Raw genomic sequence first — 50,441 nt, forward strand, 5'->3', positions numbered from 1 at the left:
AGATTAAACAAGTAATAAAACAATAAACGACACATAATGAGCAAATTAAAACCTAAACATTAAAACAATTAAAAACGGATTTATTTTAGCCCTTATTTTTTTTAACGCATTATATACTTGTTGTTTGGCTGTTTTATCAGAAATATTTAATTGATTAGCTATTTCATCATAAGAAAAATGATCTATTTTTCTCAAAACGAAAATTTCCCGCATTTTATCAGGAAGAGATTCTATTTCTTTGGCAATCATAAGGCTTAACTCCTCTTCTCTTTGATTAGCATCCGCAAAGGCGTAATTATTTTCTGTAAAATTTGAAATTGACTCCGCGTAACGAGAAACAACCTTTTCATGTGCGATATGATTTAGTATTCTGTTTTTAGTTGCCTTATACAAATATGAAGATAGAGAGCCTTTAATATTTAATTCATTTCGTTTGTTCCATATAGCCAAAAAAACCTCCTGAACAATATCGTTTGCTTCATCCTGATTCTGCAAAATTTTATAGGCATGGTTTATTAAAAGTTTACAATACCTATTAAAAATTACAGTATAAGCCTGCTGATCATCCTCTTTAAGTAAATCTAATAGTAGCTTGTCTGGATATTTTTTATAAATAGGCAAAAAAAAGAAATAATTTTAGCCGTGTAATTTAAGAAATAATTGTTTTAATCAAAACAAAAATCCGTATTTCAGGATTATTTCAAAATTAAAAGTTCATCGAAATACCCCGTTTATAGAGATTTGTTGAATAGACACTTTAGTCTAAAAAAAATTAATTAAAGTTTGCATATTTAGTATTGCCTTTATATTTTAAAAAAAAGTTAACTGTTACACGTTCCTTTATTGATCTATATAACAGACTCAATCTGTATTGAAATCTTTGAAGGCTATACATTCATATCACTGCACCTATATCTAAACAGTTTTGTTTTATCCAAAATAGCCTTTACAAACCCTTTACTATCTATTATCCTAAAGTCTTTCATCTTTTAGAATTCCCCAACAATGGTATAAAACTTATTGTTCAGAATCCTATCAAACAAGCCATTAATTCTCGGCATAATAAATTCTGTATTATTTTTTTTACTGTATTTTATAGAAAACTCAATTTCTACCTGTAAAACAGGTAATTCATTTGAATATACTTTTTTATAGAACCCAAAAGGCTTTTCAATTCAATTATATAAGTTTTTAAAACGTAGCATTAGTAGTATTAAATTTTCCTTTGTCTTCAATTTAAAAGGGTTACTATCTATAATGATAAAATCTATTACAAAAGGGTTATCGTTTCTATTAATGCTTCGTTAAATTTAAGAAACAAAGGACAACTGACTACAAAAAAGAGATAATAAAAACTTGTAAAACCAATAATAACAAGTAGTTATAAAACAAAAGAAAGATAATTACTTCCCAATACAATATGTAATCATTCCTTTAAACACTATGTCTGACAAGTTATAAGGTGTAAATTAGGTGTAGTATTTTGTTTGTTATTGGTTGATTTACGTACTAATATCTAACTATTAGACTTGGTAAATACCATTAATTTTTTTTTAAAGAAAGAATATCATAAAAATTCTTTATACTTCAGAATAATTTCTTGAAAATCATCCTTTATAAATTCCCAATGTTTGCCATTAAGGCAAATAGGATTAAAGTCTTCATCAGCTTGGTCAAAGGACGTGAAATTTTGGATAATTAAATCTCTATCGTGTGCATAAGGATATCTTTGCTTATGTAAATCGAACATTTGGCTAATACCATAAGATTTATGCAAATCGTGTAAATCCCAAAAATCCTTTTTTCTTCCACCTCTTTGTACTACATCAACTTTCATTGCTATAATTTCCTCAATAGTTGCCATTCTTATATTATCAACTATAATATAGGGTTGAATGAAAGTGTCTGTGTAATATAAGTCAAGCTTTATTGTATGGTCTTTGTCCTCTCCAACAAAATAGCTTTTTCCCATTGCTGGGCTTATATTTAAAAAATCTACATATTGAAAACTTTCTGTTAGATGTTTTTCAATGGCATCAAAATCTAATGTTCCATATTGCAAATCACTAAACAAGTCAATATCAATGGACTCTCTATGCCCAATTTGTAAACTCAATGCTGTACCACCTACCAATCTAAAATCATTAAACACATCGGATTGCATTAATTTTAGTAAGCTATTTTTCAATAGTTCATTAACCGTATTATAATATAGCATTATACCTTTTCTTTGTTTCTATATATAGTGTAGGGTTTACGAATACCTTGTGCAAGTGCTTCTTCAATTTTTTCATTGCTGTAAAAACGTTTAATTTCTTCTTTTTCAATGTCGTTTCCACGCTCAAATACACGTTTAATAACTGCGACACTTTGCTTTTGCCAATCTATTTTAGAAATATCTGTATCCCAAAACAATGACCTTCTTAAAAGATTTAAGTTTGGGGTATTTTTTTCTAGTTTATTTTTTTCTTCCTTAATATCAAAATAGGTTTGTAGTAAGGCAAGTGTTCCCTCTTCTAGATTTAGTCTTTTTTCAATCTTTAAAGCTAGAGGCGTATTCAGTTTTCGTTTGCCTTTGGAAATGGCATTAATTGTTTGAGGATATTCATCAATAGACAATGCAAAAGGGCGTTGAGAAATGCCTTTTTTATTTAGCAAGCGTTCCAAAATTATGCCTGGATGAATGCCTTTGTATTTGTCGATTAATGTGTTCATATTACAAATGTAAACAATTTTGTTTATATCATCACATTGTAAATTTATTTAGGATTTGTATTTTCTTTATTTTAAGTTCAAAATTACTTTACAGTCTTTTCGAAATCATCACACAATTGGTTTACGATATCTTCGGTTTCTTTAATAAAGAATTGACCTAATGTTTTACGGTTTCTTCTTATGTATTTTTTATAAATGATTTCGAAGTCTTTGTAAATTTCATCTTCATCAAAAGCAGTTTTAGTACTTTTCATTTTAGCGATTACTCTTGTACCTTCTTTATTTACATACTCGAAAAAGGCTTCTATCTTATGTTGAAAATCTAATATTAAAGCTTCAATTTCTTCTTCCTCTTCATTACGCTTTTCTATTATAGCTAAAATATCAAACTTGTACTGTTTACTGTATTTTGAGTTTGGCTCATTAACTTCAGATTTCTTTTTACCCTTACCTTCATCTACTTCAGGTGGCGCTACTATTCCTATTCTATTATCAAAATACACCTCTACATCATCTATCAATTCTGATGTGCCGGTTAATGAATTATATAAAACACTAAATCTATACCAAAATTCTGTAAAGTGTTCTTCACTATATTTCTCATCTATTTCTATAACAAATGCAATTAAGTTTAAAATTCTAAAATACTTATTGATACTTTGTTTTAGTTTTTTAGCTTCTTCTGGTTGTTTTCTTACTAATTCTGCTACTGCACTTTCAAAATTAAGAATTGGTGTTATATCTTTTTTATCGCCTAATTGATATGCTTTAAAAAGATTAAAATGTGTTTTGAAAATATTCTCTTGTTTTACATTCTCGTAAATCTCTTGTAATAATTGCTCTTGTCCTAGTGGGTCGAAATCACTAACTACTACATTACTAAAATGCTCGAATGCTTGTTTTATATTATTAACGTTTACATTCTTGTAAGACAAGTCAATAATTTTACAGTCCTTTTTATATTTTCCTGCTGTACGGTTTACTCTTGAAATGGTTTGTATTGCGTTTATACCTCTAATCTCTTTATCTAAAAATAAGGTATGTAATTTAGGTTCATCAAAACCTGTTTGTAATTTATCTACTACTATTACTAAACCATTTCTGGCAATTTTCGTAAAATTCTGTAATACTTTGGCTTCTGATAAACCTCCATTTAAGGTTGTTGCGCTTTCGTACTTCTGACCATCTGAACTATAAACAATATAGATAGGTGCATCTTTAAAACGTTCGTGTTTCTTTTCTGAAACTAATTCGTTATAATATTGCTGTATGTATTTACGATATTTAATTGCTGCTTTAATAGAAGATGCTGCAAACATTGCTTTAGCTGTTCCTCTAATATTATGATATACTGCCGACACTAATCGTTTTGCGACAAACTTTGAAATCGCTTCTATACGCTCTTCGTTTTCGTAAATATTCTTTTTGCTTATTCTGTATTTTTTACCATCTGCATCTACACCTGCATCTGGATTATTTGGCAATTCTTGATAATATCCGTTATCTTCTTCAAAACCTTCTGTTGCATCTTCTGGTTTTTCAAAATACATTTTAGCAGATACAGGAACAATCCCTTTTATTGGATTTAAAATATAGCCATCTTCAATAGCTTCTTTCATTGTATAACTATCAAACGGAACCCAAATTTTTTCGGCTTCTGCATACTTGTTATACTCACCAAAACGTGCTAATGTTACATCACTTGGTGTTGCTGTAAAACCAATTATTAAGTTTTTCTTATTATATGTTTTCTTATATTCTTTATTAGTGTCGAAACTGTTTTGTAATTCGTCAAATAATGACACCATTTCTTCGTGTTGTTGTCCACTATTAGAACGATGTATTTCGTCAATTAAAAAAGCAATTCGCATAGCAGATAACTTTTGTACTACCTCATTATCTAAAAACTCTCTTATTGAGTTAAACTTTTGAAGATTGACTACTACAATACGTTTGTCTGTGTTTAAAGCCTCTAAAAACGATTTTTTACTATTAGCCTCTATGAACATACTATTTGCAATGTTCATATTATACATTTTACTATCTAATTGGTCTCTTAACTGTACTCTATCGACCACTAACATTATTTTATCATAGACAAACTCATCGTTTTTACGTAAATCTTTCAACATTAAAGAAGACCAACCTATAATATTACTTTTACCAAAACCTGCTGCGTATTGTAATAGTAATGAATAGACGTTTTTATTATTTTGATACTTCTGCCTTTTAGTAATTAATTCTTCAATTTGAGTAGCCCCTAAGCCTTTTTCAGTTAGTTGTTGACGAAGTTTATTTATGAAATAATCTGGCTCGTCTTCGTGTTCTAAAAATTCATCTATTTTATTGATGATTTTATCTGCTCCAAATTTTTGTTTTGGTCTGGGTGCAATTAATCTACCATCGTTATGCTTGTATTCTTTTTGCTTTCCTTTTTCTGATTTTACTAATTCACGTTCAATAAAGTTATAATAAAGTATTTCTCGCTCTATCATTTTTTTACCGTACAAAGCTTTAAAGACTTCTTCAAAACGTTGTTGCTTTGTTGCTTCTCTATTATTTAATGGATATGGTTTTAGAGCATCTTTTAAGTTTGCTTTGTACTTATCAAAATCGAAACTATTATTTTCTACTTGTGTTTTTATTTCATCAAATTGATTTGAAATATTTCTGATGATAAAAGTATCTTGAACATCTGTAGTTGTAATATGTATCGCTTTTTCGAATATCTTTAAAAAGTCTTTACGGATAGTTTGCGATACATCGTTACCATCTGCAATCTCTAAATAGTTAGTTACTGCTTTTTGATAATCATTTGCAATTTTAATCTTTCCGTCTTTATGTGCGCTTTGGTTATTGTAATTAGATTTTAATTCTGAATATCCTAAAAATATACCGTTTAAGAAAAAGGTAATATCTGGACGAAAACTAAATTGTGTTTTACCTTGATACTTGTATATGTATGGTAACTCTTGTACTACTGAAAATTGATTTTCGTTAAATAATGTATCTCCGTGCGTGATACTACCACTTGGATAAAACAAGTTAATTTTAATGCCTTTAAACGTAATAGATTGATTGCTACCAATAAACAACGCCATATTTTTAGACTTACCAATACGCTCATTTAATTCTTCTTGAAACTCTTGTAGTAATTGCTTTTCGTTATTATCGAACTTTTTTAAAAGTTTACGATAGGCAGTTTTATTAAGTGTAGTTTCGCTAATAAAGTATTTTAAATCTTCTACTACAAAATGTAATTTAGAAACTGTATTTGCTTTTACTTCTTTGTATTGTAACCCATCTGCACGATTGGTAAAGAAGTTCATTAAGTATTTGTCTTGCAGTATTAATTCGTCCATAATTATGCGCTTACTTTTACTTTACCTGTTACTACTTCGTTTATTAGTGTTTTACGTAACTCTTTTAAAGTAGTAATTTGAGTTTCTATGTTTTTTACAATTTTATCTATGGTTGCTGTTTTACCATCTAAATAATCTGCTATTTGTTGTTGTTCTTTTTTAGAAGTAAAACAGACTTTGAAGTATTTAACATCTCCTTGATTAATACCTCCTTGAGCACCACCGGTCATTAATGTCCTGATTTTTTCTTTGGCTGAAATTAAAAAATAAAAATAGTATCTATGAGATGTGTATTTTTTATTTGAATCAATTGACACAATTGATTGATTTATAGTTGTATCAAAATTCAAATAACCAATATTAGAACAAGTAGCACCTGTTAAAGCTATTAATATTGAATCTTTTCTTGCCATTTTAGTAGAAGTTTTCAACAATGCTTCTTCTGAAATATATGACTTAATAACATTATCATTTACCTCTCCATTTTGAACTGCACCTGATGGAATCCAAGGAATATCTCCTATCCAAAATGATTTTTCTTTTGTTGATGGTGTACCACCTGCAAGTGTATTGAAAATATCCTTAATTCTTTTGACTTCCCAATGTTCTGGCATTTCTCCTATCCAATCAATACCGCTATCTTTTAGTTTTACTGTTTTATCTAAACCTTTGGTGACAGTTTCATTAATTAAAGTTTTACGGTAGGCTTTATAGTGTTTTATTTTTTGTTGTAAAAGATTTACTTTTTTATCTATTGCTGTGGTTTTAGCGTCTAAATAATTGGCTATTTGGGTCTGTTCTTTTAATTCAGGAAAAGGTAAACCAACATTTAAAATTTGAGACATATTTAAAGCCTCCTTAGAAGTACCAGCTTGAATATTCATTATATATTCTTGAATAGTATTTGATTTTAAGTAATATGCGAAATAATCAACTTTCTTTTTCTTTACTCTTAAATAAATTATATGTTGATTGATATTTGCAGTCTTTACTGATTCAGGAAAAATACAAGTTCTACCTATTGAAGCTCCTGTAATATTTATCAAAACATCAAAAGGCTTTAATTGTGAGTTTTTCATTTTATTATGAACTTCCTCTGTGATAAAAGAAACATTATCTAACCTTAAACCATCATTATAAACATTTTGACTACGAATTAAAGGTATTCCTTCATCTACATAAGTTTCACTACCTCCTTTTGGCGTCACACCACTTCCTATTTTAGTTATAGCGTCTTTAATTCTTTTAATTTCCCAATGTTCAGGGATCTCACCCAACCACTCAATACCAGAATCTTTATACTTACTATATCTTTGCTTTTCCATATTATTTAAGAAATAAAATCTATTGCACATTCCACATCTAAAAAGTCGATTAAAGTAAATCCTTTATGTTCTATATTCCCCAATTTAAGCTCGTTACCAATAAAATAATCTTCTATTGAGACACTACCATTTGTTGTAGCATTAGAAAGATGGTCTATCACCTCATTTAAAATAAAAGTTAGATAGTACCTTAAATTTGAAACTATAAGTTGATTATTGGTGTTTAAAGCTGCATCGTGAATAATTTCATTTCGCAACCTATAAATACGTGTAAAATGTATTTCTAAATTTTCCTTATGTCTGTTTAAATAGTTTTTTGCATTTGCAGGTTTAGTTGCAGAAGTATTTTTAAAAAACCATTCTTTTAACTTCATTGCTCTGTAAGCTAATAAAGGATAGTCCTCTAAAAGTTCTGTTTCTATATCTTGGTAAAACTGTTTCTCTTTTAAAAAATTATCATTCGCAGTAGTATATGTTGTTGCCTTTGCTTTTTGCACATTAGGTAATTGTGCAAAATGCCTTTTAAAACTGGTTATGTTTCTTTTTGTATAGGCTATTGCGTGTGCATTTATAAAATGTGTTTTTAAACGTACAATAGTATTATTACTCTCGTAATTGCTAAATAAATATTCTAAACCTATCCAATAATTTATAAACTTATGTTCAATCTCAGTAGATTGATTACCTAATCTTAGATAGCGTACCGCAGATTTAATCTTTTCTTTGGTTTCATCAATAATTTTAGAGTTATTAATGATAGAAGGTATTTTACTTGTAAAAGTTTGGTAGTGACTTTGTTCCGCTTTGTATTTACCATCAAGTATATTTGCGTTATTTTGAAAATCACCTTTTTCTGGTGAGCGTTGGTCTATAACTAATACTCGATTATGGATATTTAAAAACTCGCCTGATAGCCCTAAGTTTAGTACATCTAAATATTCTGAAAGTTGTCTTCTTGCTTTTTTAAGAGCGGATAAGTAGTCAAGTGCTTCTACTGTACACTCTATAAATTTACGTTTATCAAGTTTTACATTAAATACAGCTAATTCTGTAGTTGCTCTAGTGCCTGTTAAATTAATACTATCTATATCATCTTGAAGTGTTATACCATCAACTGCTATGTGAGACATTGCTGTATAAACTTTATCAGTAGTATCTATCCTAAAAACTACTTTATGTTCGCATTTATCTGCTAATATTCTTGTTTTAAAATTGGTAAAATGGTCTTCAAAATTTTTACAGTTTCTAAGAGAATGAACGAATATCCCATAAAACAACTTATACAAAAAACCTTTAGAAAATTCTTTTTTAATAAGACTACTAAATAATATGTTTAAAGATGTATCTATTTTACATAGATTTTCAAAAGAGTTGTCATTAGAAGCTACAAGAGTTGATATACCATCGATAACCTTTTCAACATAATCTTGGTTATCATCGAGTAACATTTTAATACTCGGGATTAATTTTTTGTAATTATCTTCTTTTGTTTGACCTAAAAGAACAGTTAAATATTCTAATGAAATAGTATCGTATTTAATATATGAAGGTGCTACTGCAAGTAATGTATGTACTTCATCTATTAAAACTTTACCTGATTTAGCAGTACCCTTAATAGTATGAAAATGCTTTATGCGACCTTTATCAAATTCATTAAGACAATACTTTAACTCTTGTAATATCGTTAAAGGATTATTAAGTTTTATTCTATATGAATCTATACTACCCATATAAAGAAGTTCTATAGATTTTTCTATAAAAAACTTTTGACAAATAGTTAATGATGTGTTATTATGGTCTATTATTTGCATTATCTTATATAATTATATACTTTTGTACTCTAATTAAGATATTATAACATCACGATAAAAAAGGAAGATAGGTTTAAATGGTTCTGGATACAATTCCGCATTTTCTCGCTACTTCCTTAGATACAAAGGGAACTTTAAAAGGTTCCCTTTTTTTATAATATATTTTCAAGTTCTTTTAATTTATCTTCTAAACTATTTAAGTTTCTCTTAATTTCACTTAATGGTTTTAATTGTTCTGGTTTATAGAATACTTTATTAAAGTTAATTTCTACACCAATAGTATTATCTATATATTTAAAAGGCTTTGTAATATATTTAGCCATAAAAGATGCAATGTTTTGCTGATTGTCTTCTTCTATTGGTAAATACGGTATTACCTCATAATCCTTTTCGTAATCAGGTGTTAACTCAGTTGAAATTAAGATATAAGCATCTTTAGTTTTTGTTGCTTTTTTATATGATGCTTTAATTACTATTTTACCACAGCCTAAAGCTGCTTTACTTCCCTTCGTTTCTTCTATGATAGTTTCCTTATCAGAATCAAAATAATAACTCGTTTTGGCTGTAGTTACTTTTAAATCTGCCTCTTTATAATCTAAATTGGCTACTAAAGGCTTTACACCTTCAACATAGTATTCCATTAAAGAATTATATTTTTTAGCATCAAAGGATCTAATTTCAAAATCTACAATTTCTATAGTTTTATCTTCTGTAACTTGTGTTATTTTAGTAGGATTTAGTTTTGTAGATTTTGCTCTAATTTCTTCTCCTTCTTTATTTTTCTTAACAGGTAATTGGCTTTCAAATGTTTTTCCATCTTCATCAACATTGGTCAACATTATAGCTTGTTTGTTATAGTAGAAATGCCATTTATCAAATACTTTTGCATAATCTGTATCTTCAAAATTGATTAAAGCATCTACAATAGTTTTTCTGTTATCAAATACCATTTCTTTACGTTTCTTACCTTTACTTTTCTTTAAAGGTTCGTAAAAATCACTTCCATTAATTAAGATTACTTTGTCTTTACGTTCTTGGACTTTATTCTTGTTGAAAATCCATAAATAGGTGTAAATACCTGTATTGAAAAATTCATCTGTAGGCATTTGTATAATAGCTTCTACCCAATCGTTATCAAAAAAATATTTTCTAATATTACTTTCACCACTTCCTGCATCGCCACTAAATAAGGTAGAACCGTTATGAACTACAACCGATAAGCCTTTAGAATCTAATTGCGATAAAATATGTTGTGTAAATAAAAATTGACCATCTGAAATTGATGGTAAAGCGTGAAAACGTTCTGTAGTATCGTTTTCTATATCTTTTTTGTAGCCTTTCCAATCTACACCATAAGGCGGATTTGCTACAATAACATCAAACTGTTTTTCTATAAATGAAATATTAGTTAATGTGTTACCATAACGTATATCTGAATCTGTACGAAAACGACTTTCTATTTTTGCTAATGCATATAAACTATCACTCCAATCCTCACCGTAGGTTTTTGTAGGTCTGTTATAGCTTTTTTGAATTAAATCTTCAACACCAAAAAGTAGGTTTCCTCCACCACAGGTTGGGTCATATATGGTTAGAAACTCTCCGTTATCTTCAATTTTAGATAAGATAATTTCTGTAATTAAAGCTATAATATCATCAGGTGTATATTGCTCTCCAGCGGTTTCGGCAGATATATCAGCCCATTTACGTTTTATATGTTCTTCTAAAGTGGTTATATCAGAGTTATTGAAAGGTGTTAAATCTATTTCACTCCATTTTTTAACCGTATCAAAAAGAATATTCTTTTTACGTAATTGTCCGCTTAGACCTGAAATATCTAAATATTTTTCTTCTGTGTTTCCTCTATCAACACCCAATAATTCTTTTGTTTCTGGGTCGAATGCTTTTAGGTAGGTATCAAAATCATTATCGAATGTTGTATCATTCTTACAGATGTCTGCTAATGTTTTGTTTTGCCTAATTACAACTTCATTATAACCTATGTTATAATCTTTAAACTCTTCAAAAAAGTCGTTAACATCTTCTATATCATCAATAGTTTCTACTCCAAAATCTTTTAATAATTCTTTGTAATGACGTACTAATCTACTTTCCAACATTATCATTGCAAAGTAAGGCATCATATATTTTGGAAAGTCTGACTGCTTTATACCTGCACCAATTAAAAGGTCGGCAGTAGACCATACTTTAGATTCGTATTGTAATATATTTTGGCTCATTGTTTTTCTCGTTTCGTGTCTAATAATTCTTTAGGGTCAACTTGCAGGATTTCTCCAATTCTATAAAGTGTCTCCAAACTAGGTTGCTTCCTGTTTTGTACGTAACCATTAACAGTATTAAAGCTTTTGCCTAATTGTTCTGCAAGCCAGACTTGCTTAATTCCTTTTTCTTCAAGAACAGCTTTAATTCGGTTCATTTTGTTATTTTAATAAAGTTCTAAATATAGATGTTTCATTTGTAAAACACATCGCATAACGTTATGTTTTTATATTCAAATTTTGCTTACATTCAATAAAAAACCGCACATAGCGGTTATTTTAAATTTAATCCCTCAAATTGAGGGACAATTAGTAATCCTAGAAAATCTGTTCTATAGTATTAATATGACAAAAACACCAATTAGTGGTAACTATCTCAATATTTTACTATGATATTTTAAAGGCTTCTTAACTTTTGTCGTCAACTATTTTTCAGTTAACTTATAAAATTTGAAATGAATTTTACTCGACAACCTATCATTTACAATTAGACCTTTTTTATAATCCATTTCAAATAGTTCATAAAAATCTGTATAGTAATACTTATTTCCACTTTCTGTTGTTATAAGTTTTATTTTTTTGTTTTCAGCTAATTCTAATTTAGTTTCAGCATCAAAAACATCATATTCAAGACAAAACTGAACTCTTGTTCTGTAAATTCCCATTGTAATTTGCCCATAGCTTGGCTTGTCTATATTACCTCGATATACCACCGTATCATTATATACGATTTCAAATTGATAAGTTATTAGGTTATTTTTTGTTGAATTTATTAAGGTTTCATCGGGTTCTTTTGATGACCAACCTTTATTAATATTTTTTTGTAAATATTCTAAATCCTCTATATTTAGTTCTGTTTTTTCAATATCCTGTCCGTTAGTAAATAGAAAACTGGCTAAAAGTGAAATTGTTAATATGATTTTTTTCATAGTATTTTTTATTAGTGAGATTTTTGAGAAACGATATCTCCAGCTAAGTGAAGACCTAAGCCTGAATGGTATAATTTATTATTGGTATCAAAACATTTACCACATAAACGATAATCTGCTTCGGCATACGTGTAGAATTTCTCCCTACTTTCTATTATAACATCATACGATTTAAAACACATAAAACAGTCTATAGTGTAAATTGCATATTGTTTAATTGTACTCCATTCATTAAGGCAATAAGTACCTTTATATTTATCTAAAAATTCCTTTTCTGACATTACAAACTCCTCAATACCGTTAACTGTGTGATTTTTGAAATATTCGTGAATCATTTCTATTGCATCAATGCTTAATTTTCCATTGATAATTATTTCTTTTTGTTTCATAATTGGGTATAAAAAAAGCGTGGAACTGGACTTACTAGTTTTAGAGGTCTCGCCAGAAACCCATCCACCACATAAGAACAGCCCACGCCGTGGCGTGGGCGTCTCAACTTAGATGTGGTGGAATTCAAAACCTGGCGAGTTTCTAAAACCAAATCAAAAGCTAAACGCTTCATATTTTAATATTAAATTATTTTTCTCTTATATTATTTATTTTGTTCTCTACAAATTTAGGAATTTATATTTCTAAATAGTTGTTTTTTAAAGCTGAAATGCATTTGTTCTCAACGATTAAAAAAACCTTTTACTATTATGCTATTTTACATTTTAACTATAAAACTATAATGCATTAAAATAGTAAAACTATATTGATGTTAAACTATAAAGTAATAATAAGACTTTGTAGTTTTAATATAATAAATCAAAACTGTAATTTATTTCTCCTTCCAATTATTATACTTCAATGCTTCTTTTTGATTTTTAAGGAAGTAGCTATGATAGTCATAGGCTTGTTTCTTAAACTTATTTCTATCTTTTAATACATTTTCATATTCGCTTTTTTCAACTGAATTCTTAACTGCGATGTAAAATGATAGTCCTGCTGTTGAAAGAAAAAAAACATTCAGAATAATCAGATAAAGCAATCTTTTTGAGCTAACTTTTTTATGAATATTCAATAATTCCTTATTATTTTCTCTTGTTTTTGCGTGAAAATTTTCAAAATCGTTTTTAATAATATCACGATTGGATTGTTTCATTGCTTCAAGTTCTGCAACATTAAAATCTACCTTTATACTATTTAACTTCGAGATAGATTTGTTTAAAATATCGTTTCGTTCTCTAATGACCTTATCGAAATTTGACATTTGCTGAATTAGTACCTCTACCAATTCAGATACTTTTGGTTGGGATTGTTTAGCCATAGTTTTAGCGTCTTAGTGATTTTCTTTTTCTCGATTTCTTTTGTCTTAAATTTTCATCTTGACTCTCGCCACCAATAAATGCTAGTTGATTAATTATTGATTTTAAAACTGAAGTATTTAAACTATAATCATTTATTACATATTCTTTATTCAAGTTATTTGAATTTCTCGTTATCTCATTTTCACTAGAAAATAGTTTATTGAGCTTTAAATTTCTATCTACTTCACTTGCTTTTAAATTTGTTCCTGAAGCATCGTGTATAAAACGATATCCTTGAATATTACCTTGTTTATTGATAGTTGGCAAAACTTGAATCCCATACTTTGCCATTTCTTTTTGATAAGTTATGAGGTTTTTAGGCTTCGCTTTTAAAACTAAGTAATGCGCTTTCTTGATGATACTTCGAACTTCTTTTGTAGATTCTTTTCGTTCACGCTCTTTAGTTTCCTTTATGTCTTTAGCTGAAGACCATCCATATTCCGAAGCCATCTTATGTGCAGCTTCTTGTGCCTTTTTACTAATAAAACTATCATTTATTAATTTGCCATCTGATTTCACACGATTTAGTAGAATATGTAAGTGCTTATGGTCTTTTTCAGTATGTACAAAGGCAATAAATTGATTTAATTTAGGGTCTAAATTCATTTCCTTTAAGAAACCTTTTGTTAGTTCCTTTAACTGGTCGTTGGACATACGACTACTATCTTCAATAGTTGGGGATAAAACAATACTTATAGTATTGTTCTTACATTTCAAATTTTGATTTTGCATAATAGCCATATCGGAATACAATTCTTTAGGTGTAACTCCAGATAGACCATTACGCAAAAGTTCATATCCCTTTTCTTCATTAACCACATAATGAAAAAGCGCAGTTCCGCCTGGGCAAGATTTTGCTTTACTTATCATTTCAATTTATTTAAATGTTCTCGTATTAGTTTGGCTGTATCTATGGAAGTTTCTTTAACTCCAGTAACATCTCCTAATTTGAATAAATTACCTATCCTCCTGAAATTATCTCCAAACTTATTTAGCTGTTTATAAACTTCAATTTCATCATAAGTAAGCTTATAAGTCAAAGGGTAATCTAGCGCAATATTTCTTAGGTATTCTGAAACCGAACATCCAGTTTTATATGCTTTATGTTTAATTATAAGATGTTCTGTGAGCGTAACTCTAAACTCTATTTTCTTGTTTTTTTTCATTTTATCTCTTTAAAAATTTTGCGACCTTCGGGATGAAAAACGTGATGTTAATGTGCTGACAAAATGAAATTTGTCAGGACATTGACACCTCTCGATATATTTTACCCTTAAAAACTAGCGTCTATATGCCATTAAGTAATCATTAACGTCATTATATTTTTTGAATTTTAAGCTTTCATTTAAGAACTCTCTTTTACAATTTTCTTGAATCAGTTTTGTCGCTTTAATACCAGATTCATCATTATCGAAAAACGTCTTAACAGTTGTGTAATTTGGTAATACTTCTATTGTATTTTTTACTATTGAAGTTGAATTTGTTATTATAAAATCTTCATTTTCTTTATGGGGCATTAAAGTCAAGTAGGATAAAAAATCTGAGAAACCTTCAAATAAATTCAGGGTGTTAGAGTCATTTTTGATGGTTGTGATTGCTTTAACAAATAAGCAACTCTGAAAAATTTTATTTCTTGTTTCATAACCTCCAAGGTCATTTTTAAATGCAATAGTATAAAAGGGCTTTAGCCTATTATCACTTTTAGATTTTTTGGCGTTGTTTGAGTTTGTTTTTTGAATATTTAAATAATGTAACTCAATACAATACTTTCTTGCGGTTGAAACGTCAATCTTTCTTTCGTGTAAATAACTAATCAATGTCGCTTTTTGGATTCTCCGCTCACTAACAATTTCAATATTTTGAGTTGTTTCGTTATTCGCCTTTTTTGGCTTGTGAAAAGAAAAAGATTTGCTTTCCAATAGTTTTAGCGCCTCACTTATTGAGCACATCTTTAACTTAATCATAAAATCAAGTGTGTTACCACCTTTTCCTTCGCCGTGGTCAAACCATTTATTAATTTTTGAGCATACTTTGAATGAAGGTGTGGTTTCATTCCGAAACGGACTAAAAAACCAAACATCATATTTAATCCGTTTTACAGGATAAAAATTGAGTGATGCCAGCAACTCAATTAAATCTAATTCTTTTGCAGTTTTGCTATTCATATCTTTTTCTTTTCATCAGCATTTATTGATTTTTACCCTACTTGTTTATTTATTGTAGGTTAACCTTATTGTAGAGCGATTGAAACACCTACGGTTACTACACTTAACAGAAGTTAATCACACAAAATGACGAAGTTTTAAAATGGCTATCACACAAATTGACGAAGTTCATCACACAAAATGACGAAGTTCAGCGTCTCAATCACACATATCTTTTTTTTAGTGTGATTTGGAATTTGGGACTCCTTTTACACCCACTTCTTTAAGTATTAATTTGTTCAGTAAGTTTTTGATATCAGCTTTAGTTTTTTTGCCAGAAGTATAATCATCATCTAATCTTAAAAACCGTGAGTATGCTTTATCAATTTTACCTGATTGAGCAATTGATTCAGAATAATCTAATGCCTTAGTGTCCATCTGATTTGAATAGAAGCGATTTAAGAAGTTATAAACAAAAATGTACTGTTTGCTATCAATACCTCTATACTCATCTTTAACTTCTGTGTTTCTATGGAATTTAAAGGTTATTGAATAATAAGAGCTTCCTCGTTTGTGTAGCTTAAAACTAAAGAAGACATCTGCTCTTTTTTTTAGTTCTTGTTTAGGGTCTTCTAAAAAACGTGTTCTTAAATGAGATATCTGTTTGTATTTTTCGCCTGTATTCATTAATAGCCTAAATTCTTCAACCGTACATTCAAAGCCACCTTTATCAATCCATCTACAACATAGCTCATACATACACTTAGCAGGATTTGTTGTAAGACTTATAGCTATTGTTTTTTGAAAGCTTGTGTAACCACCACCTATATAACAGAAAAACCTGCAAGCTGACGATGGCACCCAAAAAGAAATATATTCAGAATTTCTTTCGTAGGTTAAACCACTTACCAATAAAGTTGCCGAATCTAATATCTTATCAGCTCTATTACCATTAGGTATATTCATTTCGAACTCAACTTGTTTTGAACCTAAAGATTTTACAGCATTTTTGATACGATGATAATTACGATGCTTATCTAAAAGCTTTAACTCCACAATAACTTCTTGCTCTTTATAATTTTGATTCAAATCCTTAGACATAACCTTTTGAAGTTGGTCTAAAACTGTGTAGATAATATTCTTCTCTAACGTCGATAGAGCAAAACGAGCAGTTAAAATATGATTAGGCTTTTTTATGAACCGTGTGGCTTCTTCTTGATTTGTTTTCTTTAAATAAGAAGCTTTCATCTTCTATTTTTTAAAGAATAATCAAGCGCTTCTTGCTCAATTTCATCAATAGATTTTTGAGGATTTTGAAGTAACCAAGCTTCTAACTTGTCCCTATCGAAAAAAATAGCTTTTCCATTTGGCTTACTGTGAGGTACGATTTTCCCAGATGTAAGCTTATACATATAACTGGAAGAATAGTTTGAATACTGACAAGCTTCGTCAAACGAAAGCACCCTCTTGGATGCAATTAAAAGTTTTTCAATTCTATCGAGTCTTTCATCTAATTGTAGTGTGTTCATTTCCTAATTTTTTTAAATTAATGATGAACAATTGCGCAATTGTTTTTGATTTTGTTTGATATCTGAAAACAAACCTATAACAAAGTAAAGATGATAGGAAATAGGTATAGGTAAACAATAGGTATTACCTATATTTCATAAGGGATTTGATTGATTCACTCATATCTGAGAGATGATTAGGGTTTTTGTTATTAATCCATTTACTGTGTGTATTCGAAAATTTGTCTTTGGAATATAAAGCTCCGTTTTTATTTTGAAAGTACTCTACGATTACATTTTCTATAAACATCTTATCTTCAGTACAGAATAATTCGCCAATAAAATGATATAGTGCTTTTAAGTTACTTTTATGTTTTTCCTTGAAATTTCCTTCAGAGTAAAGCCAAACAATTTTTTCCTCGGAAGTTAAACGGTTAAGCTTAATTAATGAATTAAAATTCTCTTCGCTAGAAGAAAAATACTTATTATTGAATTGGTTATAGAACTCAGTTTCTTTATTTGGAACTGATACAAAAATAGAATCTAGCTTATCTTGAAATAGGTTTCTACTTAACTCGTTAATCTTCTTAGAAAAATTGATTAAAGTCGATAATATAATAATTAAGGACATTACATAAAAAAGACTAAAACATAGAATTAAGATTATTGTAACAAACAATCCAAATCGTCCTGATGAATTATTTGAAATTAATAACCAAGCGGAAATGCAAGTTAAAGGGTATGATAGAGAGAGATTTGCGAATCGACGTTTTTCAATTTTGACATTCCAAATTTTGGGAATATCATACATAACGCACCAATAGAAAATAAAATAATGACGAAAAATAAAAAAAGTTAATATTAGAAAAAGAATTATTAAAATAAATTGTGGCTCAATCATAAGTTTATATCAAGTTTGGGTATTAGTTCAGAAGCTTCTTTCATTTTACTATCAATAATCCTAGTGTATATTTCAGTAGTCCTTATTTCCTTATGTCCTAAACGTTTAGAAACCGTATAAATGTCAGCTCCGTTCTCCAAAAGTAAAACTGCATTCGTATGTCTGGCACTATGGAAAGTAATATGTTTAGTTATTCCCGCTCGCATACACCATCTTAATATTTCCGCATTAAAATGAGCACCATATTTTAATCCTTTAAAAACCTTGTTTACTTCTCCTGTCCGTTCTCCTAACAAAGAACGCGCTTGGTCAGAAATATAAAGATATTCTAAACCGTCTGTTTTTTTCTGGCGAAATATGATACGACAACCAGTATCTTCATCCCGAACTTCCGACCATTTAAGTTTGTCTATATCGCTCCAACGTAAGCCACTTAAACAACTAAAAATGAAGGCATTCTTTAAAACTTGATACTTACAATCAGCTTTTGCTAAAGCTTGCAATTCAGAATGAACTAAATATTCTCGTTGAGATTCGCCCTGGTCAAAAGATTTTATTCTTTTGGTAATATCCTCTGTAAGAAAGCCATCCTCAAAGGCTTGACGTAATGCTGCTTTGAATTTATTAAAATAAGTGTACTTAGAATTTTGAGAAAGTGCAATCCCACTTTTTGTAACACTCTTAGAATCTAAAAACCGTTTAAAACCCTTAGCAAATTCATCATCAACATTATCAAAAGTCAATGTTGGCGAACAATATCGCTCTAAATGTTTACCTGCTGCATCCCAATTACCATAGTTACCCTTACTCTCATTGCGTTCATTTTTAAGCTCATTGTAATAATCTAGAAATCTAGTTTTAGACTTCTTATCATTCTTAATGCTATGCTTGCCTTGAAAATATTCAGATTTCCTGATGGATAAAATCTGATTAGCTAACTGAACCGTTTCCTTATCTTTCTTTTTATCAATAGCCGTTTGTGGTTCTTGAAGTGTGTAGAGCTTTAGATACTCAAAACTTCTATTGTGTTTCATTGTTCCATTCTTATCAACGTAAGAACCATCATAAAATTCAATGTACCAGCTAAGTTTACCGCTACTTAATTTTTTCTTCTTTAGACTAATTTGCATACGTGGTGTATTTACTACACCTTATATATCAAAAAAAGAAACGAGGTGTATTTTAGATGTAGTAAAAGTAATAAAAATAGTTATACAAAGGAAAGTGTAAATTGTATAAAATAGCTTAAAGCACCGCTTTTATTGAGTTTATTTGACATTAACTTCTTTTGTTTTCCTTTGTTACTTCCCAATACAAAAGTTAGCAAAAATATTACCAAGCAACTCATCATTAGTTACTTGACCTGTTATCTCTCCAAAATGATATAAAGCCTGACGAATATCTATAGCCATTAAATCACTTGATAGATTACTATCTATACCTTCTTGTACTTTTTGAATTTCTTCTAAAGCTTTCAATAACGAATCGTAGTGCCTTGTGTTAGTAACAATCGTTTCATTGTTTCTTAATGCACCAGTATTTACAAAACTAATTAGCTGACTTTTCAATTCCTCTACGCCCCTGTTATCTTTAGCAGCTAGTAGTATATATTTAGAACCTTCTATAGTGCCTAAAAACAATTCTAACTGTCCAATCTCATTTTCTGAAAGTTTATCAATTTTATTAGGAACAATTAATAATGGTTTTAAAGGATATTTATTTTTTATTTTTTCAATTTCAACCTGAAATAAATTAGAGTTTTCAACAAACTGGGTCGCATCAAAAAGATACAATACAACCTGTGCCTGCTCAATTTTCTCAAATGTTTTTTTTATCCCTATACTTTCAACAACATCTTGTGTTTCACGAATTCCTGCGGTATCTATAAACCGGAATCCGATACCTTCTACAACCAACTCATCTTCAATAGTATCTCTAGTTGTTCCTGCAATGTCCGATACTATAGCGCGTTCTTCATTTAGCAAGGCGTTTAAAAGCGTAGATTTCCCCACATTTGGTTCGCCAACAATAGCCACAGGAATACCGTTTTTAATCACATTACCCACAGCAAACGAATCTATTAAGCGTTTTAAAACAAAACGAATACGCTCTACCAATTCCTTAAATTGCGTTCTATCAGCAAACTCCACATCCTCCTCTGCAAAATCAAGCTCCAATTCTATTAACGATGCAAAATTTAAAAGTTCCTCTCTAAGTTTAGCTATTTCACTAGAAAAGCCACCACGCATTTGCTGCATAGCTATTTGATGCGACGCTTCATTATCACTAGAAATTAAATCGGCAACAGCTTCAGCTTGACTCAAATCTAACTTAGCATTTAAAAACGCTCGAAGTGTAAACTCGCCAGCAGTTGCCATTCGGCATCCTTTTCTAACAAATAATTGAATAATTTCTTGTTGGATGTAATTAGAACCATGACACGAAACCTCCACAACATCTTCTCCCGTGTAAGAATTTGGATTTTTAAAAACAGATACCAATACTTCATCAATAGTTCTATCGCCATCCATAATATGACCTAAATGTATGGTATGCGTTTTTTGTGAAGCTAACGCCTTATTAGTTTTAACAGATTTAAAACAGGCGTCTGCTAGTGCTATAGCCTCGTTACCAGAAAGTCTTATTACAGCAATAGCACCAGCGCCAGATGGCGTTGCTAGAGCTACTATAGTGTCTTGATTTATCATGTGGTAAAAATACTAAATTTGAAATGCTATTAATAGCAAATAATTTTTAAAATATGGTCTAGGCTTAAGCTTAGTTAAATCAAGGACAAGCTTCGGTTAAAAAACACCATAACTAACACAGTAAATACTAATTTTAAAACTCAAATAATCAAACAGTTATAATTAATTAGTTTTCATTAAAAACCTTTAGTTATTAAAAAGAATGCAACCTTTAAAATACGAAACATACTTTAGTGTAAGATTTTTAATAAACAGTTACTATATATTTAAATAAACAAACTAAAAACAGTAGGCTTTTGGCCTTATTATGTAAACATAATGTGACCAACTAAGTATTTATGTGTCACATATAGAATTAATTACCCTTTATTAATCCACCTAGAGCAACGAGGAAAATATTTGCAATTAAAATGAAGCTAATACAATCTGAATTTTCTGAACAAATTAAGAAGTTCGTCGAAAACGAAGTTGGCTATATTTATTTCTTTAACCATATAGCCGTTATTGAGATAAATGAAGGCATACATTTAGACATTACTAATGCTCACAAAATTACAGATGAACTAAACAGTTATTTTGAAGAAACTAAGCCTTATGGCGTAGTGGCAAACCGAATAAATTCTTACTCTGTAAACCTAGTTCATATACCTTTAATAAAAAAAATGGCAAAAAACCTTTATGCCTATGGTGTGGTTGGTCATGATTTAGCAGGAAAAATGAATGCTGCCATAGAAAACGATTTCTGTAAAGCCGACAAGGTAGAATACGACAGTCTATTCGATGCCGTAAATTCCATCTACCAAAGAGTTAAAAATAGTTCCTTTTATTCTACTAAATAAATACCGTCGCTTTTAATCTCTATTAAGCGCTTTTTATATAACGTTCCAACAGCCTTTTTAAAGTTCTTTTTACTCATTTGTAAAGCGTCTTTAATAGCTTCCGGACTCGATTTATCTGTTAAATTTAAAAAGCCATTATCATCCTGTAACGCTTTCATAATACGATCTGCGTTAGGCTCAATATTTCTATACCCTACTTGGCCTAAAGTAATATCAAGTTTGTTTCCTGGTCTAATTTTTTTAACGATGCCTTTAAGCTTATCGCCCACACTTAAATCTCTAAAAATACTATCCTTATAAATTAAACCAATATGTTTTTTGTTTACAATAACGTTAACACCAATGTCCGATGGATGCGACACAATTAAATCAACCTCCTCAAACTCACTAATCGTTAACTCGTTATTATCTAAAAAGCGGTTTGTTTTACTAGATGCCACTAATCTATCGGTTTTTTCATCCAAATAACAATATACCAAATACCAACCACCTTGCTTCATTTTAAAAGCCTGCTCACTAAACGGGCAAAACAACTCTTTTACCAATCCCCAATCCAAAAAAGCACCATAATCTGTAACTTGGTTACAACGCAATAAAGCAAATTCGTTAATTTTTATATAAGGCATATCGGTAGTGGCAACAGGACGCTGCTCATTATCCAAATACACAAATACATCAAGCTTATCCCAAATCATAAAAGATTCAGGTACATATCGATTTGGCAATAACACTTGGTTATCCTCATCATCAATTAAATAAACTCCGTGTTCAGATTCACGAAGTATTTCAAGCGTATTTATTTCCCCTAATTTTATCATGGCGCAAAGGTAATAAATTTTAAATCTCGCACGATATTAATAGGCATACAAGTTATACTAATAATACAACTAATTTCAATAATTTTTGGGCGCATCACCTCCTTTGGTCGGTGTCGGGCTATTCGCTGCAAGTCCTCGCACCTCCTTCGTCGGGCTGTGGGCTTTCCACTACTATCCCTTGCGCATGTCATGGCTGCAACAAAGTACAAACAACTAAGGTTCTTAACTCGGGTTTCATAAAATGTAAAACAAAAAAAAACGCTACAATAATGTAGCGTTTTTAAATATGTTATAAACTAGATACTAGTAAATAGACTCTTTACCAAAATGCTTAGTAAGCATGTAATAAACCACAGCTCTATATTTGTTACGGTTAGATTTTCCATAAGTTTCCATTACAGATGCAATAGCTTCATCCAACTTAGGTCCATCACTTAATCCTAATTTTTTAATTAAGAAATTATTTTTAACAGTAGCTAATTCAGAGTCATCAGATCCCGAAACCGTTGCAGCATCCTTATTATAAATAGATGGTCCACAACCAATAGTTACTTTAGTTAATAAATCCATGTCTGGGTTAATACCGCATTTGTCTTTTAAATCGGCAGCATATTTTACAATAAGCTCGTCTCTTTTACTCATAATAATAAAGTTTAAATATGTTAGAAAATAATGATATAGTTATCCGTTTTAAAGGTACTAATTTTTTGACACAATAATTATTTAACGGTCACATTATTATCTAATAAACTCGAAGTAATTTAGCAGTATTTCGTCATTTATAGCCTTTGGCGTAAAAATTTCTAAAAGTTTAGGTTGCTCACTTTCCTTGTAAAACGATTCTAAGCTTGTTTTAAGCGTTGCTTCATCTGTTGCTACCTCATAATCTAAACCATACATTTTACATACATGTTCGGCAGTTAAATTATGGTTGGTTTCAAAATAGGTATCAAAATTCTCGGTGTTTTTATGGCCAGGTAAAATTCTAAAAATACCGCCACCCCTGTTATTCACAACAATAATTCTAAGGTTTTTAGGTATGTAATTATTCCAAAGCGCATTGCTATCGTAAAAAAAACTTAAATCGCCTGTTATAAAAACGGTTGGTTTCGTGCTAGCAACAGCACAACCAATAGCTGTAGATGTACTTCCATCAATACCACTCGTGCCTCTATTACAATACACCTCAATACTTTTAGGTATTTTAAATAGTTGTGTATATCTAATGGTCGAGCTGTTTCCAGATTGCAATATATAATCATCTGGAATCGATTTTAAAACACTATTAAACACCTTAAAATCCGAAAACGGAATTTCTGCCATATAGGCTTTATGTCTCTTACTTCTATGTTGTTTTACCGCCGTCCATGTGGCCTTATAATTACTTTTTACGTAATGCGTAACTCGTGGTAAAAACAACTTAAAAAAGTCGTTTGGCGATTTTTTAATATGAGTTTCTAAACAAAAAAACGTATCGTTAGCCATTTTATCATCAATATGCCAATGGTGTTTTGGCTGGTATTGACGCAAAAACTGTTTAATTTTTTTTGAGATAATTAAGCCTCCAAAAGTTACTAGAATATCTGGTTGTAACTGCTTTTTTTCATCCGGGTTAAGCGGCGCAATTAACTTATCAATACTAGGAAAAAAACTTGGGTGATGTAAGTTCGATGTGCTTTCGGTTAAAACAATTACACTATCATCTTCGGCTATTTCGTCTAGCCATTGCTTCTCTATTTCATTTGGTCCGTTTACACCTACCAAAATCATTTTTTTTGATGCTGAATTCCAATCTTCAAAACAAGATTTTAAAACATAATCTTCTACATCCTCTTCCTTAGCTGCAGCTTCAATTACTTTTGGCGAAACGCTCAAGGTTTCAACCATATCATATAAAGGCTCATCAAAAGGCACATTAATATGTACGGGACCTTTTTTTATGTTCGCCACATTTATGGCTGTATTTATTTCTTCTTCATTATTGGTTTGAATATCTTTTTGCAGTCCCAATAAACGTTCAAACTTATCTTCTAGGTTTTTAAAAATAGGAAGTTCTTCGTGACTTGGCACCTGCTTTTCATCTTTTAAATCTAGCTTTAAATTAGCCGAGTATAAAATATGGTTTTCAAAAACATTTTTCTGGTTAATGGTTTGCCCATCGCCAATACCAACTAAATGTTTAGGTCTGTCTGCCGAAATAACCAATAACGGAATATTACTGTAAAAAGCCTCAGAAACTGCCGGATAATAATTTAGTAAGGCGCTACCCGAAGTACAAACTACGGCTGTAGGTTCCTTTAGTTGTTGTGCTATTCCTAGTGCAAAAAAAGCTGCACAGCGCTCATCAACAATGCTATAACATGTAAAAAAGGGATCGTTAGTAAAACCAATAGTTAACGGTGCATTTCTACTTCCTGGCGAAATAATAATGTGCTTAACACCTTTAGTTTTACAAAGTTGAATAACGGTTTGGGCAAGCGGAATTTTAGGGTAAATCATGTAGCAATTTTATAAAAGAACTCATTTTAATTTTTTCCATTGCTAAAAAAAAGCCATTATATTTTATATGCCGTCTATTTAAGTATACTTAGCGATGCTTTGCCTAAAAAAACAGTTTCATATAAACATATTTTAACTCTTTTCTGGGTATAATAAAAAAGTCAAGATGAGTGCTACAAAAATACAAAATAGCCCTTTAAATTACCATTTATAAAACAGATTTAATAACTACCGATTTTGATACCGTTTCAGCCCACTCGCTAACTGCATTGGAGCTTTCGGTTACACCACCACCAACATAAATTATGGCCGCTTCATTTTTTAGCTGCATACAGCGTAAATTAACATACAACTGGGTGCTTTTGCGCTTTACAGCATAAGCTCTATTTTCTATATTACGTTTACTCGATCTTGGTGCAATAATGGTTTCGCAATTTAACTCACCTAAAAAACCCGTGTAAAATTCGCGGTTATAATTTTCGTTTTCTAATATAAATTGTTTTGCCATTTGCTTTGGCAAACCACAAACCGCAGGTGTTGGGTGCAAGGCTTCAATAACTTGTTTTAATGGCGTATTGGCTTTTAACTGCGCCATAATCATGGTTTTTAAATGCACTAAATTTCCGGCTTTTACGGTTTCGACTTCCGAAACTTTAAAAGCCTCCACCGATGGTTTAAGGTTATCAACTATAAAATCGGTTACAAATTGCTGTTCTTGTTTTTCTTTATTTTGCCAAACTACATCCAAACTACCGGTATACTCTTGCGTGCCTGCTAAGGCCATTATTGAAAACCGCTGGCCTTCAATTTTAATTAACGTTTCTGGCGTTGCACCTAACCACAGTCCTACTTTTGGGTGATACCAACAATATACAAATGCCGATTTATAGGTATTTAAAAGCCGTTTAAAAATCTGAAACGGATTATCTTCTTCAAGTTTTACCGTTTCTTGACGCGATAACACCACTTTCTTTAAATCTGAATTTAAAATGGCTTCTACGCCTTTATTAACCACATTAATATGAAAATGCTCCGCTTCGCGTGATGCGCCCGGTAACGATTTAGGAGCTTCAACGGATTCTTGAACGACATAAGACGTTGAAATAATTTCGGATAAAGCACTAGGTATTAACACTGTTTTTGTTATATCATCAAACGGCGAAAACACAAAACCATCTTCTGTAAAATCTGCAGTAAAATGTAAACTAGAATCCTTTTGTAATCGTGCCGAAACTTTACCTTGGTTAGGTTTCCTGTAGCTTACAAATGGTAATTTATTTTGAAAATGCGATTCAATACGCTCAAAAAAATCGTTTGAAATCATTCTTATTTTTTAGGTAAAGCAATAGTTGAAAGCTTACAGATTGAAATTAAATTATCGGCGTCGTCGGTTACTCGAATTTCCAATAATTGTGTTGTTCTGCCTTTGTGAATAAACGTTGCTTTTGCATAAACAAATCCCTCCTTTACACTTTTTAAATGATTTGCCGAAATTTCTATGCCGCGAACAAAAAACTTATCGGTATCAATAAAAATATGAGAAGCAAAACTACCAACACTTTCTGCTAAAGCTGCTGTAGCACCGCCATGCAAAACACCATCTGGCTGATATACTCTAGAGTTAACGGGCATTCTTGCAATTAGAAAGTCCTCACCAAAGTCAATCATTTCAATTTGTAATGTTTCCATTAAAGTGTTTTTACACGCCAATTTAGCGCGCTCCAACGTATCTTTTTTAGATAATTGCATATAATAGTTTATTTTTATTCGCAGTTGTAAAAGTACAAAATGCTAGAACAATCATAGATAAATTTAAGTTCAATTTAAGAGATTCATTCCCTTTATGGCATGATAAAAAAGACCTATTAATGAAAACACCAATCTTAGAAAATAACCGCGTAAAACTACTCCCCTTAAGCTTAGAAAATTACACGCATTTAATAGACATTGCCAAACAAGATAAATTGGTGCAATATTCCCCTAGTAAAATTGACACACCCAAAGATTTAGAAATTTATGTAAAAACAGCTTTAGAAAGAGCCGAAGCAAATAAAGCTATGCCGTTTATTATTTTCGATAAAGAAAAACAAACCTATGCGGGCTGCACTAGGTTTGGCCATATAAACAGCTATAATAAAGTTTTATATATTGGTTGGACTTGGATTGGACGAGAGTTTCAAAGTACAGGATTAAACATGAATATGAAGTTTTTAATGCTGCAATATGCCTTTGAAACCTTAAAATTTGATAAAGTAGGCTTTACTATTGACGAACGAAATATAAGATCTAGAAAGGCGGTTGAAAAAATTGGTGGTACTCTAGAAGGTATTTTAAGGAACGATGTATTAATGCCCGATGGATTTAAACGTAGTACGTGTTGTTACAGTATTTTAACAGAAGAATGGGACACTATAAAAACAACTATTTTTAAGGGTTTTTAAAATATTAAAATTTAATCCTACGTTTTGACTTTACTACTAAAAAAATAATTCAATTAATTTACCAAACGCTCTATTATTGCTTTAGTAGGTAAAATTTTATCGGTATGCTCTATACTTGGTCCTGCAACCCAAACGGTTTTATAGGTCGCTTTGGTTGCTGCATTTTTAGTCGCATTCATACCTATTGAAAAGCGAATCATTTTAACCCACTTTTTAAGTTTTTTGTTCTTGTTTAAAACAGATTCAAGCCATGTTTGTTTAGTACCTATTTTTTGAACATAATCTGTATTTATTACTGTACATGGTGTTCCAGAGATGCGCTCGGTCATTACAATATCTTCTGCGCCATAATCGACACACGCTTGTTTATACTCGTCTGTTACGCCTGCTTCAATAGATGCAATAAACGGACTTCCAACAGATACGCCTTCTGCACCATAACTTAGCATTTTATCCATATCGGCTTTACACCCTACACCACCAGCAGAAATAACTGGAATATTACAATTTGTACTTAAATCTTTAATTAAAACCTCTGGCGATATATTTCCACGATGCCCTCCTGCTTGATTATTTACTGCTATAATAGCATCGGCTCCTAAGCTTTCTACTTTTTTAGCAAAACGTAAGTCGGTAACATCGCAAAAAACTTTAATCCCTGCTTTATGGGCTTGATTTATGGTTTCTTCTGGACTTCCTAGTGAGGTAATTATAAAATCGCAACCTTCCTCACAAATCACTTCCAACTGGCCTTTATACTTTACATTCGATTTATTTACAATAAGATTAAACCCAAAAGAACCTCCTTCTGGTTTTGAAGATTTTAACTCTCTTAAAGCCATACGCAACTCATCTAAAGTCCTGTAATTTAAAGCAGGAATACAACCTGCTATACCGCCATTCATAGCTTCTTTAACCATAGAAACGTTAGAAACCAAAAACATTGGTGCCTGAATAATTGGATATTTAATTTGTAGAAGTTGCGTGATTTTAGTTGTCATGGTTTCATCTTATTTCGACAAATATAATCATTATTTTATTATGCATGCATAACAAAATAAACATTTAAAAACTACCCTTTAAACCTATAATACCCACATTTTAAATAAGCGCCTTCTGGAAAGCCAATAGGATGATCGGTATCATGACCTGTTTTTAAAACCACTTTATAAGATCTTTTTGTAGCTGATAAAGTTCTATGGTTAATTTCAAAAAATTGATCGGCTAAAACTCGTGATGAACAGGATGCTAAAACCAACAAGCCATTTTTAGCTGTTAATTGTTCGCCTAATTCTGCTAGTTGGGCATATTTCTTTTTAGCTAAATCAATTTCCGAAGCTTGTTTTGCAAAACTTGGCGGATCTATAACCACCACATCAAAAGTCACGTTATTTTTTATAAGTTGCTTCAATTCCGCGAAAGCGTCGCCAGCAATAGTTTTATGTGTTCCGGAATAGCTATTAAGTTTACCATTTTCTATGGCTATTTCTAGAGCTTGCTTGCTAATATCTAAACTTGTAACTTGTTTGGCTCCATTGGCTAAAGCGTGTACCGAAAATCCGCCAGCGTAACTAAAAACATCTAAAACGGTTTTACCCTTGCTCCACTCGCCTACTTGTTTTCTATTGGCACGATGATCTAAAAAATAACCAGTTTTATGTCCTTTTATAACGTTTGCCGAAAAGTTAACACCATGTTCTACAAATTCTACAACTTCATTTTCTAAAATACCATAAACCACTTCGCCATTTTCAAGTTTATGTGCTTTAGATTGCTCTAAACTTCTACTTAAACGCACTACAACAGTTTCGGCTTGGGCTGTTTGCTGTAAACTAGGAATAATGCTTTCTAGATAAGGCAACCATATTTCCGAATAAATTTTTACTACCAAAACATTGGCATAAACATCGGCAATAAGCCCTGGGAAGCCATCATTTTCTCCAAAAAGCAAACGGTAACTATTGGTATTAGTTTTTAATAAAGGTTGTCTTTTTGAATATGCTTCTTTTATTTTATTTTGAAAGAATACTGCATTAATTTCTGCTTTTTCATAGCTACTATGCAACATTTTAATGCGAATGGGTGAATTGGCATCGTATAACCCTAAACCAACTACTCTGTTTTTATTTTTACTAAAAATGATGGCTAAATCTCCAGATTTTGCATCGTCATTTATTTTTGTAATATTATTAGAAAACACCCATGGATGTCCTTGCACAACAAACTGTTCGCCTTTAGAGTTTAACTTTACAGCCAATCGTTTTGGGGTATATTTAGATTTTATTTTTGATGAAAAAGACATGTTTTTTATTTCTGGTAAAAATAAATGTTTTGAATGGATATCTGTGAAGTATTATAAACTTATACATAGCTTGTCTTTGTATAAAAAAACGACTAACTTCGTTTAACGTTGGGTATGAAGTATTAAAACGATTTAATATCCGAAAGAACATTGCAATACATTAAAATGATAGAAGGAATATATTTAAAAAATAAAGATTTAAAAAAAAACTACAACATCTTATTTGAGAATCAAAATGTTTTTGAAAACACAATTTCACTTAAAGTAATTAATGATATTGAAGTTAAGGATATTTCTTTTGAAATTAAGTTTACAAAAAAGATAATTGCATACAGATCCCATGAATATAAATGGAAAAAAATAAATAGAAAAAAAAATCATATTTTAAATCAACACTGTCCAAAAATAATAGTTTTTGAAGATTACACTTATATGCTTAGTTCAAAAAATATTGGCGCTTGGGAGATTCAAAACCCAAATCAAATTTTATGGATATTGAAATCCTCAGAATTACATCCGATATTTAGCTATGGAAAAGGCAACTACAGAAACTTTGTAGATTATTTTAAATTAGAAAACTATAAATTAAAATTATTATTCTCTAAAAAACCTGTTCCAGAATTCAGTCGCTCAAAAATTCCTTTTACACCAATTATATGCTTCACAGATCATTGCGACTTTGATACAAATGAAAGTCTAGAAAAACAATTAACTTTTTTTAGCCAGAATAATGTAAAAGTTTCTAAAGGCTTTTTCCTAAATCATTTTTCAAAAAGAGAGAATAATAGTTCCTATGAAAATGATAAATCATTATTATTAAAATTTGATAAAAGTGGACATGAATTATTTTACCACGCATTGACTCAATCTATTCGAAAAAATAAAACGGCAATAAATGAATTCGTTAATTTTAATCCCCCTAAAGAATTTCTTGTCTCTACTTATGTTGATCACGGTTATCAACCTTACAATTATACTTTAAAAAACCATTCTGAACTAGGTGAAAAAGAATGGACTAAAATCATCTCTGAAAAAGGAATAAAAAATTTGTGGACATATTTAGACTCTGGAACTTCTCAAAAAGGAATTATAAATCAATTAAATCCGTATAGTTTTACTCCCAAAAGATTAATTAAAAATCATATTTTTAGGCCTATCTTCATTTTCAGGACTTTACTTTTTTTTAATAGTACTGAAGAATTGCTTTTAAAATACAAACTTTCAGCTAGTCATTTCAAAAAAATTTTGTTGGGAAAAGAAATAAAACTAGTTCCTCTATTTTTAACCACAGTTTATAAATGTTTATTCTACTGTATTTCGACCATCTTAATTAAGAAAAAAAGAAATAAAGTATTTAAATATTCTAAATACACCCCCTTTATTTTTCAACACAAAATAAAGGGTATCACTTTTAACTTTTTCCAAACTGTAGAGGTTACAAATTTTGAAAAAACATTTTCAAAAAAAAACATTGAATTACTCATTGAAGAATCTGGTGCAATTATAGCACATTGCTATTTTTCATCACCTCTAACAACACAAAAAGGTAAATTGTTTCACGGAGATACAATATCAAAAATAAATGAAGAAAATTTTGCTCTATTGAAAGAGAAACTACAAAAAAATAAAATATGGAATCCAACAATTAGTGAATTGATTAATTTTACAACTGAAACATCCAAATTGGAATATCACACAATTGAAGATGAAATAAAAGTTAAGGCTACTACAATACCTACACGATATATAAAATATGTATAAATTTACATGGACAAAAAAAGAAAGTGATTTTAAAGAATGGAATCAATTTTTGGTTTCTACACCACAGGGCCATTATTCTCAAATAAGTCATTGGCTAAAATCCTATAAAAGTTATGGATTCGATTACGACTTACTAATTGTAAGAAATGAAGAAAACAAAATTATTGGTGGGCTCGGTGTTGTTATTTCAAAGTTTTCTTTTCTTAAACTATGTTCGTGTTCCTGTGGTCCAATAGTAAAAAAAGATTATACTTTTTTGGTTGAAGAATTAATTGAGCATTTTAAAAATAGAGCAATAGCAATAAATGCAACTTGCTGCCAAATAATGATTCCTATACTCAAATTTAAAAACAAAAATATTGAACCTCACTGTTTAGACATAAAGCTAAAAAAGTGCTTAGCCACCAGTAATAGAGGTAATATTATTAAATCTGTGGCAATAGTAAATGGTTTTAGAGAAGTTAAAATTGATAATACCAACAATAATATTGAGGAAGATATTCTAAAAACATTTAACAAAAATACTCGCAGGAATATTAAGAGAGCATATAAAAATGAACTAATTATAAAATATGCCAAAACCATTAATGAGATAAAAAATGCATATCGAATTATCGAATTAAATGCTAAAACTCAAGGTTACCCTTTAAGGTCATGGGAGGATTTTAAAGACACTCTTATAGAAATGGTTAATGATGATATATGTTTAATTCCTGTTTGCTTAAAAAATGAAGTCATTAAAGGAGCTTTAATTGTTATACAAACAGGTAAACGTTTAACTTATATATCTGGGGGAACCATACGTGAAAAGGAAGATTTAAAAACAGGTCACTTTCTACATTATGAAATGATAAAGTTATCAATTAAAAAAAAGTATAATTTCTATGATATTTCTGTTGGAGGAAGTAAAGGTGTCACTAAATTCAAAGAAGGATTTGGAGGTAATCATGTAAAATTCAATGAACCATTGTACTGGGTTTTAAATAAAGAAAAATTTTATATTTATGAAAAAACAATACCCTATTTAAAAAAACACAAAAAAACAATTTCAAAAATTATTAAATTTTTTAAATGAAAATTTTAAAGAAAATATTTCCTAAAAAAATAAATCAATTAGTATTTTTTATTGATAAAAACACAGATCTACCTGAATTAAAATATAAAGGGGAAAATTCTAAAATATTCATAAACAAAAACAATAAAATCATTAATCATCAATTATTCATCAATGATAAGTTGGCATATAAAAGTAATACTTATAAAAAAATACATCTTATGAAATGTATAAATAAATATAATTATCCCGTTATTGGTGATTGCTATACTTATGAATCGTTTAGAGGTAACTCAATTTATCCTTACATGTTACAAAAAGCAAGTATTGATGCCTTACAAGAAAACAATGAGGTATATGTGTTAGTTTCTCCAAATAATATTCCCTCAAAAAAAGGGATTAAAAAATCTGGTTTCATACTTTTATGTAGTATTCAAGCAATAAGAATAGGTTATTTTTTCACTTTTAAGAACATAACGTATCATAACAAAGAACTGAGTTAAAAAACAACTCAGTTCTTCATTAATTTGGGATATTATTATTTTATTAAAAGACTTTGCAAATACGCAGGGTTTAAGTGTATAGTAGATTTTTTTTGGGGCTTGTAGAGTATATAATTGTTAAAATTGAAAAATAATGTATAATTACTTATTAAAACCTTTTATTAAGGTTTTTAAATTTAAAGGTCGTTCTAGTCTGAAAGAATTCTGGTTTTTTATTTTAATAAATTTTTTAATATCACTTATTCTAGTGCTAACAAAAAAATATCACGGTATTGATAAAATTGACATATATTATCGTTATTTATATATTATACCTTTAATTTCTTTAGGATTTAGAAGAATTCAAGATACAGGTAAAAGTGGTTTTTTATTTCTTATTCCCTTTGTAAATATTATTCTTTCTGCTCTTCCTGGAGAAGATAGCAAAAATAAATACGGAAAACCTACCGAAGAATAAAACCAAACCTAAATAAATCATTGCGTTAGGGATTGAGGCATTTGTTGAAGCTCTCTTTGTGTTGTTGCACTCCTGTCTGCCAACAGGCAGATATGCAACACAAAAAAGCGACTGCCAAAAGCCCGACCCTTGGGTAACGCCATAAAAAAACGCAACCAAATTAATGGATTGCGTTTTTTAAACTTCTAGCTTCAGTCTTACAACTTCAAGCTTTATTATTTTAAAGATTCCGAAAACAAGTTCGGAATAAGCGATTCACTCAATCTCGATAAAAACTCGAGAATGGTTCACTGCTTACTTTACTTCTTCGAAGTCTAAACTTCGACTTCGCTCAGCACAGGCTACTTAACTTCTTCGAAGTCTACGTCTTCAACATCACTTCCTTCAGCTCCGGCATCTGCCCCTGCATCTGGTCCTGGTTGAGCACCACCTTGCGCTTCCGCTTGTGCTTTGTACATTTCTTCAGAAGCTACTTTCCATGCTTCGTTAATTTTATCTAAAGCTGGAGTAATTACAGCTAAGTCTTTAGACTCATAAGCTGTTTTTAACTCTGCCAAAGCATCAACGATAGGTTGTTTTTTATCTTCCGATAATTTATCACCAAACTCTTCTAATTGTTTTTCCGTTTGGAAAATCATAGAATCTGCCTCGTTTAATTTCTGAGCATTTTCTGCTGCAGCTTTATCTGCTTCAGCATTTGCTTCAGCATCTGCTTTCATTTTCTCGATTTCCTCTTCGCTTAATCCAGAAGAAGCCTCGATACGGATATCTTGTTTCTTACCAGTTGCTTTATCTTCAGCCGATACTTTAATAATACCATTAGCATCAATATCAAAAGTTACTTCAATTTGTGGAGTCCCTCTTCTTGCTGGTGGAATATCACTTAAGTGAAAACGTCCAATTGTTTTATTATCGGCAGCCATTGCTCTTTCACCTTGCAATACGTGAATTTCTACAGATGGTTGATTATCTGCTGCTGTAGAGAATACTTGCGATTTTTTAGTAGGAATCGTAGTATTAGCCTCAATAAGCTTAGTAAATACGTTACCCATAGTTTCAATACCAAGAGATAAAGGTGTTACATCTAAAAGTAATACATCTTTAACATCTCCTGTTAATACACCACCTTGAATACCAGCTCCTAGAGATACAACTTCATCAGGATTAACACCTTTACTTGGTGCTTTTCCAAAGAATTTCTCTACTGCTGCTTGTACTGCAGGAATACGTGTAGAACCACCTACTAAAATAACTTCGTCGATATCAGATTTAGATAAACCTGCTGCTTTTAATGCAGATTGACAAGGCTCGATAGTTCGTTTTACTAAATCGTCAATTAACTGCTCAAATTTACTACGTGTTAATGTGCGTACTAAGTGCTTTGGTCCGCTTGCTGTAGCTGTAATATAAGGTAAGTTAATTTCTGTTTGCGCAGAAGAGGATAACTCAATCTTCGCTTTTTCAGCAGCTTCCTTTAAACGTTGTAAAGACATTGGGTCTTTACGTAAGTCCATATTTTCTTCAGCTTGAAACTCATCGGCTAACCAGTTAATAATTTTCTCATCAACATCATCACCACCTAAATGCGTATCACCATCAGTAGAAAGTACTTCAAATACACCATCACCTAATTCAAGGATAGATACATCATGCGTTCCTCCACCAAAATCAAATACTACTATTTTTTGGTCAGTTCCTTTTTTGTCCATACCGTATGCTAAAGCAGCAGCAGTAGGCTCGTTAATAATACGCTCTACTTTTAAACCAGCAATCTCACCAGCTTCTTTAGTAGCTTGACGTTGGCTATCGTTAAAGTAAGCAGGTACTGTAATTACAGCTCTAGAAACATCTGTTCCTAAATAATCTTCGGCCGTTTTCTTCATTTTCTGAAGAATCATAGCACTTAATTCTTGTGGTGTATATAAACGACCATCAATATCTACACGAGGTGTATCATTATCACCTTTTACCACTTTATATGGTACACGTTCTGCTTCGTTTTTAGACTCAGAATATTTGTTACCCATAAAACGTTTAATAGAATAAACCGTTTTTGTAGGGTTAGTTACCGCTTGTCTTTTTGCTGGATCACCAACTTTAATTTCACCGCCTTCAACAAAAGCGATAACAGATGGTGTGGTTCTTTTTCCTTCTGCATTAGGAATAACTACTGGCTCGTTACCTTCCATTACAGAAACGCAAGAGTTGGTTGTTCCTAAATCGATTCCAATAATTTTACTCATAATAATTTTTTATTTATTGTTTATAAATTTCCGTCTTCACAGAAACCTTGTATTCATTTTTAAATTCAGGTTGTATAAGTCAATCATTATGCCAACTGAAAATTTATGACATAGTGTCATATTTTTAATTTTCAGCCATAGTCTAAGTTTACAGTCTCACTCATGCGCACCAAAACTTCAGTCTTAGGTCATCAGTCTTCGGTCAATTTTATTTTATTTGGGCGCAACCACAAGGGTCGGGCTATCCGTTACAAGTCCTCGCACCTCCTTCGTCGGGCTGTGGGCTTTCCTCTACTATCCCTTGCGCGGGCATGTCCGCCAATTTAATACCTAAAGATTTAGATTATAGTATATCCGCAAAAGTTTGTTTTAAAGTAATTATTGTTTTCAGTTACTGTCGCAGTTTTCAGGTTTACTATAACTCTTAAAAACAAATCTATCAAAATCCATGTAGTAGATCTCCTCGAATATTAATGTATTGGTACATCTCCTTTATTTCTTTAGTTCCTGTTTTTCAAACATATTCTCTCTTCTCTCTTTCCCCCCGCAACTTTACACCTCCACGAGATAAAAACCTCCCGGAACCTCCGCGTAACAACCATAACAACAATCTGGTAGTAAAAATTCATAAAATTCGTATCAAAAAAACATAATACCTTAAAGGCAATCTCTCTATATTTGCTATACTATAACGTTTGCGTAATTATGGAGTGTATATCGGTTTTCGACATGCTAAAAATAGGCGTTGGCCCTTCAAGTTCACATACACTTGGACCTTGGCGAGCTGCCGAACGCTGGATAAAAGAACTTAAAGACGCCAATAAGTTCGATGCTGTGCAAAGCATTACGGTCCATTTATATGGCTCACTATCGTTAACCGGAAAAGGACATGCCACAGATTATGCTGTTATACTAGGTTTATATGGCGCAAACCCAGAAACCATTCCTACCGAAACCATTAGCGATATTATTTCTAAAGTAAAAGACACAAACACCTTAGCTTTTAATAATGAACACTTAATTGAGTTTAACCCAAAAACAGATATTGTTTTCAATAAAAAGTTTTTACCTTTCCATGCCAACGGATTAAAATTTACAGCCGTATGTCAGGGTAAAAAAACAGCATCAACCTTCTACTCTATTGGTGGCGGATTTGTTGTAAAAGAAGAACGAAAAAACTCAAAACGTAATTTCGAAATAAAATGCGCTTTCCCCTATCCTATAGATAAAGGTACCGAGCTACTTCAATTTTGTAAAACACTAAACAAACCCGTATCGCAAGTTGTTTTAGAAAATGAAAAATCCATTCGAGAAGAAACCGAAATTGACGCAGAGTTAAAACGCATTTGGAATGTTATGCTAGATTCTATGTACACAGGTTGCCATACCGAAGGCAGTCTGCCTGGGGGTTTAAATGTAAGACGACGTGCCTTCGATATTCATAAAACCTTAGTTGGTAAATCGCCATACACTACGCCCGTAGAGTGGATTTATAGCATTCGAGATACCGAAGTTAAATTTCGCCAAATCCTTAAATGGGTAAGTTGCTTTGCCCTAGCCGTAAACGAGGTTAATGCATCATTAGGTCGCGTGGTAACAGCGCCTACAAACGGAAGTGCTGGTGTGATTCCCGCGGTTTTAATGTATTATTTGGTTATAGAAAACCACGACGGAGATTTCGAGGATATTAAACGATTTTTGTTAGTTGCCGGCGAAATAGGAAGTATCTTTAAAAAAGGCGCCACAATAAGTGCAGCAATGGGTGGTTGTCAAGCAGAAATTGGAGTGTCGTCTGCCATGGCAGCCGGTGCCTTAACCGAATTACTTGGAGGCACACCAGAACAAGTTTTAATTGCAGCAGAAATAGCCATGGAACATCATTTAGGCCTAACCTGCGATCCTATTGGAGGCTTAGTACAAATACCATGTATTGAACGTAATGCCATGGGTGCCATTAAAGCTATAAACGCTGCAGAATTAGCCTTGGATACCAATCCCGAAAACGTAAAAGTACCTTTAGATAAGGTGGTAAATACCATGTGGGAAACCGCAAAAGATATGCACTCTAAATATAAGGAAACTAGCGAAGGTGGTTTAGCTGTTGGTGTTTATTTAACAGATTGCTAGAATTCAGTTTACAGACGCAGTCTCAGTTTTCATGTACACTAAAAATTTCACGTTCAAGTCCGCCTTTTCTTTTCTCTATTTTATGCTCTCTTTTTATCTAAATCAACATTACAAGAATTATGTTTTGAAATATCGGTATCCTGAAATTCTTAACCAAACCAACTGATAATCAACTCTCAAAATTCACCTAAAAGAAAACTATAAAAGTATCTTCTTTATTTAGTATTTTTACAGACGAACTAAATTTAAAATACATGTCTGTAGCAAAAAAAGAATACAAACGCATTACCGTTAAAACATTAGTAGATATGAAAGCCAATGGCGAAAAAATATCTATGCTAACGGCTTACGATTATACCATGGCCAAAATAGTTGATGGTGCGGGTATTGATGTTATTCTTGTAGGCGATTCGGCTAGTAATGTTATGGCTGGACACGAAACTACATTACCTATTACATTGGACCAAATGATTTATCATGCCTCTTCTGTAATTCGTGCTATAGACCGTTGTTTGGTTGTTGTAGATTTACCTTTTGGAAGCTACCAAAGCGACCCTAAAGAAGCCTTACGTTCGGCCATTAGAATCATGAAAGAAAGTGGTGCGCATTCCGTAAAACTAGAAGGTGGTAAAGAAATTAAAGAATCTATAAAACGTATTTTAAATGCTGGAATCCCGGTAATGGGCCATTTAGGTTTAACACCACAATCTATCTATAAATTTGGTACTTATACCGTTCGTGCCAAAGAAGAGGAAGAAGCTCTAAGACTTATTGAAGATGCTAAAATGCTAGAAAGAATTGGTTGTTTTGCCATTGTTTTAGAAAAAATACCAGCTAAACTTGCTAAACAAGTGGCCGAAAGTGTTAGTATTCCTATTATTGGTATTGGTGCAGGACCAGATGTAGACGGGCAAGTACTTGTATTACACGATATGTTAGGTATGACACACGAATTTAATCCGCGTTTTTTACGCAGATATCTAAGTTTGTATGATGAAATGACCACTGCTATTTCGCAATATGTAGATGACGTGAAAAGTACCGATTTCCCTAATGAAAATGAGAAGTATTAAGTTTTCAGGCGCAGTCTAAGTAATCAGTCTCACTCGTAAGCTTAAAAGGTATAAGAGAAGTATTCGTGCAAATTCGTGAAATTCGTGTCAAACAAAATTCTTTCAAACAAATCCAATCTCCAAGTCTTATTTGAAGACAACCATATAATCGTGGTAAATAAACGAGCGGGCGATATTGTGCAAGGGGATAAAACTGGCGATAAACCACTAAGCGATGTTGTAAAAGAATATATTAAAGACAAGTACAACAAACCAGGAAACGTCTATTTAGGAACCGTACACAGGCTAGATAGACCCACAACAGGACTTGTTATTTTTGCAAAAACCAGTAAAGCTTTACCTAGATTAAATAAATTATTTGTTTCAAAAGATATTGGCAAAACCTATTGGGCACTTGTAAAAAACGAACCGCCAAAGCAAGAGGACACGCTTGTTAATTGGCTAAAAAAGAATCCTAAAAACAATAAATCTAAAGCTCATACAAAAGAAGTTCCGGATAGTAAAAAGGCTATTCTTCATTATAAAGTAATTAAAAAATTAGATAATTACTTTCTGTTAGAAGTGAACCTTGAAACCGGCAGACATCACCAAATACGCGTACAGCTATCCAATATAGGTTGCCCAATAAAAGGGGATTTAAAATACGGATTCGATAGAAGCAACAAAGATGCAAGTATTAGTTTACACGCCAGACATATCGAGTTTATACACCCTGTAAAAAACGAACCTATTTCTATTGATGCGCCTTTACCAGAGGATGCCGTTTGGAATGCTTGTTTGTAATTAAAACAACTTTGCTTACTTTATTTTTTCATACCTTTAAAAGAAAACTTTGAAATCAATTTCAGAACTTATTTCGGTACAACACTCTTTTTTTAAATCGCAAAAAACTAAAGATATCGACTATCGGCTATCCTTATTAAAAGCCTTGAAAAAAGAAATTTTAAACAAAGAGCAAGCTATATTAGATGCCTTACATAAAGATTTTAAAAAATCGCAATTTGAAGCTTACCTTAGCGAAATAGGCATTGTCCTGTCCGAACTCAACTTAGCTATTAAAAACCTAAAAAAATGGGCAAAACCTAAACGTATAAAAGCGTCGCTATTAACCTTTCCTTCTAAAGATTACATCTATAAAGAACCTTACGGAACAGTGTTAATAATTGCACCATGGAACTACCCATTTCTGTTAGCTATGGAACCTTTAATAATGGCTATTGCGGCAGGTAACACGGTGGTATTAAAACCAAGCGAACTTACTGTAAATACATCAAAAATAATCACCTCGATAATTGAACATGTTTTTCCAGAAGACGTAGCTATTTCCATTGAAGGTGGTGTAGAAACATCTACCGAGTTATTAGCCCAAAAGTGGGATTTTATATTTTTTACTGGCAGCACAACGGTTGGTAAAATTGTTGCAAAAGCGGCAGCAAAACACTTAACACCTACTATTTTAGAGCTTGGTGGTAAATCGCCTTGTATTATTGACGATTCGGTTGATATAAAACTAGTAGCAACCCGCTTGGTATGGGGCAAACTTTTAAATGGAGGTCAAACTTGTATTGCACCAGATTATGTTATTGTAAAATCTAATATTAAACAAGATCTTATCAAGGCCTTAAAAGCTGAAATAATTAATAGATACAGCGATAACCCTAAAAATTCTGCAGACTTCCCTAGAATTGTAAATACTAAAAACACCAAAAGATTAGCTGAATTAATTAAAGACACTACCATAGTGCATGGTGGTGAAATAGATGAAACAACTTGTTACATCGCGCCTACTTTAATTGATGAGCCTAATATAGAAAGCCCTATAATGCAAGAAGAAATATTTGGTCCTATTTTACCAATATTAGTGTATGATACGGCGTCTGATATTGAAAAAATTATATGGCATTTAGATAAGCCATTATCGCTTTACGTATTTTCCAACAAATCATCGTTTATAAATGAAACGATTAATAAATTTAGTTTTGGTGGTGGTGTTGTTAACGATTTACTAATCCATTTTGGAAACCACAGGTTGCCTTTTGGAGGTGTTGGTGCTAGTGGTATTGGGGAATACCATGGCAAACATGGTTTTGATGCTTTTTCTAATACAAAACCAATTGTAAAACGCGGTAATTGGATTGATCCTTCGTTTAGATATGCGCCTTACAATAAAAAAGTTGGTTTACTAAAAACCGTTTTTAAGTATTTAGGATAGTAAGCAGGTAATTAATTTAAAGGATAGTTAAGTACCAATTGAACACCACTATTTGGCTGCGAGTTCAATTCGAAATCTGCATGAATTAATGCCGCTCTACTTTTCATATTAATTAAACCAGAACCTTGCTCAATATCTTTAATATCAAAACCTTTACCATCGTCGGTTGCAGTAATAATAATGCGTTCTGGTTTATAATTTAAGGTTATCCCTATATTTTTTGCTCCAGAATATTTTACCGAATTCGACAAAAACTCTTGAAGTATTCTAAACACAATAATTTCATGTTTTCTGTCTAAAAAAGGAACTTTATCGCCAATAATCTTTAGCTCTGCCGATGTAAACTTCATCTTCTTCATTCTATCCAATTCGTTGGTGATAGATTTTTCGAAGCCTATATTTAAAATAACATCGTTATTAAGTGTTTTGGATAGCGCTCTAACTTCCTTTAAGCCATTGCTAAGGGCTTCGGTAGTATCTTTAAACTTATCTTTAACATCATCAGCCACTTGCATTTTTAAAATACTCAATTGCATACTTGCAAATGATAATAATTGGCCCACATTATCATGTAATTCCCAACCAATATTTTTTAAAGTTTGCTCTTGTGCTTCGGTTTGAGCCTGAATTATTTCGGCCTCAAAAGCCTGTTGTTGCTTAATTTTATCTTGAAGCAATTTATTTTTTCGCTTCTGAAATACTACAAAAAACACAATTACTAATGATGTAATAATAATTAATACCATTATCATATACACTAGTAAATAGCGTTCTGAGGCTGTAGATACTGACGATTGCATAAAAAATAAAAGCTGAAACAAATTAAGCATTATTTGGTTTTGAAATTATTAAACCTAGTATAAAACAAGAATACATAAATATATTGGCAAATAAAAAAATGAGTCTTTTTAAATTAACAAAATCCCGATCGTATTCTGTATTATAAATATCAAAAAATATGACGGGCGTTATTATTAACCACCATAAAAATAAACCAACACTCGCGTAAAAGCTAAACATTTTAAACATATTTAAAATGGCATTACTATTTGTTAATTCAATAAAATATGTAGTAATACAAACAACTGTGGTTATAAGACCAGCTATTTGATAAAACGTAGATCGGGAGTTTAAAAACACATCATAATAAAATACGAAATGAGATAGCATAACTGCTATAAACAAAACACCTACAACCCGTATTACAAGCTTAAGTTTTTTTCGATTTATAATAGCATGAAAATAGAAAACTACACATACAATACTTCCAAAAAGCCATAACACATTATACCAATTATTAACACGAACACCCGCTTTTCTTAATAGTTGAATGGGTAAAAAAAATGGAGCGTAAACTAACATGGCTCCAATAACTTCAACAAAAAAAATGTAAACCAAAAAATAAATAAAATATCGTGTGGACGTATTTCGATACTTTTTAAAACATAGCAAACCTACAAATGCTGCAAGAAACTCCAACGCGTAAGAAATAAAATTAAAATTACGCGTTAAAAAATCAATCATTAAGTAAGTTCATTTTTTGTTAATTCTGGTTTGCACCAAATTAATGCGAAAGTAAATGTGGAATACATAACTATATTAGCAAACAAATAGATTTGCCATTTTAAGAAAATAAAATCCCAATCACTATTCGAGTTATAAATATCATAAAACACCAAAGGTGTAATAATAAGCCACCAAACAAAAATAGCTGCACTGATATAAAAATTTAATGATTTATAAAAAGTTAATATTTTTTCACTTTGCAATACTTCAATAAAATAAAAACCTATACATAAAAAAATTATTATCGCACCAAAAACATCAATTACAGGAAAAAAACGTACGAAATAATCTTCCCAATGTGCAACTATATAAATTACAGAAAAGAACAAAAAACTATAACCAAAAAGCTTTAAAATAGTTTTAAAAACTTTACTAATTAAAATTTTATGGTAATAAAATGAAAAAAATAGAATAGCCCCAAGTTTCCAAAATAATGTTGACCACCAAAAATTTCGTTTAAATACGGTACCCGCTAGGAAACTAAACAGCCCATCATCATTAATATAATTAACATAACTAGCTATAAAATCACAAATAGATAAATAGATTAAAAACCATATAAAATATTTGGCAACTGTAAATTTATACTTTTTATAAAGTAATAAACCTGTTACAGCTGCCAAAACTTCAATACTAGATGTAATTAGAGATTTATATTCTAATAAAAAATCGTTCACAGTTTTTATTTAGGATAAGGACCATCACCACCATTACCATTATTTAAAGGCGGCGCAGGTATATCTGGATCGGTAGGTGGAAAAAACATGTTAACACTGCTAGCTTTTGATGTAGATTTTGGCCCTGTAGGTACAATAAACATCGTGTTTCTATTCTTTTTTGGTCCTTTTTTTCTATCACCATAGTTTCCTAGGTAGATTCGAACACCGGTCATTTTATATCCTAATGTATCCGATTTTGCTTTAGCATATGCTAAATACTGGTTTACTTCCTTTAAAGACCACCATACCGAACGCATTTTCTTTCTTGGGCCTTCCAATTCAATAGTAGAATCTATTTCTGTTTCGTTATTTTTTTCCCAATTAGCACTAAATACTTTAGCTTCTGCTACCGAGATGGTATCTTTTGGTATCACATATTCCGACCCCTTTGTAGGCTTATCGCCTAAGGGTCGTGGGCAAAAATAATAAGTTAAAATTGCTCCAATAATAAATCCGAAAATGACTGATCCTAATTTTTTCATATTTGTTAGTTAAGGTTAATAATAGCCCTATAAAAGTAATAAAAAGATTTAACTAAAGGCTGTTATTCGTTTTTCTATTTAATTGTACTACAATTAGCTTGGAAAACCCAGCATACTGCCCATACCAACAGTAAACAACCAACAACCATAAATAGCATGTTCAATAGAGACTAAAAGTGTAGATTGTGTTTTTTTAAAGGTAAAGGCAAATAATAAACCACCAATAAAGGTAATAACTAGCACTAATACACTTCCAAAAAACAAGTGAGCTAAGGCAAATAAAATGGCATTTACCAATAAGAAAAGAGATTTGTTTTTAAACAAGCTTTGATACCGCTTAAAAAAGAATGCTCTATATAATAGCTCTTGCGGGTATACCGAAAAGACGCTATAAATAAAAAGCAGAATGAGCCATTTTAAGGGTTTATTTAATAAAACAGTAAATAAAGACTCACTATCCGTAATCCAAACAAATAGGGTGGTTAAAGAAGCAATTACCCCAAGTTTAATAACCGTTATTTTCCAAAAGGGTTTCCATTTTATGGTTTTAGATACTTTAAATTTTAACTGCTCTACCCTAAGTAATACATAAATAACATACAAAAAGCCTAATAGTCCAAAACTTAATTTTAACCAAGGAGAATAAGGCACCACAAAGCTTATTGGAATTATTAAAAAAATAATTACAAACTCAATAATTTTATAGTTAATAGATTTCATTTAAAAACTAATGGCATTAGTGTATTTAACTTCCGAGATTACAAACATACTATGTGTACTCCCAATATGGTTAATATTAGTAAGTTTATTTACCATAAACTCCCTATACTCGGCCATATCTTTTACGATAATTTTAAGTAAATAATCATAATCACCACTTAAATGATAGCATTCTAACACCTCGTTAATGGAGGTTACCTCTTTCTCAAAACGCTTTACAAATTCTTGGGTATGTTGCAATAGCTTCACATGACAAAATACCACAAAATCTCTTTCTACCTTTTTTTTATTTACAATAGCTATGTAACCATTAATATAGCCTTCTTTCTCTAGTTTTTTTATCCGTTCGTATACGGCAGTAACAGAAAGCCCTAATTTATTGGAAAGCTCCTTGTTAGTCTGCTTACTATCCTGTTGGATAAATTCTAATAATTTTTTATCGGTAGCATCAAAAATCATAATTGAAAATATTTCGTTAAAACGCTTGTTATCACGTTTAAAAAAGTTTTAAAACTTGCAAAAGTAATATATTATAGTTTTATATTCTAAATACACACCATTCCATTGTATTTTATTCTAAATATAACGATTTTTAATTTAATTAATTTTAAACTTCTATACGTATAAACGTATTAAAAAACTATAAACTATGGCATTTAAACCCGCAAATAACATTCAAGACTTACAATATTTTGGCGAATTTGGAGGCGTTAATCCTTCCATTTCCGATTCCTCTACTTATACCTTTCTTTCGGCAAAAACTATGTTTGATACTTTTGAGGGCAATGCCGATGGTTGCTACCTCTATTCGCGTCATTCAACACCTTCAAATTTATATTTAGGCGAAGCATTAGCGGCTATGGAAGGTACAGAAACCGCCAATGTTTCTGCCTCTGGCATGGGCGCCATTACGCCTACTATCCTGCAATTATGTGGTGCAGGAGATCATATCATTTCAAGCAGAACTATATATGGCGGCACCTATGCGTTTTTTAAAAATTTTACCCCACGATTTAATATTAAAACAACTTTTGTAGATATTACAAAACTGGATAGCGTAGAAGCCGCAATAACCAAACATACCAAAGTGTTATATTGCGAATCTGTAAGTAACCCGCTTCTTGAAGTTGCCGATATTAAAAGTCTATCTGAAATTGCATTAAGACATGGTTTAAAATTAGTAGTTGATAATACATTTTCACCATTGTCCATATCGCCAGCTACTTTGGGAGCAGATATCGTAATTCATAGCTTAACTAAGTTTATTAATGGCTCTAGCGACACGGTTGGTGGTGTTGTTTGTGGCACTCAAGAATTTATAAATAACTTACGAAACGTAAACGACGGTGCATCTATGCTACTTGGCTCTACGATGGATAGTTTAAGAGCTGCGTCTATTTTGAAAAACTTAAGAACGTTACACATTAGAATGCAACAACACAGTAAAAATGGTCTGTTTTTAGCTGAAAAGTTTGAAGCAGATGGTTTAAAAACGGTTTACCCAGGATTAAAATCGCATCCTTCTCATGATTTATTTAAACGCATGATGAATGAAGCTTACGGCTTTGGAGGTATGTTAACTATTGATGTTGGCTCTCTAGAAAAAGCCAATGAATTAATGGAATTAATGCAGCATAGAAATTTAGGATACTTGGCAGTTAGCCTTGGCTTTTACAAAACATTATTTAGTGCTCCGGGAAGTTCTACATCATCAGAAATTCCTGAAGACGAACAAAAAGAAATGGGCTTAAGCGATGGTTTAATTCGATTTTCTATTGGCTTAGATGCCGATATTGAGCGCACCTATAACATGATGCATCAGTGTATGGTAGAATTGAAAATTGTATAACTTATAAAGTGTAAAAAATAAAATTTAGCATTGGCGTAACTAAAAAATCCACCTACTTAAAAATGGATAACATAAAGAGATAAACAAAATCTTCAGTAAGCTTCAACTATTTATAACCCCAAGCATGTTTTAAAACCTTGAAATTTAATTTTTTAATTAGGAAAAAATAACTCATCTGGAAGCAATACGGCTGTAACGCAAGACTTAGTGCGGGAAATAATATTTTCCTTTTCTGATAACGACTTCTTTTTAAGAAGTTTTATCGAACTAGCCTTCGCACTATATTTAATATATATTAAAAAATATATAGCAGCTAAAAAAAACACGATTATTGCAGTTAAAGTCATTACCTAATTATTTAGTTATTATACAGTTAGGACACCAATATTTCAAATAAGTCACATAATTTTGAAAGAATTTAAGAAAATCGTAACATTACAACACCAAAATATTTTACATGCAAGACCAAGAAAACATTTCTGAAATTAAGGCAGACCACGAAACTATTATAGAAAATAAAGAACTTAATTTCATAGAAGCCCTTATTCCTGTTGTTCTTCTTATGGCCCTCTTGTTTTATAATATCTTTTTTGCCGATGGCGCTCTTTTAGGCGATTACTCAAATCAATTTATCTTATTAATTGGTGGTGGTATAGCTGCCATTGTAGGTCTTTTTAATAAAGTCTCTTTAAAACGCATGTATACCGAAATTTGGGAAAACATAAAAAGTGTTTTTATCCCAATCATGATTTTATTTTTAGTAGGTGCATTAGCAGGTACATGGCTAGTTAGCGGTGTAATTCCTGCCATGGTTTACTACGGTTTACAAGTGTTAAGTCCAGAAATATTTTTACCAGCTTCTGTAATTATAGCAGCCATAATATCTATTGCAACAGGCAGTTCTTGGACTACCTCTGCCACCGTAGGAATTGCACTTGTTGGTATTGGCACAGCTTTGGGCATAAACCCAGGTATGATTGCTGGTGCCGTAATTTCGGGCGCTTATTTTGGAGATAAAATGTCGCCATTAAGCGATACCACAAACCTTGCTCCTGCTATGGCCGGAACCGATTTGTTTACCCATATTAAATACATGACCATTACAACGGTACCAACCATAATTATCACGCTTATTGTTTTTGCCATTATAAGCGCTTCAATAACAACTACTGGTAGTGCCGATATTAGTAATTTACTAAGTACTATAGACACTACATTTACAATTACACCGTGGTTGTTTTTGGTTCCAGTAACGGTTGTTGCTTTAATTCTATTAAAAACAAAACCATTAATAGCCTTATGTTCTGGTGTTATTTTAGCAGCTATATTTGCCTTTATTTTTCAGGGTAATATTTTAGATGGTGTAGCAGATTCTAAATTTTCAGCTATAATCACCTCTATTCTTACAGATACCCAAATTACTACCGATAACGAGAAACTTAACGATCTTTTTTCTGCCGGAGGCATGCAAGGTATGTTATGGACCATTTACTTAATTCTTTGTGCCATGGTTTTTGGTGGTATTATGGATGGCATTGGTGCCCTATCTAGAATTACAAGTGCCCTACTCTCTGTGGCTACTTCCATTTTTGGACTATTTGCAAGCACCGTGATAAGCTGCTTGGGTTTAAACGCCATTGCTTCCGATCAATATTTGGCCATAGTAATACCAGGAAAAATGTTTAAAAAAGCCTACGAAGACCGCGGATTAGCACCAGAAAATTTAAGTAGAACCTTAGAAGATTCTGGTACAGTAACCTCGGTTTTAATACCATGGAACACCTGTGGCGCTTACCAATCTGGAGTTTTAGGTGTTGGTATTGGCGAATATTTCTTGTATGCTATTTTTAATTGGCTAAGTCCGTTTACAACACTACTTTTTGCTGCTTTAAACTTAAAAATCAGACAGTTAAAAACAACTAAATAAACCTAAGTTATACAAGAATAATTTCAGTATAAATTATATCTATTCCTTAATAAAAATTTAAAATTTTATTAATTCTGATAACGCGTTTTCAGGTGTATATTTGCACGAGAAAAAAACAATCAATAATTATAAAATTTAATAAAAATGGCATTAGTAGGAAAAAAATTTCCAGATTTAAACGTTGACGCAATGAACGAAATGGGCGATACTTTTAAAGTAAACGTTCTAGAAGAAGCGGTAAATAACAAAAAGAAAGTTGTATTGTTTTGGTACCCAAAGGATTTCACTTTTGTTTGCCCAACAGAATTACATGCTTTTGAAGCTGCTAAGGCAGAATTCGAAAAAAGAAACACTATTGTAATTGGAGCATCTTGTGATACACCAGAAGTACACTTTGCATGGTTAAGCACAGCTAAAGATAATGGTGGAATTGAAGGTGTTACTTACCCTATTCTTGCAGACAGCAACCGTAACTTATCTAGCATCTTAGGTATTTTAGATATTACTAACGAAACTTACGACGAAGCTACAGGAACTGTGCAAGTTGAAGGCGATAACGTAACATACAGAGCTACATATATTATTGACGAAGATGGTATTGTACAGCACGAAAGCATTAACAACATGCCATTAGGTAGAAATGTTGGTGAGTACCTTCGTTTAGTAGATGCTTTAACGCACGTTCAAGAAAAAGGAGAAGTTTGTCCTGCAAACTGGGAAGAAGGAAAAGATGCTATGAACGCTAATGCAAAAGCAACTGCCGAATATTTAGCTGCACACGCTAACTAAGAAATAAAAACTCCAAATAATAAAATTCCAATTTTCAAATACGGCAAACGTTAAGCTTTTGGACTTTGGAATTTTATTCCTATACATTTAAACATTATGGTACAAGAATTAAGTCAAGATAATTTAGCCGAAATCATTGCTGCTAACGATACTGTTGTGGTGCAATACTCTGCAACTTGGTGTGGTAACTGTCGTATTATGAAACCAAAAGTTAAGAAATTAGCTAGCGAGTTAGAAAACATTACGTTTGTTATCGCTGATGCGGAAAAATTTCCAGAATCAAGAAAATTAGCTACCGTAGATAACTTACCAACTTTTGCAACCTTTAAAGGTGGTGCTTTTGTAAACCAAACGCAAACCAATAAAGTAGATGTTTTAAAAGAATTAGTTGACGAAGTAGCATAATAAAACAACTTACGTTTTTGCAATATATACTAACCCTAGTATAAGTGCAGAAATGAAAAAAAAATTAATCAATGAAACTACCAGTAATAAAACACTTAACACAATTTATAGAAGACAATGATGAAGACTACATAGTTGAAACCATTGAAACTCTAGAAGCCTTAACCGAAGTATCTTCGTTAAAAGATGAGGAATTAGACGTTATTGGAGAACTTATCTCTAACATGTATGGCGCCATTGAAGTTAATAAAATGATTAAAGAAGGCACCTCTAAGAAGGACGCCGTAAACAACTTTATGAAACGTGTTTTAGGTTCTATTGATAAATAGAAAAAGAATAATGTGACGTCCTGAAATAGCGTTACAGAATTAATAATTTAAAGGTAGTGATTTAAAATCACTACCTTTTTTGTTTTTATATTGTTTTCTTTTGACCTTATTTTGATTGTGCATTTCTTGTGGCGTCAACATATAATTAGATAAATGTGGTCTAAAATTATTATATATTTTTATGGTATTTTGAACTAATTTAGTTTTAATTTCCAAATTGGTATTGTATTTATCAATTGCAAATTCTTGTTTTAACACACCATTAATCCGTTCTGCAATAGCATTTTCATAAGGG

Annotated in this window: 49 protein-coding genes; 15 read left to right on the forward strand and 34 right to left on the reverse strand. The window is 31.3% G+C overall.

Translation table 11 applies throughout. From position 1 onward, the window contains the following. Positions 1-45: 45 nt before the first annotated feature. The 19 genes from BMY96_RS13955 to mnmE all read right to left on the reverse strand — a co-directional run bounded on the left by BMY96_RS13955 (position 46) and on the right by mnmE (position 21,031). Positions 46-621: an RNA polymerase sigma factor gene (locus BMY96_RS13955; RefSeq protein ID WP_092853247.1), complete on the reverse strand. Its 576-nt coding sequence runs from the start codon at positions 619-621 to the stop codon at positions 46-48. 946 nt (positions 622-1,567) lie between these two features. Then, a complete protein-coding gene (locus BMY96_RS13960; protein WP_245750656.1) occupies positions 1,568-2,164 on the reverse strand; it encodes a nucleotidyl transferase AbiEii/AbiGii toxin family protein in 597 nt (198 codons plus the stop codon). Positions 2,165-2,217: 53 nt separating this feature from the next. Further along, positions 2,218-2,715, reverse strand: a complete 498-nt coding sequence (locus BMY96_RS13965; RefSeq protein ID WP_092853251.1) for a helix-turn-helix transcriptional regulator — start codon at positions 2,713-2,715, stop codon at positions 2,218-2,220. Between the two features lie 83 nt (positions 2,716-2,798). Then, on the reverse strand, positions 2,799-6,077 hold the full coding sequence (locus BMY96_RS13970) for a DEAD/DEAH box helicase family protein (RefSeq protein ID WP_092853253.1): 3,279 nt from the start codon (positions 6,075-6,077) through the stop codon (positions 2,799-2,801). 2 nt (positions 6,078-6,079) lie between these two features. Continuing rightward, positions 6,080-7,402, reverse strand: coding sequence for a restriction endonuclease subunit S (locus BMY96_RS13975; RefSeq protein ID WP_092853343.1), 1,323 nt, complete (start codon positions 7,400-7,402; stop codon positions 6,080-6,082). A 5-nt stretch (positions 7,403-7,407) separates the two neighbouring features. Next, a complete protein-coding gene (locus tag BMY96_RS13980) occupies positions 7,408-9,213 on the reverse strand; it encodes a hypothetical protein (RefSeq protein ID WP_139205263.1) in 1,806 nt (601 codons plus the stop codon). A gap of 152 nt (positions 9,214-9,365) precedes the next feature. Continuing rightward, positions 9,366-11,453 carry an HsdM family class I SAM-dependent methyltransferase gene (locus BMY96_RS13985; RefSeq protein ID WP_092853257.1) on the reverse strand — a complete coding sequence of 696 codons (2,088 nt, stop codon included), beginning with the start codon at positions 11,451-11,453 and terminating at the stop codon, positions 9,366-9,368. Beyond that, the gene (locus BMY96_RS13990) at positions 11,450-11,650 is read right to left on the reverse strand and encodes a helix-turn-helix domain-containing protein (RefSeq protein WP_092853259.1); all 201 of its coding nucleotides are present in this window, start codon (positions 11,648-11,650) and stop codon (positions 11,450-11,452) included. The genes BMY96_RS13985 and BMY96_RS13990 overlap by 4 nt, the downstream gene beginning before the upstream one ends. 267 nt (positions 11,651-11,917) lie before the next feature. After that, the gene (locus tag BMY96_RS13995; protein WP_092853261.1) at positions 11,918-12,421 is read right to left on the reverse strand and encodes a hypothetical protein; all 504 of its coding nucleotides are present in this window, start codon (positions 12,419-12,421) and stop codon (positions 11,918-11,920) included. 11 nt (positions 12,422-12,432) lie between these two features. Further along, complete coding sequence (locus BMY96_RS14000; RefSeq protein ID WP_092853263.1) at positions 12,433-12,810, reverse strand: hypothetical protein; 378 nt, start codon at positions 12,808-12,810, stop codon at positions 12,433-12,435. 431 nt (positions 12,811-13,241) lie between these two features. Continuing rightward, complete coding sequence (locus BMY96_RS14005; protein WP_092853265.1) at positions 13,242-13,730, reverse strand: hypothetical protein; 489 nt, start codon at positions 13,728-13,730, stop codon at positions 13,242-13,244. Positions 13,731-13,734: 4 nt separating this feature from the next. After that, complete coding sequence (locus BMY96_RS14010; protein WP_092853267.1) at positions 13,735-14,640, reverse strand: relaxase/mobilization nuclease domain-containing protein; 906 nt, start codon at positions 14,638-14,640, stop codon at positions 13,735-13,737. Continuing rightward, positions 14,637-14,936, reverse strand: a complete 300-nt coding sequence (locus BMY96_RS14015) for a plasmid mobilization protein (RefSeq protein ID WP_092853269.1) — start codon at positions 14,934-14,936, stop codon at positions 14,637-14,639. Before BMY96_RS14015 ends, BMY96_RS14010 begins: the two co-directional genes overlap by 4 nt. A 114-nt stretch (positions 14,937-15,050) precedes the next feature. Further along, positions 15,051-15,935: a DUF8464 domain-containing protein gene (locus tag BMY96_RS14020; protein ID WP_092853271.1), complete on the reverse strand. Its 885-nt coding sequence runs from the start codon at positions 15,933-15,935 to the stop codon at positions 15,051-15,053. A 219-nt stretch (positions 15,936-16,154) separates the two neighbouring features. Further along, the gene (locus BMY96_RS14025; protein WP_092853273.1) at positions 16,155-17,162 is read right to left on the reverse strand and encodes a replication initiation protein; all 1,008 of its coding nucleotides are present in this window, start codon (positions 17,160-17,162) and stop codon (positions 16,155-16,157) included. Then, the gene (locus tag BMY96_RS14030) at positions 17,159-17,443 is read right to left on the reverse strand and encodes a helix-turn-helix domain-containing protein (protein WP_092853275.1); all 285 of its coding nucleotides are present in this window, start codon (positions 17,441-17,443) and stop codon (positions 17,159-17,161) included. The genes BMY96_RS14025 and BMY96_RS14030 overlap by 4 nt, the downstream gene beginning before the upstream one ends. 124 nt (positions 17,444-17,567) lie before the next feature. Continuing rightward, the gene (locus tag BMY96_RS14035) at positions 17,568-18,053 is read right to left on the reverse strand and encodes a hypothetical protein (RefSeq protein ID WP_139205264.1); all 486 of its coding nucleotides are present in this window, start codon (positions 18,051-18,053) and stop codon (positions 17,568-17,570) included. A 266-nt stretch (positions 18,054-18,319) separates the two neighbouring features. Next, on the reverse strand, positions 18,320-19,453 hold the full coding sequence (locus BMY96_RS14040; protein ID WP_092853279.1) for a site-specific integrase: 1,134 nt from the start codon (positions 19,451-19,453) through the stop codon (positions 18,320-18,322). Between the two features lie 171 nt (positions 19,454-19,624). Continuing rightward, the gene (gene mnmE, locus BMY96_RS14045) at positions 19,625-21,031 is read right to left on the reverse strand and encodes a tRNA uridine-5-carboxymethylaminomethyl(34) synthesis GTPase MnmE (RefSeq protein WP_092853281.1); all 1,407 of its coding nucleotides are present in this window, start codon (positions 21,029-21,031) and stop codon (positions 19,625-19,627) included. Between the two features lie 410 nt (positions 21,032-21,441). Between mnmE and BMY96_RS14050 the strand changes: the two genes are divergently transcribed. After that, a complete protein-coding gene (locus tag BMY96_RS14050) occupies positions 21,442-21,870 on the forward strand; it encodes a hypothetical protein (RefSeq protein ID WP_092853283.1) in 429 nt (142 codons plus the stop codon). On the opposite strand, the gene BMY96_RS14055 is transcribed toward BMY96_RS14050, so the two are convergent. The 5 genes from BMY96_RS14055 to BMY96_RS14075 form a co-directional block, all read right to left on the reverse strand. Continuing rightward, positions 21,855-22,688, reverse strand: coding sequence for a CvfB family protein (locus BMY96_RS14055; RefSeq protein WP_092853285.1), 834 nt, complete (start codon positions 22,686-22,688; stop codon positions 21,855-21,857). The genes BMY96_RS14050 and BMY96_RS14055 overlap by 16 nt on opposite strands. Before the next feature lie 303 nt (positions 22,689-22,991). Then, the gene (locus BMY96_RS14060; RefSeq protein WP_092853287.1) at positions 22,992-23,330 is read right to left on the reverse strand and encodes a DUF2853 family protein; all 339 of its coding nucleotides are present in this window, start codon (positions 23,328-23,330) and stop codon (positions 22,992-22,994) included. 96 nt (positions 23,331-23,426) lie between these two features. Beyond that, on the reverse strand, positions 23,427-25,187 hold the full coding sequence (gene menD / locus BMY96_RS14065; RefSeq protein WP_092853289.1) for a 2-succinyl-5-enolpyruvyl-6-hydroxy-3-cyclohexene-1-carboxylic-acid synthase: 1,761 nt from the start codon (positions 25,185-25,187) through the stop codon (positions 23,427-23,429). 208 nt (positions 25,188-25,395) lie between these two features. Then, complete coding sequence (locus tag BMY96_RS14070; protein ID WP_092853291.1) at positions 25,396-26,511, reverse strand: chorismate-binding protein; 1,116 nt, start codon at positions 26,509-26,511, stop codon at positions 25,396-25,398. A 2-nt stretch (positions 26,512-26,513) separates the two neighbouring features. After that, on the reverse strand, positions 26,514-26,936 hold the full coding sequence (locus tag BMY96_RS14075) for a PaaI family thioesterase (protein WP_092853293.1): 423 nt from the start codon (positions 26,934-26,936) through the stop codon (positions 26,514-26,516). A gap of 119 nt (positions 26,937-27,055) precedes the next feature. Here BMY96_RS14075 and BMY96_RS14080 point away from each other — a divergent pair, with 119 nt between their 5' ends. After that, entirely contained in the window at positions 27,056-27,628 is a 573-nt protein-coding gene (locus tag BMY96_RS14080) for a GNAT family N-acetyltransferase (protein WP_092853295.1), read from the forward strand. A 53-nt stretch (positions 27,629-27,681) separates the two neighbouring features. Here the strand turns inward: BMY96_RS14080 and BMY96_RS14085 are convergent, their stop codons facing one another. Further along, positions 27,682-28,629, reverse strand: coding sequence for an NAD(P)H-dependent flavin oxidoreductase (locus BMY96_RS14085; protein WP_092853297.1), 948 nt, complete (start codon positions 28,627-28,629; stop codon positions 27,682-27,684). Positions 28,630-28,700: 71 nt separating this feature from the next. Beyond that, positions 28,701-29,930 (reverse strand): class I SAM-dependent rRNA methyltransferase, encoded by a 1,230-nt coding sequence (locus tag BMY96_RS14090; protein WP_092853299.1) that lies wholly within the window; start codon positions 29,928-29,930, stop codon positions 28,701-28,703. A 165-nt stretch (positions 29,931-30,095) separates the two neighbouring features. Here BMY96_RS14090 and BMY96_RS14095 point away from each other — a divergent pair, with 165 nt between their 5' ends. From BMY96_RS14095 to BMY96_RS14110, 4 genes are all read left to right on the forward strand, one after another. Further along, positions 30,096-31,691 carry a hypothetical protein gene (locus tag BMY96_RS14095; RefSeq protein ID WP_092853301.1) on the forward strand — a complete coding sequence of 532 codons (1,596 nt, stop codon included), beginning with the start codon at positions 30,096-30,098 and terminating at the stop codon, positions 31,689-31,691. Next, positions 31,684-32,766 (forward strand): lipid II:glycine glycyltransferase FemX, encoded by a 1,083-nt coding sequence (locus BMY96_RS14100; protein ID WP_092853303.1) that lies wholly within the window; start codon positions 31,684-31,686, stop codon positions 32,764-32,766. The genes BMY96_RS14095 and BMY96_RS14100 overlap by 8 nt, the downstream gene beginning before the upstream one ends. Then, the gene (locus BMY96_RS14105; RefSeq protein WP_092853305.1) at positions 32,763-33,248 is read left to right on the forward strand and encodes a hypothetical protein; all 486 of its coding nucleotides are present in this window, start codon (positions 32,763-32,765) and stop codon (positions 33,246-33,248) included. The genes BMY96_RS14100 and BMY96_RS14105 overlap by 4 nt, the downstream gene beginning before the upstream one ends. A gap of 133 nt (positions 33,249-33,381) precedes the next feature. Then, positions 33,382-33,705 carry a DUF805 domain-containing protein gene (locus tag BMY96_RS14110; protein WP_092853307.1) on the forward strand — a complete coding sequence of 108 codons (324 nt, stop codon included), beginning with the start codon at positions 33,382-33,384 and terminating at the stop codon, positions 33,703-33,705. 341 nt (positions 33,706-34,046) lie between these two features. On the opposite strand, the gene dnaK is transcribed toward BMY96_RS14110, so the two are convergent. Then, positions 34,047-35,948, reverse strand: coding sequence for a molecular chaperone DnaK (dnaK, locus tag BMY96_RS14115; RefSeq protein WP_092853309.1), 1,902 nt, complete (start codon positions 35,946-35,948; stop codon positions 34,047-34,049). 705 nt (positions 35,949-36,653) lie between these two features. Between dnaK and BMY96_RS14120 the strand changes: the two genes are divergently transcribed. The 4 genes from BMY96_RS14120 (at position 36,654) to BMY96_RS14135 (ending at position 41,360) form a co-directional block, all read left to right on the forward strand. Further along, positions 36,654-38,075, forward strand: a complete 1,422-nt coding sequence (locus BMY96_RS14120) for an L-serine ammonia-lyase (RefSeq protein WP_092853311.1) — start codon at positions 36,654-36,656, stop codon at positions 38,073-38,075. 254 nt (positions 38,076-38,329) lie between these two features. Continuing rightward, positions 38,330-39,148 carry a 3-methyl-2-oxobutanoate hydroxymethyltransferase gene (panB, locus tag BMY96_RS14125; protein ID WP_092853313.1) on the forward strand — a complete coding sequence of 273 codons (819 nt, stop codon included), beginning with the start codon at positions 38,330-38,332 and terminating at the stop codon, positions 39,146-39,148. An 84-nt stretch (positions 39,149-39,232) separates the two neighbouring features. Then, positions 39,233-39,931: an RluA family pseudouridine synthase gene (locus tag BMY96_RS14130; protein ID WP_092853315.1), complete on the forward strand. Its 699-nt coding sequence runs from the start codon at positions 39,233-39,235 to the stop codon at positions 39,929-39,931. A 49-nt stretch (positions 39,932-39,980) separates the two neighbouring features. Then, positions 39,981-41,360, forward strand: a complete 1,380-nt coding sequence (locus BMY96_RS14135) for an aldehyde dehydrogenase (protein ID WP_092853317.1) — start codon at positions 39,981-39,983, stop codon at positions 41,358-41,360. An 11-nt stretch (positions 41,361-41,371) separates the two neighbouring features. Here BMY96_RS14135 and BMY96_RS14140 read toward each other — a convergent pair whose 3' ends face one another. The 6 genes from BMY96_RS14140 to BMY96_RS14165 form a co-directional block, all read right to left on the reverse strand. After that, complete coding sequence (locus BMY96_RS14140; RefSeq protein WP_092853345.1) at positions 41,372-42,160, reverse strand: sensor histidine kinase; 789 nt, start codon at positions 42,158-42,160, stop codon at positions 41,372-41,374. A 22-nt stretch (positions 42,161-42,182) separates the two neighbouring features. Then, positions 42,183-42,884, reverse strand: coding sequence for a hypothetical protein (locus BMY96_RS14145; protein ID WP_092853319.1), 702 nt, complete (start codon positions 42,882-42,884; stop codon positions 42,183-42,185). Beyond that, the gene (locus BMY96_RS14150; protein WP_092853321.1) at positions 42,884-43,603 is read right to left on the reverse strand and encodes a hypothetical protein; all 720 of its coding nucleotides are present in this window, start codon (positions 43,601-43,603) and stop codon (positions 42,884-42,886) included. The genes BMY96_RS14145 and BMY96_RS14150 overlap by 1 nt, the downstream gene beginning before the upstream one ends. 5 nt (positions 43,604-43,608) lie before the next feature. Further along, on the reverse strand, positions 43,609-44,127 hold the full coding sequence (locus BMY96_RS14155; protein WP_092853323.1) for a hypothetical protein: 519 nt from the start codon (positions 44,125-44,127) through the stop codon (positions 43,609-43,611). 93 nt (positions 44,128-44,220) lie between these two features. Next, a complete protein-coding gene (locus tag BMY96_RS14160; protein ID WP_092853325.1) occupies positions 44,221-44,847 on the reverse strand; it encodes a CPBP family intramembrane glutamic endopeptidase in 627 nt (208 codons plus the stop codon). After that, positions 44,848-45,306, reverse strand: coding sequence for an Lrp/AsnC family transcriptional regulator (locus tag BMY96_RS14165; RefSeq protein ID WP_092853327.1), 459 nt, complete (start codon positions 45,304-45,306; stop codon positions 44,848-44,850). A 190-nt stretch (positions 45,307-45,496) separates the two neighbouring features. Between BMY96_RS14165 and BMY96_RS14170 the strand changes: the two genes are divergently transcribed. The 5 genes from BMY96_RS14170 (at position 45,497) to BMY96_RS14190 (ending at position 50,146) form a co-directional block, all read left to right on the forward strand. Then, positions 45,497-46,696 carry an aminotransferase class I/II-fold pyridoxal phosphate-dependent enzyme gene (locus tag BMY96_RS14170; RefSeq protein WP_092853329.1) on the forward strand — a complete coding sequence of 400 codons (1,200 nt, stop codon included), beginning with the start codon at positions 45,497-45,499 and terminating at the stop codon, positions 46,694-46,696. 457 nt (positions 46,697-47,153) lie between these two features. Next, positions 47,154-48,623, forward strand: coding sequence for a Na+/H+ antiporter NhaC (gene nhaC / locus BMY96_RS14175; RefSeq protein ID WP_092853331.1), 1,470 nt, complete (start codon positions 47,154-47,156; stop codon positions 48,621-48,623). Positions 48,624-48,767: 144 nt separating this feature from the next. Beyond that, positions 48,768-49,412 (forward strand): peroxiredoxin, encoded by a 645-nt coding sequence (locus tag BMY96_RS14180; protein ID WP_092853333.1) that lies wholly within the window; start codon positions 48,768-48,770, stop codon positions 49,410-49,412. Positions 49,413-49,508: 96 nt separating this feature from the next. Beyond that, positions 49,509-49,817 carry a thioredoxin family protein gene (locus BMY96_RS14185; RefSeq protein ID WP_092853335.1) on the forward strand — a complete coding sequence of 103 codons (309 nt, stop codon included), beginning with the start codon at positions 49,509-49,511 and terminating at the stop codon, positions 49,815-49,817. A 71-nt stretch (positions 49,818-49,888) separates the two neighbouring features. Next, positions 49,889-50,146: a DUF6952 family protein gene (locus tag BMY96_RS14190; RefSeq protein WP_092853337.1), complete on the forward strand. Its 258-nt coding sequence runs from the start codon at positions 49,889-49,891 to the stop codon at positions 50,144-50,146. A 39-nt stretch (positions 50,147-50,185) separates the two neighbouring features. On the opposite strand, the gene BMY96_RS14195 is transcribed toward BMY96_RS14190, so the two are convergent. After that, positions 50,186-50,441: integrase core domain-containing protein (locus tag BMY96_RS14195; RefSeq protein WP_139205265.1), on the reverse strand; the 256-nt coding region annotated here is incomplete at its 5' end.

It is taken from the genome of Algibacter pectinivorans (assembly GCF_900112595.1).
In the GTDB taxonomy this organism is placed as follows: domain Bacteria; phylum Bacteroidota; class Bacteroidia; order Flavobacteriales; family Flavobacteriaceae; genus Algibacter_B; species Algibacter_B pectinivorans.

Excerpts from the sequence above, each read along its gene's own strand:
- BMY96_RS13960 (WP_245750656.1), bottom strand. The coding sequence starts at position 2,164 with ATGCAATCCGATGTGTTTAATGATTTTAGATTGGTAGGTGGTACAGCA.
- BMY96_RS13965 (WP_092853251.1), bottom strand. The coding sequence starts at position 2,715 with ATGAACACATTAATCGACAAATACAAAGGCATTCATCCAGGCATAATT.
- BMY96_RS13970 (WP_092853253.1), bottom strand. The coding sequence starts at position 6,077 with ATGGACGAATTAATACTGCAAGACAAATACTTAATGAACTTCTTTACC.
- BMY96_RS13975 (WP_092853343.1), bottom strand. The coding sequence starts at position 7,402 with ATGGAAAAGCAAAGATATAGTAAGTATAAAGATTCTGGTATTGAGTGG.
- BMY96_RS13980 (WP_139205263.1), bottom strand. The coding sequence starts at position 9,213 with ATGCAAATAATAGACCATAATAACACATCATTAACTATTTGTCAAAAG.
- BMY96_RS13985 (WP_092853257.1), bottom strand. The coding sequence starts at position 11,453 with ATGAGCCAAAATATATTACAATACGAATCTAAAGTATGGTCTACTGCC.
- BMY96_RS13990 (WP_092853259.1), bottom strand. The coding sequence starts at position 11,650 with ATGAACCGAATTAAAGCTGTTCTTGAAGAAAAAGGAATTAAGCAAGTC.
- BMY96_RS13995 (WP_092853261.1), bottom strand. The coding sequence starts at position 12,421 with ATGAAAAAAATCATATTAACAATTTCACTTTTAGCCAGTTTTCTATTT.
- BMY96_RS14000 (WP_092853263.1), bottom strand. The coding sequence starts at position 12,810 with ATGAAACAAAAAGAAATAATTATCAATGGAAAATTAAGCATTGATGCA.
- BMY96_RS14005 (WP_092853265.1), bottom strand. The coding sequence starts at position 13,730 with ATGGCTAAACAATCCCAACCAAAAGTATCTGAATTGGTAGAGGTACTA.
- BMY96_RS14010 (WP_092853267.1), bottom strand. The coding sequence starts at position 14,640 with ATGATAAGTAAAGCAAAATCTTGCCCAGGCGGAACTGCGCTTTTTCAT.
- BMY96_RS14015 (WP_092853269.1), bottom strand. The coding sequence starts at position 14,936 with ATGAAAAAAAACAAGAAAATAGAGTTTAGAGTTACGCTCACAGAACAT.
- BMY96_RS14020 (WP_092853271.1), bottom strand. The coding sequence starts at position 15,935 with ATGAATAGCAAAACTGCAAAAGAATTAGATTTAATTGAGTTGCTGGCA.
- BMY96_RS14025 (WP_092853273.1), bottom strand. The coding sequence starts at position 17,162 with ATGAAAGCTTCTTATTTAAAGAAAACAAATCAAGAAGAAGCCACACGG.
- BMY96_RS14030 (WP_092853275.1), bottom strand. The coding sequence starts at position 17,443 with ATGAACACACTACAATTAGATGAAAGACTCGATAGAATTGAAAAACTT.
- BMY96_RS14035 (WP_139205264.1), bottom strand. The coding sequence starts at position 18,053 with ATGTCCTTAATTATTATATTATCGACTTTAATCAATTTTTCTAAGAAG.
- BMY96_RS14040 (WP_092853279.1), bottom strand. The coding sequence starts at position 19,453 with ATGCAAATTAGTCTAAAGAAGAAAAAATTAAGTAGCGGTAAACTTAGC.
- mnmE (WP_092853281.1), bottom strand. The coding sequence starts at position 21,031 with ATGATAAATCAAGACACTATAGTAGCTCTAGCAACGCCATCTGGCGCT.
- BMY96_RS14050 (WP_092853283.1), top strand. The coding sequence starts at position 21,442 with ATGAAGCTAATACAATCTGAATTTTCTGAACAAATTAAGAAGTTCGTC.
- BMY96_RS14055 (WP_092853285.1), bottom strand. The coding sequence starts at position 22,688 with ATGATAAAATTAGGGGAAATAAATACGCTTGAAATACTTCGTGAATCT.
- BMY96_RS14060 (WP_092853287.1), bottom strand. The coding sequence starts at position 23,330 with ATGAGTAAAAGAGACGAGCTTATTGTAAAATATGCTGCCGATTTAAAA.
- menD (WP_092853289.1), bottom strand. The coding sequence starts at position 25,187 with ATGATTTACCCTAAAATTCCGCTTGCCCAAACCGTTATTCAACTTTGT.
- BMY96_RS14070 (WP_092853291.1), bottom strand. The coding sequence starts at position 26,511 with ATGATTTCAAACGATTTTTTTGAGCGTATTGAATCGCATTTTCAAAAT.
- BMY96_RS14075 (WP_092853293.1), bottom strand. The coding sequence starts at position 26,936 with ATGCAATTATCTAAAAAAGATACGTTGGAGCGCGCTAAATTGGCGTGT.
- BMY96_RS14080 (WP_092853295.1), top strand. The coding sequence starts at position 27,056 with ATGAAAACACCAATCTTAGAAAATAACCGCGTAAAACTACTCCCCTTA.
- BMY96_RS14085 (WP_092853297.1), bottom strand. The coding sequence starts at position 28,629 with ATGACAACTAAAATCACGCAACTTCTACAAATTAAATATCCAATTATT.
- BMY96_RS14090 (WP_092853299.1), bottom strand. The coding sequence starts at position 29,930 with ATGTCTTTTTCATCAAAAATAAAATCTAAATATACCCCAAAACGATTG.
- BMY96_RS14095 (WP_092853301.1), top strand. The coding sequence starts at position 30,096 with ATGATAGAAGGAATATATTTAAAAAATAAAGATTTAAAAAAAAACTAC.
- BMY96_RS14100 (WP_092853303.1), top strand. The coding sequence starts at position 31,684 with ATGTATAAATTTACATGGACAAAAAAAGAAAGTGATTTTAAAGAATGG.
- BMY96_RS14105 (WP_092853305.1), top strand. The coding sequence starts at position 32,763 with ATGAAAATTTTAAAGAAAATATTTCCTAAAAAAATAAATCAATTAGTA.
- BMY96_RS14110 (WP_092853307.1), top strand. The coding sequence starts at position 33,382 with ATGTATAATTACTTATTAAAACCTTTTATTAAGGTTTTTAAATTTAAA.
- dnaK (WP_092853309.1), bottom strand. The coding sequence starts at position 35,948 with ATGAGTAAAATTATTGGAATCGATTTAGGAACAACCAACTCTTGCGTT.
- BMY96_RS14120 (WP_092853311.1), top strand. The coding sequence starts at position 36,654 with ATGGAGTGTATATCGGTTTTCGACATGCTAAAAATAGGCGTTGGCCCT.
- panB (WP_092853313.1), top strand. The coding sequence starts at position 38,330 with ATGTCTGTAGCAAAAAAAGAATACAAACGCATTACCGTTAAAACATTA.
- BMY96_RS14140 (WP_092853345.1), bottom strand. The coding sequence starts at position 42,160 with ATGCAATCGTCAGTATCTACAGCCTCAGAACGCTATTTACTAGTGTAT.
- BMY96_RS14145 (WP_092853319.1), bottom strand. The coding sequence starts at position 42,884 with ATGATTGATTTTTTAACGCGTAATTTTAATTTTATTTCTTACGCGTTG.
- BMY96_RS14155 (WP_092853323.1), bottom strand. The coding sequence starts at position 44,127 with ATGAAAAAATTAGGATCAGTCATTTTCGGATTTATTATTGGAGCAATT.
- BMY96_RS14160 (WP_092853325.1), bottom strand. The coding sequence starts at position 44,847 with ATGAAATCTATTAACTATAAAATTATTGAGTTTGTAATTATTTTTTTA.
- BMY96_RS14165 (WP_092853327.1), bottom strand. The coding sequence starts at position 45,306 with ATGATTTTTGATGCTACCGATAAAAAATTATTAGAATTTATCCAACAG.
- BMY96_RS14170 (WP_092853329.1), top strand. The coding sequence starts at position 45,497 with ATGGCATTTAAACCCGCAAATAACATTCAAGACTTACAATATTTTGGC.
- nhaC (WP_092853331.1), top strand. The coding sequence starts at position 47,154 with ATGCAAGACCAAGAAAACATTTCTGAAATTAAGGCAGACCACGAAACT.
- BMY96_RS14180 (WP_092853333.1), top strand. The coding sequence starts at position 48,768 with ATGGCATTAGTAGGAAAAAAATTTCCAGATTTAAACGTTGACGCAATG.
- BMY96_RS14185 (WP_092853335.1), top strand. The coding sequence starts at position 49,509 with ATGGTACAAGAATTAAGTCAAGATAATTTAGCCGAAATCATTGCTGCT.
- BMY96_RS14190 (WP_092853337.1), top strand. The coding sequence starts at position 49,889 with ATGAAACTACCAGTAATAAAACACTTAACACAATTTATAGAAGACAAT.